This is a genomic window from Photobacterium sp. Hal280 (assembly GCF_037162255.1).
GTDB lineage: Bacteria > Pseudomonadota > Gammaproteobacteria > Enterobacterales > Vibrionaceae > Photobacterium.
On record NZ_JARLUO010000002.1, the window covers coordinates 57,672 to 109,686 of the forward strand.

Consider the following 52,015-nt stretch of genomic DNA (forward strand, 5'->3'; position numbering starts at 1 on the left):
CGGTCAGCTCAATGGGGCCGCCGACCCGCGCCGGGAAGGGAAAGTGGTCGCTCAGTAAGCGCCCCTATCCTGTAAGGCAGGATCAAAAACGCGCCGCCCTCCTGAGGAGAACGGCGCGTTTCTTTTGAAGCTATCAATGAGAATTTACATCGCTTCCAGCTTAGCGTACTGAGTCACCAGCCACTTGATGCCTTCCCCGTTGAAGGCCACCTGCACCCGGCTCTGGGTACCGCTGCCTTCAAAGTTGATGATGGTCCCCTCGCCGAATTTGGGATGCTGCACCCGCTGACCCAGATTAAAACCGGTCTGATTAAAGTTATCGTTGACCTGGCTCTGGCTGAAGCGGCCCCCGGTGGACGGACGCGACACCTGCGCTTTCATCCGCACTTCTTCGATAAACTCTTCCGGGATTTCCCGGACAAAGCGCGATACTTTATGGAAATTGTCTTTGCCGTACAAACGCCGCATTTCGGCATGGGTGATGTAGAGTTTTTCCATCGCCCGCGTCATCCCCACGTAGCACAGACGACGCTCTTCTTCGAGGCGGCCATGCTCTTCGGAGGTGCGAAAGCTCGGGAACATGCCTTCTTCGACGCCCACCATAAAGACCACGGGAAATTCCAGCCCTTTGGCACTGTGCAAGGTCATCAGCTGCACAGCATCATCAAATTCATCGGCCTGCCCTTCGCCGGCTTCCAGCGCAGCATGCGACAAAAAGGCCGCCAGCGGACTCATTTCCTGTGCTTCTTCCGGCACTTCAAACTGCCGGGTGGCGGTCACCAGCTCTTCCAGGTTTTCGATCCTGGCCTGGGCTTTTTCGCCTTTTTCCTGCTCGTACATAGCCCGTAACCCGGACGCGCGAATGACTTCATCGGTCTGCTGATACAGCGGCAGATCGCGGGTATCATCTTCCAGCGCATTGACCAGCTCGACAAACCGGTGCAGTGAATTGGCGGCCCGGCCGGCCAGCACTTTTTCGTCCAGCAACTCGACACTGGCCTGCCACATGGTCATACCGCGATCGCGGGCGGCCATACGGATGGTATCTAAAGTGCGCTCACCCAAGCCCCGGGTCGGGGTATTCACTACCCGCTCAAACGAGGCGTCATCATTGCGGTTCGAGATCAAACGCAGGTACGACAGCGCATCTTTGATTTCCTGCCGCTCGAAGAAACGCATGCCACCGTAAATCCGGTACGGCATCCCCGCCTGAATTAAGGCTTCTTCCAGCACCCGCGACTGGGCATTGCTGCGGTACAGCATGGCCGTGTCATTGAGCGCGCCGCCACTGTCCTGCCAGCTTTTGATCTTCCCCACCACAAACCGGGCTTCGTCCAGCTCGTTAAAGGCCGAGTAAACAGAAATTTTTTCCCCTTCGCTGCCGTCGGTCCACAGGTTCTTGCCCATCCGCTCATTGTTATGGGCAATCAGGGCATTGGCAGCCTGAAGAATATTGCCGGTTGAACGGTAGTTCTGCTCCAGGAAAATACTCGAAGTATTGGAAAACTCGCGCAGAAAGCGCTGGATATTCTCGACCTTGGCGCCACGCCAGCCATAGATCGACTGGTCATCGTCCCCGACGATCATCACATGACAATCCGGACCGGCCATCAGGCGCAGCCAGGCAAACTGGATGTTGTTGGTATCCTGAAACTCGTCCACCAGTATGTGCTTGAAGCGGGCCTGATAATGCTCGCGGATATGCTTGTTATATTTGAGCAGCTCGAAGGCGCGCAGCAGCAATTCGGCAAAATCGACCAGACCAGCACGATCACAGGCTTCCTGATACGCGGTATAGAGCCGCAGCCAGGTCTGTTCAACCGGGTCGTTAAAGGTTTCGACATGGGACGGGCGCAGCCCCTCATCTTTCTTGCCATTGATATACCAGGCCGCCTGACGGGCCGGCCACTGCTTTTCATCCAGATTCTGGGCTTTGATCAGACGGCGCAGCAAGCGCATCTGATCATCTGAATCGATGATATTGAAATCTTCCGGCAATTTCGCATCAAGATAATGGGCGCGCAGCATGCGGTGGCTCAGGCCGTGAAAGGTACCGTTCCACATCCCGGCGCAGTTGCCCTGCATCAGCGCATTGATGCGACCGCGCATCTCTGCCGCAGCTTTGTTGGTAAAAGTCACCGACATCAGTGAGAAAGGCGAGGCTTCTTCAACCCGCAGCAGCCAGGCAATCCGGTGCACCAGCACCCGTGTTTTACCACTGCCGGCGCCAGCCAGTACCAAGTGATTCCCCAGCGGTGCCGCCACCGCTTCGCGCTGTTTGTCATTCAGACCATCTAACAAGAGTGAAACGTCCATCGCCTTTCTACTGGTTATTTATACACTGGCGGTGATTATAACAGCTCAGACAGAGAATGCCTGCCCTGTCGTCGTCTGCGGCTTGCTTCACCCGCGCAAACCCAAAGCTGCCACCGATTTTCATGAAAAAAATCCACCCTGGCTGAAATTTATCCGCCCGCCTGCCTTTCTAGTCTTTATAAGAAGGTCAGCTCTGCACATGCGCCACTAGTGGTTGCCAGATACCGCAGGAAGGACGTTCGTTCACCGCAACATCTCACTGTTTACTGAAAGAGGAAAGATGATGAACAAGAGCCACTTAGCCTTAGCCTCCGCCGTCTCCGGTCTGTTAATTCTGGCCGGTACTCTCTCTGCACCTGCGACCGCCGCCGAGGCCAAAGAAAAATGCTACGGCGTTGCCAAAGCCGGTAAAAATGACTGCGCCACCAAAACCGGCTCCTGTGCCGGCACGGCCAAAACCGATGCTCAGAAAGACGCCTTTATCATGGTCCCCAAAGGTCTGTGTGATCGTCTGGCAGGCGGCAGCACAGAAGGCAATTAACGCATGCGATGCGATCATGCCTTTGAACAGGTGGGGGTTGGCCTGCGTGCACCCCACCTGAGTCTGTTTGCCGAGATGAACCAGCCTGAAGTGGGCTGGCTGGAAATTCACAGCGAAAACTATTTCCACCCCGACAGCCCGGCGCGCCACAGCCTGAACCGCATCGCTGAACGTACCCCGATCAGCTGCCACGGGATCGGCCTGTCGCTGGGATCGGCTGATCCGCTGGATGTCCGTCACCTGGCTCAGCTCAAACGCCTGATCGACGACATTGCACCCATCGCTGTGTCCGACCATTTAAGCTGGAGCTCGATCAACGGCCAGTATTTCAACGACCTGCTGCCGATCCCCTACACGGAACAAGCGCTGAATGTGGTCTGCGCTAAAATCCATCAGGTGCAGGAGGCGCTGGGACGCCAGTTACTGCTTGAAAATCCGTCCAGCTACCTGAGTTTCAGCCATGCCACTTACACCGAGTGGGATTTTCTGGCTCTGGTTCAGCAGCGTACCGGCTGCGGCCTGCTGCTGGATCTCAATAACATTTACGTCAGCAGTTTCAATCACGGTTTTGACTGTGCCACCTATCTGGCCGCGCTGGATCCGGACGCCATCAAAGAAATCCACCTGGCGGGCTTTACGGTCAAACAACTCGATGAAGGTGAGATCTGGATTGATACCCACAGCCGCCCGGTCAGTGATCCCGTCTGGCAACTGTACCGGGACTGGGTTCACACCCACGGTTCAGTGCCGACCCTGATTGAATGGGATCTCGACATTCCCCCGCTGGCCGTGCTGCTGGGTGAAGCCGACAAGGCCCGGCAGATTTTGCGTGAAATCCCCCTGGCGGAGGCGAGCATGAACAACGACGCGCCTGATCTGGCCACCCTGCAGACGAATTTTGCCCAGGCCTTACAATACCGGCCCAGCGATGTCACCGGCCTGATCACCGATCACCATTTCAGCGCCGAACAACGGCTGCAAATCTACCGCAACAACTTTGTCATCAGCCTGAGCGAAGTGCTGGAAGCCACCTATCCGGCCGTCAAAGCCGTGGTGGGTGACGCGTGTTTTTCGGCGCTGGCCCGCCAGCATATTCTGACCTCGCCGTTGGAACAGGGCGATGTCAGTCATTATGGCGCCGGTTTTGATCAGACGATTTGTGCTCAGCCATCACTGGTTACAGCTGTGCCGTATCTCGCCGATCTGGCGGCCTTAGAGTGGCTGGTCGACCGGGCGTCTATGAACGATGCAGCCCTGCCGTCGTTTCCGCTGGAAAAACTGCAGGGGCTGACAGCGCAGCGTCTGGCTGAGGCCAGATTGCTCCCTCAGCCTGCCTGCTGGTTACTGGACAGCGACTATGCGGTTGCCTCGCTGTGGCAGGCCATACGCGATGATCAACTGGATGGGTTGAACATTGAGACGAGGGAATCTGCCATCGTGCTGCCCGGACCCGCCGTGATTGCGACCACGCAGGCGGGAACCACACTGGTACAGCTGGCGCGGCAACATCAGCCACTGGGACAAGCCAGCCAGGAGATGCTGGCCGTGCTGGGGACACTGATTGCGGCACAGGTTTTTTCCGATATCCACTATGCTGATGATATGTAATCAAAATATTCAGCACTTCCGTGCCCACGCCACCTCAGCGCTGCACTGAAGATCAGGAGGCTGACATGCTCTACCTAATTAAAGATATTGATACCCGGTTCAGCCGTCTGCTGGCACCGCTGACACCATTACTGCTGTTATTCACACGTTTATGGGTCGCCTGGATTTTTTTCAACTCGGGCATGATCAAATACCAGAGCTGGGACAGCACCCTGTATCTGTTCGAATATGAATATCAGGTTCCCCTGCTGCCCTGGCGGATCGCCGCCTATCTCGGGACGGCGACAGAGCTGATCGTGCCGGTTTTTCTGGTGCTGGGCTTGCTGACCCGGCCAATGGCGCTGCTGCTGTTTGTCTTCAACATCCTCGCCGTGGTGTCTTATCCGCTGCTGTGGGAGAAAGGGTATTTTGACCACCAGCTGTGGGGCATGATGCTGCTGGTGAATGTGTTCTGGGGAGCGGGGCTGATGTCACTGGATCATCTGTCCGGCCAGGCACGACGGCCCAGCCGCTTACTGGAATAGGCTCACACCAGCGACAACAGCTGATCCAGCGTGTGGATTTCGACATCCGGCAGCCAGCTCGCCCTGGACTCCTGATGCATCTGACGTGACTGATCATTGAACCAGCAGGCCTGAAAACCGCTGCGACGGGCGCCGCCCACGTCGCTGATCAGGTGATCGCCAACATGAAGAATATCCGCCGCAGACAGCCCCAACAATGCCTGAGCCTGGAGAAACAAATCCGGTTCAGGTTTGGACAAGCCGTCACGCCCGGCCACCAGTACCCGGGAGAAATACTGGCCCAGACCGATTGTATCCGCATCCACATTGCCGTTGGTAATCGCCAGCAGCGGCACCCGCGTGGCCAGCTCGCTCAGCACAGTATGGGTGAGCTCAGGCACATCGACCTGATTTCTGACCCTGAGCACTATGTGCAACCCTTCTTCCGTGGCGTCAGAAGCCTGGCGCTGTGAATAGCCCAGCTGAATCAGTCCGGTGCGCAGCATGACCCGGCGCCATTCGGTCACGTCATGGCGCAGCATCGGATTGTCCTTCGCCAACTGGTATTTGAGCCGCTGCCAGTCGGCCGGGCTCAGGGCATGGGCAGCCGGATGCGCGGCGGCCAGCCAGTCATACATCGCCTGCTCAGCGCGCAGAATCACCGGATGGTTATCGTACAGGGTATCGTCCAGATCAAAGGTCAGTGCTTTGGGAGAACGAAAACTGCGGTAAAACTGCATGGCACCGGCTCCTTATTTGTTTTTTTGGCACGCGGGTGTGCCTGATCGTACACCTTGGCTAAATGCTGAAAGTCTAAATGGGTGTAGATTTGTGTAGTACTGAGATTGGCGTGGCCCAGCAGCTCCTGCACCGCGCGCAGATCGCCGCTCGACTCCAGCATGTGGGTGGCAAAGCTGTGGCGCAGCTTATGCGGATTAATGTGGCTGGACACCGCTTGCTTCTGGCCCCATTCCGCCATGCGTTTCTGCACATTCCGGTTGGAGATACGCTGACCCAGCTTGGACACAAACAATGCCGGCTCACCGGGAGCGGCCAGTTGTCCGCGCATTTTCAGCCAGATCCCCACCCATTCGCGGGCCAGACCGGCAAAGGGAACAATACGCTCTTTGTCACCTTTACCGATCACCCGCAGATCGCCCTTACTCAGGCTGATATCTTTCACGTTCAGCCCAACCAGCTCCGACAAGCGCAGGCCCGCGCCATACATGAGTTCCATCATGGCCCGATCCCGGACCGACAAGGGATCACTCTCGTCAACACTGAGCAGCTGATCCATCTCATCGACATCCAGGTTTTTCGGCAGCGGCCGGGACTTGCGCGGGGCCGACACCCCTTTGGCCGGATTGGCCTTCAGCTCTCCCTGATGAACCAGATAATCCAGAAAACTGCGCAGCGCGGATAAGCGCATGGCCAGACTGCTGGCCTTGAGGCCGTCCCGCATCCCTTTGCTTGCCACCTGACGGACCCAGGCCGCATCTAAGGTGTGCCAGTCGGAGACCCCCAGTTCGAGCAGTTGCTCTGCCACTGTAGTCAGCTGGCGCTTGTAGTTCTGCTGGGTATGCAGACTCAGCTCCCGCTCACTGCGCAGGTACTCGTAAAAGCGGTCAAGCGAGCGGGTCAGACTGGCCGGCAAATTCATTCAATCACCTCGCGGCTGTATTCCCAGTGCCGGATCAGACGTCCCAGCACATCAGCGAGCTGTGTCACGAACAGGGTGTCCATCCCGGGCTGAAAATGGCCGCCATCCCGGCTGGCAAAACACAAAACACCGTCCGGCCGTTCCGATTCACCCAGCTTGAGCACGATGAATGATCCCAGCTGAGGGGGCTGTTCAAACAGCATTTCGCTTTCAGCACTGCGCAGCCGGCCAAGATAGACATCCTGCGGGTTAAGCCGGGCGCGCCGAAACCCCTCAAACGCCTGCCGGCTCAGCGACAGCTCGGCATCCATGCTGTCAAACAGGCGCACGCTGACCCGCAGCTCCAGTTCCGTTGCCAGTGCAGTCAGCACACTCAGCGCCTGGTAAATATTGTGGGTCTGAAACAATTGCTGCTGGGCACGGGCGAACGCTGTAAATAACGCACTGTTACTGGCCGCAACAGACATCATGCCGTCGATGTGCTTTTCCAGTTCCGCCACTTTATGACGCAGCCGCTCCATCTGGCGTTCGACCAGCGAGACCGAACCGCGCTCGGCATGAGGCAGCCGGAGCTGCTCCAGCAACTCGGGCTGCTGGATAAAAAAGTCAGGATTGGCAGTTAAAAAGGCCGCAATCGCCTGCGGATTGAGCACGGTATCCTCATCATCCGCCGGGCGTTGGTTCAGTTGGGTTATCTCAGTCATCACTTGCAGATTTGGTTAGGCTCAATGGGGCCAGACAGCCCCATCGGCAACTTGCCATTTGCCACACTTCAGAGCGTGATCTGGCCGTCGAACACATGAGCAACAGGCCCGGTCATATACAGAGGCTGACCCTCACCGGCCCAGCGAATATGCAAGTCGCCGCCGGGCAGGCTGACGGTCACATTGCTGTCCAGCAACCCCTGGCGCTGACCAATCGCCACAGCGGCACACGCGCCGCTGCCGCACGCCTGCGTTTCGCCGGCGCCGCGTTCGTAGACCCGCAGGCGGACGGCAGCGCGCGACACCACCTGCATGAAGCCGACATTGACCCGCTCGGGAAAGCGTTCATGGCTTTCCAGCAACGGACCAAGTGTCTCGACATCCGCCGTATCCACATCATCCACGACGGTTACACAATGCGGGTTGCCCATGCTGGCGGCACCACAGAAAACAGTGTTATCTTCCGCGCGCAGTATGTAAGTTTTTTCTTCCTGTTTGGCCTTAAACGGAATTTTTTCCGGTGTGAACTCAGGCACGCCCATGTTGACCGTCACCTGATTGTCGTTCTCCAGCTGCAGCACCATCTTGCCTGATTTGGTACTGACCGCGATACGGTACTTATTGGTCAGCCCTTTCATGGAGACAAAGCGGGCAAAACACCGGGCCCCGTTACCGCACTGCGACACTTCGCTGCCATCGGCATTAAAAATGCGGTAGTGAAAATCCGTCTCGGGATCATAAGGCGGCTCTACGACCAGAAGCTGATCAAAACCTACCCCGCGATGCCGATCCGCCAGACGCCTGATGGCGTCCGGGGAGAAGAAGATGTTCTGGGTCACACAGTCGACGACCATGAAATCATTGCCCAGACCATGCATCTTAGAAAATTGAAACTGCATCGGCGTTCTCTCGCTATGGGTTAAGGCAGCAGGCGCTCAGACTGCCACAACTGACTCAGTGTTTCACGTTCGCGCACCACGTGAGCCTGATCGCCATCCACCATGATTTCCGCCACACGTGGCCGGGTGTTGTAGTTGGAGGACATCACAAACCCGTAGGCACCAGCAGAACGCACGGCGACCAGGTCACCCTGCTCCAGTTTCAGCAGGCGCTCTTTCCCGATGTAGTCGCCGGTTTCACAAATCGGGCCGACAAAATCGTATTCCAGCGGCTCGCCGTCACGCGGGACGACCGGCACGATCGCCTGCCAGGCGTGATACAGGGTCGGACGGATCAGATCATTCATGGCAGCATCGACGATGGCGAAGTTTTTGTGCTCGGTATGCTTGAGATACTCAACACGGGTCACCAGCACACCGGCATTGGCGGCAATCGCACGACCCGGCTCAAAAATCAGCTCCAGATCCATATGATTTTCCAGTCGCTCCAGCAGGGCTTTCGCGTAATCTGAAGGTAGCGGCGGCTGCTCATCGTTGTAGGTCACACCCAGACCGCCGCCGACATCCAGATGGCGGATCACAATGCCTTCGGCTTTCAGGGTATCAATCAGGGCCAGCAGGCGATCGGTAGCATCAATGAAGGGCGTCAGCTCTGTCAGCTGTGAACCGATATGACAGTCCATGCCAATCACATTCAGATTCGGCAGGCTGTGCGCCAGACGATACACTTCCGGGGCACGGTCAAAGGCAATACCGAACTTGTTGTCGCGCAGGCCGGTGGAAATATACGGATGCGTCTTGGCATCCACATCCGGGTTGATGCGCAGTGACACAGACGCCACTTTGCCCATCTCCGCGGCCACCTGATTCAGGCGCTCCAGCTCAGGCTCAGATTCAACATTAAAACACTTGATGTTCAGTTCAAGCGCCCGGCGCATTTCTGCGGCAGTTTTACCGACACCGGAGAAGACAACTTTGCCGGCATCACCGCCGGCGGCAATCACCCGCTCCAGCTCGCCGACAGACACAATATCAAACCCTGAACCCAGTCGGGCCAGGACATTCAGTACCCCGAGGTTGGAGTTCGCTTTCACCGCGTAACAGATCAGATGCGGATGATCGGCCACCGCACTGTCAAACGCACGCCAGTGGCGTTCCAGTGTTGCACGGGAGTAAACATAGAGCGGCGTGCCAAAACGTTCAGCCAGGTCAGTTACTGCGATATCTTCAGCGTATAGCTGGCCGTCTTGCTGATAATTAAAATAATCCAATGTGGTCTCTTCCCTGTTATGGCCGCGGTTATTCGGTTTGCTCTGCCTGTTCGGTGTCATCGGCTGGCATATACAGCGGACCGCTCTGGCCGCAGCCTGCCAATGTCAGTACTGTCAGAATAAATGTTGCGATTAAACCTGTACGCATTTTTAAAGCCAGTGATAATGATTGCAATGCCCTCTATAATCGCACCCACACTAGGAAAAGCAATAGGACTTACAGGATGAACGATACTGAATTTCATAAACTGGCTGATCAGGTACTGATGCATATCGAGGAAGGCATCGATCAGTCCGGCGCTGACATCGAATATGAGACGACGGGCAACGTGCTGACACTGGAGTTTGAAAACCGCAGCCAGATCGTCATCAACCGCCAGGAGCCGCTGCATGAAATCTGGGTAGCGTCCAAATCAGGCGGGTATCATTTCAAATATAATGATGGGATCTGGCTTTGCACCCGCAGCGGCGAAGAGCTGATTGCCCTGATTAAGCGTGAGTGCTCGGTACACGCAGAAGAAAGTGTCGACTGGTAAAAACAACGGCGCCGCAGAGAAAACCCTCTGCGGCGCCGCAATCTGTTTCCCGGGATAACGCGGCCTTAAGACAGACTCATCTGGCCGCTTTTGCCGGCTTCATCCGCACTGGCCTGGTTATCGGCTGCCAGCCGACGCTCAGCCTGATAGCCGCTCTTGTAAGGTAACACCTGGCACTCGCCTTCCTCGCCATACACGATATGGTAGAACTGAGGCAGGTTAAAATTGATGAAATTCGAGCTGTAACTGAATCTGTCCTGCGCCGAGGTATAAAAACGGTTCACGCCATGGACCATTTCATCCATGTTGCCGCTGCACTGGCGATAGACTTCAATCCGGTTGGTTTCATCGAGAATGTAAATATTGAAACCGTGGTTTTCACAGTCTTCAAAGAAGAACTGGATCAGACCTTCACTGGCGTACGCATCGACAATGGACGGCGGATGCGGCTCATCGGTTTTCCCCATCACCACACTGGCACTGCCCAGCAGCTTGTTACTGGAAATACAGCGATAAAAATCGACCGAGTTTTCCAGCTTCTGCACCGAGACCCCGCGACGCTCAAAGAACAGGCCATGGGTCTGGCTGCCAATGCGGATCGCTTTGAAACGGCGCTGCTTCTCCTGCTGCTCCACCGGCATCAGGCGCATCTCAATGCACTCGGCCACCAGCTGATAAACCAGGTTGCGGATCATCCCGCGCATATGCTTGCTGTAGCAAAATACATCGACCGATTCAGGCGAAATCGCATCCTGATGCATCTTGCTCAAAATAGTTTTCAGCGCATCCATCATGGCGTTTTCACCCTTGAAGTTCAGGGTGCGCACTTCATTCCATGAGTTGCGGTAAACCAGATCCACGCTGCCGACCAGACAGGTCTGCTCCGGGCCAAAGCTGAAAATATCGGTGTTTTTGAAATCAAACTTCACCGCCCGGCTTTTCATTTCTTCCGTCGGATCCTGCTCCAGATTGATGAAAATCCCTAACTGGCGGATTTCACACGGGCTGGACAAGGCCTTCAAGCCCGGCTTGGGACGGCGGATCGAAAAGGTATTGCGGATATCGCTCACCATCTGGTACAGCTTGTCGATATCCATCGCCGAATCGCGCACCACAGTGTGCAAATTGGTCGTTTCGGTCAGCAGGCCGTTGAAATACGCCCAGGCCACCAGTTTGCTCAGGTAGCGGTTATGCTCTAACGACGGCTGGCCCAGAATGGCATACGGATCCAGCGGCTGCTTGTACAGGTACCAGCCCGCGGTATTGGTCCGTCCGGCAGGCACCTGGATAAAGGTCAGATCCCCTTCGTGCAAGTCAGGCGACACCTGCGGATTAAGCAGGGTCACTTTGCCGGGCAGTACCTCAAAGGCCGCATACAGCTTACGGGCCAGAATGCTGATATCTTCCGGGCTGATCGACGAGGTAATGTCGTTGCGGCGCGCGAACAGGATCAGATTACGGTAACTGAGCATCAGGGCATCAAGCAGTTCGTTATGAGCGCGCTTGACCTGCTCCACCTTCCAGTTACGGCGGTTATCCAGCTCCTGAATAACCTCGTGTGACCATTGCCACTCAGTGGTCAGCTCCACCAGTACCTCACGGCGCCAGGCCACTGAGCCAATCCCAGGCTCACGCGTTAGTTTCTCGTGGGTTTTCAGATAGAAACAGCGACGCACCAGATCCAGACGACGGTGATCGTTTATCCGCTCCAGATAGCGGGTCACTTTTTCCAGCATCAGGTAGTAGGCATCCATCGCGTAGTGCGACGACTGCTCGGAGAAAAAGCGCCGCTTGCCGTCCACGCTCAAGAGTTGCGTGTGGGGGTACTCGCAGGAGTAAGCTTCCAGCAAAATGGCTTTCAGTACCGATTTGTAGGGAGAGTCGATACTTTTGTACAGATGCCACAGGCTGGAGCCGAAATATTCTTCGGCCGGAATGCGGCACAGGCCGCCAAAGTCAATCCACTCATCGCGGTTGATATAGCCATTCGCCGCCAGATAAGCAACGTAATCGTCGTAACACTCTTCCATTTCCGGCGGTACCAGATACCACAGGAAGCGCTGTCCTGCCAGAAGCACGGCCGAGCGGTAAAACTCGTCCAGCAACAGCAAATGCTGACTGGAACCACAGTTATCACCGCTCAGGGCTTCCGAACGGTTGTGGCGGAAACGGTTATCGTCGATCAGGAAAAAGTTGGCTTCCACACCCTGCGTCTGTGCCCAGCCGGACACGGCTTTGCATTTGGTCAGCAGCGCCTCACGCTCATCGACAGGCATACGGGTGCGGATACAGACCCAGATATCCAGATCACTGGTCAGGCTCTGGCCCAGCGACGAGGTGCTGCCCATCGCGTATAAACCCAGAATGTCACCATCGGGCGAGTCATGAAAAAAGAAGCGGGAAGATCGAAAGCAAAATGCTCACGGATCAGCGTCGACTGACGTGACGTCGGAACAAATGACGCAATACCTTGCGGTACTTCGGCATCCTGGTAGCCAGGCAATGCGGGATGGTTAACATGCAACAGCACAGGCAGCACACTGAACACCTGCTCAGATTGTGCGCTCATGGCCAGACGCGCACGTTCAACCCGACGGTGGTTATGCTTATCCAACCTGCCAATTAAGGTATTAATATAATTTTGCAAATTACTCTTCCAAGAGCTACCAGCATCCAGAGCGGCCCGAATCTTGTCATCGTTAGGGGACTCTGTGAGCCATTCGTGAGCAAAAACGTGATCAATCTAACACTTTTCAGGCATTCCGTAAAGTCTGTACGGTCTATCAAGCGGAAGCCTGCTCCGTTATGCTCAATTCCATTGAGTATCACCACAAAATAGTACAATGACTCGAAATCGCCAGCACCTTAGACTTTGGAAGCCAGATCACACTCAGTAATGTGACTTATCTCCCATAAGCGATATCACAGAACCGGACAAATGCGCTTCACCGCACCGGCAACAACATCTACATTACCTTACCCGTACCGGAGTGGTACGATTAGTATATTTAGAGCAATTAGATGGACCCCCAAGCTATGACTGAGATGCCAATCCGGATCGCAACCCGAAAAAGCCCGCTCGCCCTATGGCAGGCGGAATATGTCAAGGCCGCACTGGAGCAGGCCCACCCAGGCATTATTGTCGAACTGGTCCCTATGGTTACCAAAGGCGATATCATTCTTGATACCCCGCTGGCCAAAGTGGGTGGTAAGGGTTTGTTTGTCAAAGAGCTGGAGCAGGCAATGCTGGAAGGCCGGGCGGATATTGCCGTGCATTCAATGAAAGATGTACCGGTCGAATTCCCGGAAGGTCTGGGACTGGTCACCATCTGTGAGCGTGAAGATCCACGCGATGCGTTCGTGTCCAATCACTACGCCGATCTGGACGCGCTGCCGCAAGGCGCCATCGTCGGCACCTCCAGCCTGCGTCGCCAGTGCCAGCTGCTGGCCAGCCGCCCGGATCTGCAGATTAAAACCCTGCGCGGCAACGTGGCGACCCGCCTGCGGAAATTGGACGAAGGCGAATACGACGCCATCGTGCTGGCCTGTGCCGGCCTGAAGCGCCTGAAAATGGACGACCGTATCCGTTGCGCGCTCGCCCCTGAAATCAGCCTGCCGGCTGTCGGCCAGGGCGCTGTCGGCATTGAATGCCGTCTGGACGATACCCGCATCCGGAGCTTGCTTGAGGCCTTAAGTGACACCACCACCACCACCCGCGTTTTATGTGAGCGGGCGATGAACAACCGGCTGGAAGGCGGCTGTCAGGTGCCTATCGGCAGTTATGCTGAACTGGAGGGCGATCAAATCTGGCTGCGCGCGCTGGTAGGTGAGCCGGATGGCAGCCAGATTGTCGCCGGTGAAATTCGCGGACCGATTGCGGAGGCGGAAAAACTGGGCACTCAGCTGGCCGAAGAGCTGCTTGATCGCGGGGCGCGCGCGATACTGACCCGACTGTACGACGAGGCAGAATGACCGTCCTGATCACCCGACCGGCCCCGCACGGCGAGGCACTGGCACAAGCATTGGCCGCAACAGGCATCAAGGCGCTGGTTCAGCCATTGCTGACGATCGCCCCCGGTGCCGGCCTGCTAACGCTGGGTGATCAGCTCGCCAGACTGAAAAAAGGCGATTGTCTTATTGCTGTCAGCCCCCACGCGGTAAAAATGGCGCATACTTACCTGACAGACAAAGAGATTTGCTGGCCGGACAATCTTCATTATATTGCCGTCGGTCAGCAAACTGCCGCCACACTGGCAGCCGCCTGCGGCCAGCATGTCGATGCGCCGCAACAGGAAGACAGTGAAGGGCTGCTGACCCTGCCCGCACTGAAGACACCGGCAGGGCGCAATGTGCTGATCTTGCGCGGCAACGGCGGCCGCGAACTGATTTTCGAGACACTGGCTGCACGTCAGGCCAGCGTTGCTTACTGTGAAACGTATACCCGACACTGGCTGGCACTCAATGGCGCTGTTTTGAGCCGGCAGTGGCAACAACAGGGTGTGGACTCACTGGTGGTTACCAGTGGTCAGCAACTGGAATACCTGTACCGGTTAGTACCGGCGCAGGCAAAGCCATGGCTGATAGCCTGCCACTTGCTGGTCCCCAGCGAGCGCATCGCCAATCTGGCCAGGGACATTGGCTTTTGCCATATAACGACTGTGGGCAGTGCCAGCAATGCCACACTGCTTGCTACACTAAATACAACAGGCACAACGGGATAAACGGATGACTGAGAAGAAAACCAATAACGATACCCCTAAGACAGACAAGCAGTCTGATGCCTCTTCCAAGGCCAAGGAAACGCCACACACTGCCGGCACGCCACCTAAGTCGTCTGCCGCCAGCCAGCCTGCTGCCCCCGCCGAATCCGGCAAAGGCAGTAAAACCGGCTGGGTCGCCATTGCTCTGGTGATCCTGTTGGGTGCCGGCCTGTATTATCACGGCCACCAGCAAAACCGCGACCAGCTGGCACAGGTCACTGCGCTGCGAGCTCAGCTCGAGACCCTGAAAAGCGAGCTGACGAAAAACACCCAGGATGTCAGAAGCGAGGTTGAGCAGCGCTTACTCAGCGCCACAGGCAAGCTGGATCAGCAGAGCAATGACATTCAAGGCCTGCAGCTGGCAATGTCGGAAGTCAAAGGCCGCCGCCCGAATGACTGGCTACTGGCCGAAGCGGATTACCTGACACGCATGGCGGGCCGCAAACTCTGGCTGGAACACGATGTGGCCAGTGCCACCGTCTTACTGGAAACCGCCGATAACCGCCTTGCCCAGCTCAATGATCCGAGCCTGACGGCACTGCGCAGTGCCATGAGCGATGACATTGCCAGCCTCAAAGCCGTGGCCCGGGTTGACCGCGACGGGATCGTACTCCGCCTGACCAGCCTGCAGCAGATGGTCGCCAGTTTGCCGCTGGCCAACGCCATTGTGCCGGAATCGCTGGATCAGCCACAGAATGAAACGGTCAGCGAGTCAGTCTCTGACTGGCAGTCCAACCTGATGACCTCCCTGAAACAGTTCAGCGAACACTTTGTGACTTACCGCAAACGCGATGGCAATGTCATTCCGCTCTTATCGCCGGAGCAGGATTTCTACCTGCAGGAAAACATTAAGTCCAAGCTGGAAACCGCCATTAAGGCTGTGTATCGCGAACAGGGTGAGCTGTACACCCAGTCGCTGACCATGGCCAAAGACTGGGCCAGCCAGTTCTACAACACGGATGATGTGAAAACGCAGAGCTTCATTAAAGGCCTCAATGAGATGGCCGGCCAGAACATTGAAGCCAGCTACCCGGACAAACTGAAATCACCTTCGCTGTTAGCGGATCTGGTGAACCAGCGCCTGCGGCAACAGATCGCTCCCATCAAGACTGAGGAGGATCCGGCATGATTAAACTTCTCCTGCTGGTCGCCGCGCTGATCGCCGGCATCGTTGTCGGCCCCATGCTGGCCGGCAATCAGGGCTATGTGCTGATCTCCGCCGCCAACCAGACCCTGGAAATGAGCCTGACCACCCTGCTCTTACTGGTGATTGTGCTTTTCGGGGCGTTTTTCCTGCTCGAGCACCTGCTGAAGTGGCTGCTGTCCCTGAGCAGCGTCACCCGCGGCTGGTTCTCCGGCCGCCAAACCCGCAAAGCACGTAAGCTGACTTCCAGCGGCCTGGTCAAGGTCCTGGAAGGGGACTGGAAACAGGCGGAAAAGCTGGTCGTCAAATCGGCCAATCACAGCGACACCCCGCTGCTGAACTATCTCGCCGCCGCGGAAGCCGCGCAGGGGCAGGGACAGTTGCATCAGCGTGACGAATACCTGCGTCTGGCCGCCGAACAGGACAGCGACAGCCTGGCGGTGGCGCTGACCCGGGCCAGACTGCAGTGCCAGCAGCATCAATATGAAGAAGCGGTCGCCACACTGCAGGAGATGAAAAGCAGCCATCCGCGCAATCCGCTGTTACTGGAACTGCTGAAACAATGCTACGTACAGCTGGAAGACTGGCCAGCCCTGCTGGGCCTCATTGCGCCGCTGAGAAAGTACGGCAGCCTGAGCGGCGAGCAGCTGGATAAATTAGAGGAGCAGGCCGAGTGCGGCTTGATGGCACAGATCAGCCTGCACAGCGGCAGCGATGGTCTGATGGGGCACTGGAACAGCCTGAGCCGTAAAGCCAAACAAAACCCTGAGCTGGTTGCCTGCTTCGTCCGCGAGATGTGCGCCCGCAACGCCGACAGCGAAGGCTACACTATACTGCGCGAAGCGCTGCGCAAAAAAATTGACTCCCGTCTGATCAGCCTGATGCCGACACTGAAGCTGACCGATTATCACCCCGCCATTGTGACTCTTCAGGATTTGCTGAAATACGACAGTAACAATGCCGCCACCCACAGTGCGCTGGGACAACTGTATCTTCGTGACGGTAAGCCCAAAGAAGCCCGCACCCACCTGGAGCGGGCCATTGAGCTGCACCCGACGGTCACCGATTACGGTTATCTGGTCGAGGTACTGGAAGCCCTGAACGATAAAGCGGCCGCTGCCCGCTTATCCAAAGAAGGATTAACTCTGGCCCTGCCAGCCAAAATCTGAGCTGACAGACACACCTGTTACTAAATGTAAAAAAGCGCCGTAACAGGCGCTTTTTTGTTCTATTTAACATTGCATTAACGAGATTTAATTCGCTTTTGTATCCATCTGTTAATAGCCATTTCATCATATATATTTGCTATTGATGGAAGTAATTAAAAACTATTCAATGTGGCCTCTTTTAGCGCTATAGATGGAAGTAAGGCTATGCTCCCTTGGTTAATTGTTTCTGGCATTATTGTTGCGGTAATCACTTGCCTGATGACAGCTGTGCTGATTAAAGAATCCTGATTGATTCAATTCCCCCTGAAACCAAGAAGCCTCCGTTAACGGAGGCTTCTTTTATCGGGCCGCTGATGATCAGGCACTGGCTTGATAGATCAGCTTGTCGAACTGTCGCTGTATCTTCTCGGCTTTTTTCCGGTACTTTTCCGCCTTCTTCAGGTATTTGTCGGTTTTCTTGAGGCGCTTACGTTTCTTTTTGGCCAGCTTGCGCAGCTTCTTATCCAGCTTCTTCACCGACACGCTCAGCAATCCCACCGGCAGCCCCACCAGGGCACCGCTTTCCAATCGCTCACCCACAGGCGGCAAGGCCGGATCCTGTTCTGAAACTGGCTGCGGGGCCATCACGGACGCGACAGTGACCGACGGGATGATCGCTGGCGCCCGCTTGCCCTGCACGGGTAAACGTCCCGGTTTGCACAGCGAGGATTTGCCATTGGCGACTCTGGCACAGCTACGACAAAAATACTGGGGCGCGTTCACCAGCTCAGCAATCGAGGCAATCTTCTCGCTGATCTCTGAACGACGGTACTTACACAATGACCGGGTCATGTCGGCTTTCTCCAACCTGCAACAGCTCGCTGCCGTCAGCAGCTACTTCATTGCCGCTTTGACATAGACATCAAAGCGGTTCTTCTTGGTAGTGATCACGGTGGACGGCGCTTGATCATCCAGCCAGGGCGCATAGTCCGGACGCTTGACCACCACACGTTTGTTCGCCAGCGTCAGCGCAGGCGCCAACAGCTGATCAGCATCCATATCGGCACCGACCAGGCTCTGGAACACGCGCATTTCTTTTTTCACCAGGGCCGATTTCTTTTTATGGGGAAACATAGGGTCCAGATACACCACATCCGGCAGGACATAGCCAGGTTCAGCCGCCAGATCCGTGAGCGCATCCTGGCTGGTGGCATGCAGCAGGCTCATCCGTTCACGCACCCAGCCGCCGATTTCCGCATCGGCACAAGCGCGGCGCAAGCCATCTTCCAGCAAGGCCGCTACCACAGGATGACGCTCAACCATCTGAACCCGGCATCCCAGGGATGCCAGCACAAACGCATCACGACCCAGCCCTGCCGTAGCATCCAGTACAGTCGGCGTAACCCCGCTCTTTAAGCCCACGGCTTTGGCAATAGCCTGACCTCGCCCGCCACCAAACTTGCGCCTGTGCGCAGCCGCCCCGCCAGCCAGATCGACAAACACCGCCCCGAGCTTAGGTTCATCCTGCTTGAGCAATTCCAGACGCTCTGGCGTCAAAGACAGCGCAAACTGCGCCTGAGCGTGATGCTCCAGCCCCCAACGGGCAGCCAGTTCAGCCAGCTCGGCGTGACGTTCAGGTTGATCACAAAGTAAAGCGATTTGCACGGGTGTCTCCGCAAAACAATGTCCGCCCGCCACGAGGCTGACAGACAGGAATCCATATATTGTGGCGGATTATACCCAATCAGGATCAGTAATTGGTCTACTTTTTGATAAGGCAGAAAAGCGGCAACACGGCGGGAGGTGACACGGCCGCTTTCCCCGGACAGACTTTGCCTGGAATCAAGGCGCGTTACGAGATCGACTCAGTGGTTGAAGTGTGGTTCAGGCTGTCGACCAGCAGCGCCAAAGGCATAGGTTTACCAAATTGGTAGCCCTGAGCATAATCCACCCCCAACTGCTCCAGACGGCGCAAAATCGCTTCGTTCTCGACAAACTCAGCCACGGTCTGCTTACCCATTTTCTTGGCCAGATCGTTAATGGCTTTCACCATGGCAAAATCCACTTCATCATCGGCAATGTCACGGACGAACATACCGTCAATTTTGATCAGATCCACAGGCAGGCGTTTCAGGTAACCAAACGAGGACAGACCGGCACCAAAGTCATCCAGCGAAATCAGGCACCCCAGCGATTTCAGTTGGGTGAATAATTCGATGGCTTCACTCATGTTGCCGATTGCGGCGGTTTCGGTAATTTCCAGACACAGCTTGCTGGCCGGCACACTGGATTGCCCAATGCGCGTCAGCAGAAAATCGACAAAATCAGGATTGCCCATTGACTGTCCGGACAGATTAACCGAACACAGCTTGAGCAACGTCACCGCCGCCGGGTGCATTTCCAGCCAATGGAGCACCGCATTGACCACATACCGATCGATCAGGTGAGCCAGGTTGTAGCGTTCAGCCGCCGGCATGAACAGCCCGGGCGGTATCATTGCCCCGTCGCTGCTGCGCATCCGGATCAGAATTTCATAGTGATGACCGGTGGACGCGGTTGCCAGCGGCGCAATCGCCTGGGCATAGAGCTCAAACCGCTGTTCATCCAGCGCACGCCGGATATGGTTGACGTACGCCATTTCCCGCTCGCGCCGTTGCAATTCTTCATCATCCGGGCGGTACAGATGCAGCCGGTTGCGGCCTTCATCTTTCGCGGCATAACACGCGGTATCGGCCTGGGCATGGACCTGCTGTGGTGAGCCGGCGGTATCGTCAATTAACCGGATGCCGATCGAGGCGCTCAGGCTGAAGCGGGTGTTTTGCCAGTAGAACTCGCTTTCTTCCAGCAGATGCAGGATTTCAGCGCCCAGACGCAACGCCCCTTCCACCTCGCAGTGACTGAGAATAATGGCAAATTCATCACCGCCCAGCCGTGCCAGCGTCGCCTTATGCGGCATGATCCCCCGCAGCAGCCAGGCCACTTGCTTGAGCGCTTCATCGCCGGCTTCATGGCCTGCCGTATCATTGATGACTTTAAACTGATCGAGATCCAGATAGAGCATGGCATGCCGGGCGCCTTTGTCTCTGGCTTCCGACAACGATACGTCGAGCTGACGTTCGAAATAACTGCGGTTAAACAAACTGGTCAGATAGTCATGATTGGCCTGGTATTCCAGTTTGGCTTCCAGCTCGCGGGTGCTGGTAATATCTTCACCGACCAGCAACAGCTGATGCTGAGACAAGGAAGAGCGGATGGTTTCCCGGATCCAGACCGCTTTGCCGCTGGCACTGGTATAGCGCAGCTGGCGCCGCCAGACGTTCTGCTCATCTTTGCCCTGGTGGGCCGAGATAAAATGCTGAGGGATCTCTTCATCGTCCAGGTAAAAGTCGGTGACTTTATGGCCCAGCATTTCCCGCTTGCTGTAGCCCAGTAGCTCGGTGGCAAACTGATTCACCGACTGAATGCGGCCATGCTGGTTGATCGCCAGCAAGATCACCGGCTGCTGCTCGTAAAGCAGGCGGTAACTGATTTCCCGCTCCCGCAGTTTTTCTTCCATATGATGACGGGACGTCACATCCCGGGCTTCAAGCAGTAACTGCCCCTCGACACCGTCCGTATGGGGCAGGGGTTTGATGGAAATATCCAGGATCCGCGTGCCGTCTTCACTGCTGTTGATGCCGGTTTCAAATCTCACCAGCTGGCTGCGGGTCGCCGACAGGAAAGACTGTTTGAGCTGCTCGGTGCTGGTGCGCTCCCAACAGCCCCAATCCCAGAACGGACGGTCATATTTGATCACCGAACGACCGAGCAAATCCTGCAGCGCCAGATTCGCCGATTGCAACTGACCGTTCGGGTGCAAGATGGCAATAAACTGGAAACTCTGATCAAAGACCCCTTCGAACATGGTCCGGCTCTGAGTCAGTTTTCTTTCACTGCGGCGCAGACGCCGGATAATCACAATCAGCAGCAGGATCACCGAGAGCATCACTGCCAGCACCAGGCTGAACAGCCTGACCTGGCCAGCATACTTGTCAAACCAGCTCACCGGCCGGTTCACCAAGAGCACCTGCTCCTTATCCACAGGCACCTTCCAGCGTTGCAAGGCCGGGTAATTAAACATTACCTGGCGGGGACTGTTGAGGAACACGGGATATTGCGTATCCGGATCGTGCAGCACCTGCTTTAACAATTGTCCCAGTATCATGCCCTGATCGTAACCGCGGCTGACCACCCCACCCAGCGCACCGCCCTCGAGCAGAAAACGGTAAGACACATACACAGGCGCGCTGGCCTTGCGGGTCAGGGTTTGCATCAGCTCACGGCTCGGCATGTAGACGCCGTTACCATCGACAAAATAACTGAGGAAGATAATCGCAGAATCAGGCGGTAACTGGCCGACCGCCTCAAACAAGTCGGCAAACGACTGCGGACTGAGATAGGTGTAATCCAATTCGGGGTGCTGGCTGAGATAGCGCTGGGCATCCTGCCAGAGCTCGCGGCCGGTTGCGGTGTGATCAGTAATAAAGTAATACTGCCGGACCTCAGGCTGAATGGTCTGGATTAAGTTAATATTGGCAGAAATATCATTGGCTTCCAGCACTCCGCCAACCCGGGTCAGATTGGCATGCTTGGCAGGTTTGTAGGTATTGATGCCCGACATCAGCACAGGCGTTAAGCCGATTTCCTCCGACAGCTGATTGACCAGCCACAGGGCGTTATCGTCAGTGACCAGGATGGCATCAAATTTTTCACTGCTGAGTTTGGCACGGTACAAATCCACCAGCTGATCCAGATACCAGGGCGACTGGTAGCGCTTGCTGTCCATGTAATCGACCTGCAGATGCACCGACTCTGCACGCAGGGCGGCTTCCAGCCCGGCCTGCTGGGCATCGGTCCATTGCATGCCTTGATGATAGGAATGAATCACCAGCACATTCGCTTCTGCCAGCGCCAATCTGGGTAGGAGAAGAACCAGGAGCAAGAGAACTAAGCGCATGAAGAGACAGTGATATCCTTTATTTATGCTGTGATTGAGAGCCAATCCTAATCCGTGCGTCATGAGTCAAGCCAGTATATGATGCAGTAGTTGCGAACTACCACGGAAAGATGCCATGACCCCGCTACCTCGTCTGGATGATTTAGACCGAGATATTCTGAATGCCCTGATGCACGATGCCCGGATCCCCTATGCCGAAATGGCCAAGCGCTTCAATGTCAGCCCGGCCACCGTCCATGTCCGTGTCGAAAAAATGCGCGCCGCCAACATCATTACTGGAACTGAAGTGATTATCAACCCTAAGCTTCTGGGATATGACGTCTGTTGCTTTATTGGGATTAATTTGAATGCGGCCAGAGATTATCATTCCGCTCTGGCAAAACTCAATGAACTCGACGAAGTGGTGGAAGCCTATTACACCACAGGGGCATACAACATCTTCGTCAAGCTGATGTGCCGCTCGATTGAAGAGCTGCAGTATGTACTCATCGACAAGCTTCAGGCCATTGATGAAGTGCAATCGACTGAAACCCTGATCTCGCTGCAAAACCCGATCAATCGTAACGTGAAACCCTGATCGTCAGGCAAGAAAAAAGCGAGCCTGGGCTCGCTTTTCTGAGGCGTTTATTTCCTGTCGGCCACACTGGCCTGACGTTCTGCCGCTTCCGCCGCCAGCCATTCGGCCACCGACTTGGCAAAGTAAGTCAGAATCCCGTCGGCACCGGCACGCTTGAAGCACAGCAGCGATTCCATCACGGTTTCCTTTTCTTTCAGCCAGCCATTCTGGATCGCTGCCATGTGCATGGCATACTCCCCCGAGACCTGATAGGCAAAGGTCGGCACCTGCAGCTCGGTCTTCACCCGGCGCACCACATCCAGGTACGGCATGCCCGGTTTCACCATCACCATGTCCGCTCCTTCCTGCACATCCATCGCCACTTCGTGCAGGGCTTCGTCTGTGTTGGCCGGATCCATCTGGTAGGTTTTCTTGTCGCCGCCTTTGAGGTTGCTCGCCGAGCCGACCGCATCACGGAACGGGCCGTAATAGTTCGACGCATACTTGGCTGAGTACGCCATGATCTGAGTATGGATATAGCCGGCTTCTTCTAACGCTTCACGGATGGCGCCGATACGGCCATCCATCATGTCAGACGGTGCCACGATATCGGCACCGGCTTCCGCATGCGACAAGGCCTGCTTGACCAGAACTTCCGTCGTTTCATCGTTGATCACATAGCCGTTGTCATCAATGATGCCGTCCTGGCCGTGGGTGGTGAACGGGTCCAGTGCCACATCCGTGATCACCCCCATCTGAGGCACATGCTCTTTGAGCAGACGCACGGCGCGCTGTACCAGGCCCTCAGGGTTATAGGCTTCGGCAGCGCACACACTCTTGAAGTCCTGCGACACCACAGGGAACAAGGCAATAGCCGGTACACCCAGCTTGGACAGATATTCCGCTTCCAGCAGCATCAGATCAATCGACAGACGCTCCACACCCGGCATGGATTCCACCGGTTCACGGCGGTTTTTACCCAGCAGGATAAACATGGGATAGATCAGGTCGTTCACTGAAATCTGATTCTCTGCCGTCAGTCGGCGGCTGAAATCTTGCTTGCGCACACGGCGCATACGACGGGCCGGAAATGCCCCCTGAATAGATACAGACACTGCTCACTCCTTGTTGGTAATGCGGCAACGGGTACCGCAGTCAATCACAGTTGCGTTTCATCTTATCATCGAACAAAAGTTTACGCTGGCTCGATCTGAAAAAATGCCCGGCTGGTCGCCGATACGGCAGCCATCAGATCGGCGGGCGACTGTTCCCGGCATGCTGCCACCGCTTGTGCGATATGGGGCAAATACGCCGGTTCATTGCGGCTGGACTTGGGTTTGGGCCGCAAATCGCGCGGCAGCAGATACGGGCAGTCTGTTTCTATCATCAGCCGGCTGTCCGGAATATGCCGCACGATATCACGCAGCTCGGTTCCCCGCCGTTCATCGCAGATCCACCCGGTAATCCCAATGTGCAGATCCAGCGCCAGGCAGTCTTTCAGCGCCTGCTCGCTGCCGGTAAAGCAATGCAGCACCGCCGCCGGCAGTTTATCGCGCCAGGGCTTGAGGATTGCCAGAAAGCGCTCATGGGCATCCCGGCAGTGCATAAACACCGGTTTTTGCAGCTCAGCTGCCAGTGCCAGCTGCGCCTCAAAAACAGCCTCCTGCTGCGGACGGGGCGAAAAATCACGGTTGAAATCCAGGCCGCATTCGCCCATCGCGACCACAGCCGGATCAGCGGCCAGTTCGCGAATCACGGGCAGAGACAAGTCCGACACCGATTTGGCATCGTGCGGATGCACGCCCGCGGTACTGAAGCAGTAGCCCGGCCACTGATGCGCCATCGCCAGCGCCTGCCGGCTCTCATCCTCACTGGTGCCGGTCAGGATCAGGGCTTTGACACCGGCCTGCTGTGCACGGGCGATGACCGCTTCCCTGTCTTTATCAAAACGGCTGTTGGTCAGGTTGACGCCAATATCTATCATCACTGTGCTATCCGCAGAAAAAGAAACCCATTCTACACACCGGGCGATGACAAAGAAAAACCGCGGAAACAAAAACAGCCGCCCCGGGCGGCTGTTTCTCAGCAATCAGTAAAAAGCGGCTTAATCTTCTTCCGACGGCGCCTGCTCATCGGCGCGAATATAGAAGCGCGAGAAGAACAAACCGACCTCAAACAACAGGCACATGGGAATCGCCAGCAAGGTCTGGGAAATGATGTCCGGCGGGGTCAGCAGCATCCCCACGACAAACGCCGCCACTATGATATAGGGCCGCTTCTGACGCAGGCTCTGCGGATCGGTCGCGCCGGTCCAGCACAACAGAATAATCGCCACCGGAATTTCAAAGGCGATCCCGAAGGCCAGGAACAGCGCCAGGACAAAGTCCAGATAGCTGGCGATATCGGTCGCCACCTGCACCCCTTCCGGGGCAATACTGGTAAAGAAGCCGAACACCAGCGGGAATACCACAAAATACGCAAAGGCCACACCACAATAGAACAGCAGCGAGCTGGAAAATAGCAGCGGCATCACCAGCCGGCGCTCGTGCTTGTATAATCCCGGGGCGACAAAGGCCCAGATTTGATACAGGATCAGCGGCACGGCCAGAAACACAGAGGCAACCAGCGTCAGCTTGATCGGCGTAAAGAAAGGCGAGGCCACATCAGTGGCAATCATGCTGGTGCCTTCCGGCAATCTCTCCACCAGCGGGGCCGCCAGCAGACTGTAAATGTCATTGGCAAACCACACCAGGCAGAGAAACACCACCAGGACACTCAGGATAGAACGGAGCAGCCGGTTACGTAGTTCCAGCAGGTGACTGAACAAGGGCTGGGTGTCTTCCACACTCGACATGAGGCGTTATTAATCCTGTTTTTGCGATGAAGTTGGATGCGGCTGTACCGGGTCATCCTGATGAGGATCAGCCGGCGGACGATGATCTGTCGCCGCACCGTCAGGCATGATCTGAGGCTCAGACTCAGGTTCCGCCTTGGCGTAAGGGCGCTGCACCGAAGCCGCAGCCTCTTTCAGCTCGTCGACTGACCTTTGCAGCTCAGGAGACAGATCCTTCATGCCCGCCTGCTCGGCCTTTTTCAAGTCCTGCTGCAGTTCGTGAATTTTCAGTTCCTGAGACAGCTCAGTCTTCACCGCACTGGCCATATTTCTGGCTGCATTGATCCACCGAGACACTGAACGGATTGCCACAGGCAATCGCTCCGGTCCAAGCACGACCAGACCGACGATGGCAATTAAGATCAGCTCCCAGAACCCGATATCAAACACGCGTTAAACCTGCTCTTTATCTTTCGGGTTTTTCTGTGGCTCAGCGGCCTCTTTTTTATCCGCCAGCGACTTTTGCTCAAAATCGGCATCGGCCTTATGCTTCGCTTCGTCGTCGTCACTCAGGGCTTTTTTAAAACCTTTGACCGCCGACCCTAAGTCACCCCCCATGGAGCGTAACTTTTTGGTGCCGAATAATAAGACGATGATCAGGGCAACGATTAAGAGTTGCCAGATACTGATTCCACCCATGTTTACCTTTCCTCAATAAGATTCATAAAACGCGGTGCCGCCCAGCAGCACAGCCGTTATTTTGTGTAAGCCCGCCAGCCAAACAACCAGCACATCGCGCCGGCTGTGGCCAATACGACCGGATAAACATCCACCTGATTACCAAAAAGTATGGCAGAGCATATAATCAGCGTCGCCCCAACCCCAAAGCAGAATCTGGCCTGGGCTTGCTGACGACGGCTGGTCATGAAATTGTCGTACAGTTTATCAATCCGCTGATTCATCACCTTGCCCTGGCGCAAACTGTCATAAAGAAGTTCCGGTAATTCGGGTAACTTCTCCGCCCAGAAAGGGGCCTTGTCCCGCACTGCGCCAATAATGGCCTGCGGCCCGACCTGGCGTGACATCCAGTCTTCCAGAAACGGCTTGGCGGTATCCCAGAGATCCAGCTGCGGATACAGCTGCCGGCCTAACCCTTCGACATACAGCAGGGTTTTCTGCAGCAGCACCAGCTGAGGCTGGACTTCCATATTAAAGCGCCGTGCCGTATTGAACAGGTTCAGCAGCACGTGGCCAAAGGAGATGTCTGCCAGCGGTTTCTCGAAAATCGGCTCGCACACGGTACGAATCGCAAATTCAAATTCGTCGACATTGGTATCGGGCGGCACCCAGCCTGAATCCACATGCAGCTCAGCCACTTTGCGGTAATCCCGGTTAAAAAACGCCAGCAGGTTTTCAGCCAGATAGCGCTTATCTTCGCGGTTCAGCGTCCCGACAATCCCAAAATCCAGCGCAATCCACTGTGGATCAACCGGGTTCTTATGCGACACAAAAATATTGCCCGGATGCATATCCGCATGAAAGAAGCTGTCACGAAAGACCTGAGTGAAGAACACATTCACGGCTTTTTCCGACAGCAGCTTCATGTCTGTGCCATTGGCTTTCAGCGCCTCGACATCAGAAACCTGGATACCATAGATGCGTTCCATGACAAGAAGATTACTGTGCGAATAATCGGTAAAAACTTCAGGTACATAGAGTGAGTCACTGCCGTCAAAGTTACGTCTGAGCTGAATGGCATTGGCCGCTTCACGCATCAGATCCAGCTCATCAATTAAGGTTTTTTCATATTCCCGGATCACTTCTACCGGTCGCAGCCGACGTGCCTCTGGCATAAAGCGAGACAGCAAACGGGCCATCCGGTACATGAGTTTGATGTCGGCCTGAATCACAGGCAGGATGTCCGGACGGATCACCTTGAGCACCACTTCCCGACCGTTCTCTTTCAGTGTAGCAGTATGGACCTGAGCAATAGATGCCGAGGCCAGCGGCGTCTGATCAAAATCAGCAAACCAGGTATCCAGCGGCCCACCTAACGATTTTTCAATCTGCTTTCGGGCCAGGGCACCGTCAAAAGGGGCCACCCTGTCCTGCAGCAACGCCAGCTGATCAGCAATATGCGGCGGAAACAGGTCACGTCGGGTCGACATCATCTGACCAAACTTCACCCACACCGGCCCCAGCGTTTGCAACGCCAGCCGCAGACGCTCACCCAAAGGTTTGTCCGGATGCTGGTTGCGGATCCAGAACAGGCTCTTGCGCATCAGCTTCGGCAGCCGGGTCCGCGGGTCGTCCGGCAATAAATCGTCCAGCCCGTAACGCAGCTGGACGGCAGTGATCTGGTACAGGCGCTTAATTTCAGAAAAACGGCTCATGGGCTATCAGGTCAGGCTAGTGGGTTGCGCCAGCCGTTCAGCCAGCTTGTGAATCCGGGCTTCCAGACGGGCCAGCTGCGAAGCGGCTTCATCGACCTGGTCGGCAAAATGCGCAATTTCCAGCGCCGGCGGGGCCAGCCGCCATTCTTCTGTGACGATTTCGCCCAGATCGCGGCGGCGTTCACCGAGCAGGTGCTGCAGTCCGGCCAGCTTGTGCCGGGCGCCGCTCACGACGCTATGGGCCACCACATCGCCCGTGTAGCGAGACAAGCGTTCCGCCACATCCGGTTTGAGGCCGCTGAGCAGCGCAGAAAACTGCTGGGCCAGCTGAATATCCCCTTCCAGGGCCAGTTTATCGGCTTTAATCAACTGGGTGAGATTAGCCTGCTCTCGCAGTTCAGGCAGCGCGGCCAGACTCAGGGCCAGACGGCAGTCCGCCTCGCCTTCATACGCGGCCAGCACGTCAATTTGCTGACTGAACACAAAGAACAGCTGCTTGCCGAAATCGTTTATCTGCACACTGATCACTTTGCCACGCAGACGCGCCAGACGGCGCTGGCTGGCTTCTTCATCTTTCAGCAAAGCATTCAGGGCGGTTTCCACCACGCCGGTGACTAACGCATCAACTGGCATCCGGACCTCAGAATTTATAACCACGGTGCAGGGCAACAATGCCGCCCGTCAGGTTATGGAAGCTGGTTTGCTCGAAACCGGCTTCCTGCATCATCCCCTCCAGAGTGGCCTGATCCGGGTGCATACGGATAGATTCCGCCAGATAGCGGTAGCTGTCCGCATCCCCCACCACCATTTCACCCACGCGTGGCAAAATGTGGAACGAATAGGCGTCATAAATTTTGGACAGCGGGGCAATGACCGGCTTGGAAAATTCCAGCACCAGCAGGCGACCGCCCGGCTTGAGTACACGGAACATGGAGCGCAGCGCTTTGTTTTTGTCGGTCACGTTGCGCAGACAGAAACTGATGGTAATGCAGTCAAAGTAGTTATCCGGGAACGGCAGCTCTTCGGCGTTGGCCTGCACATAGGCCACGTTGCCGACAATACCGCGATCACGCAGTTTGCTGCGGCCCACTTTGAGCATAGAATTATTGATGTCCGCCAGCACCACCTGACCGTCTTCACCGACCATGCGCGAGAACTTGGCCGCCAAATCACCGGTACCGCCACCCAGATCCAGCACCCGGTGACCCCGACGCACGCCGCTGCAATCCACGGTGAAACGCTTCCAGATACGATGGATCCCCATCGACATCAGGTCGTTCATCAGATCGTACTTGTCCGCTACCGAGTGAAACACTTCCGCGACCAGCTGCGCTTTCTCATCTTTAGCGACCTTACGGTAACCAAAATCAGTGGTTTGTGTGGGTTCAGTCATGCTCGTTCCATCAATTCTCATCTAATTGCCGTAGTTTACTTGAAGCGCTCAGGTGTGTCATTCACCGTCTCGGCCAGCCTGTGGGCAGTATCACTGTCACGCTGCGCCTGCTCGGTCAGCGCCGCCGGTAAATCCCGTTTCACCTCCACGCCCAGCTGCTTGAAGCTTTCTGCCTGGCGGATAATATTGCCCCGTCCGCTCGCCAGCTTGTTCATGGCGCCCTGATAGCTCTGGCTGGCTTTCTCCAGTGCCGTGCCGATATTGTCCATATCGGCGACAAACAGCCGCAGCTTGTCGTACAACTTGCTGGCCCGTTCTGCGATCTGTTTGGCATTCTGATTCTGCCTTTCATTGCGCCACAAGTTATTGATGGTGCGCAAAGCCACCAGCAATGTGGTCGGGCTGACCAGCATAATATTGCTGTCCATGGCATCACGGATCAGCGCAGGATCGGCTTCGACCGCGACCTGAAACGCCGGTTCCACCGGGATGAACATCAGCACATAATCCAGACAGCGGACGCCGTCCAGCTGATGGTAGTCTTTGCGGCTCAGGCCGCGAATATGGCTGCGCAGCGAGACCAGATGATCGCTGAGGGCTTTGTCGCGCTCCGCCTGGCTCTCGGCATGAAAATAGCGCTCGTAGGCGACCAGCGACATTTTGGCATCGACCACCACGTCTTTCTCCTGCGGCAGGTGCACCACCACATCCGGCTGATAGCGCTTGCCGCTGCTGTCTTCCAGGTTCACCTGGGTGTGGTATTCATGCCCTTCCCGCAGGCCGGACTCGCTCAGCACCCGCGCCAGCACCACTTCGCCCCAGTTGCCCTGGGCTTTGTTATCCCCTTTCAACGCCTGGGTCAGGTTGACGGCCTCACGGGCCATCTGCTCATTGAGCTGTTTCAGGCTGTTGATTTCGTGGACCAGGGTATGCCGCTCTCTGGCCTCATGACTGAAGCTGTCATTGATCTGCTTGCGAAAGCCTTCCAGCTGCTCTTTGAGCGGGCTGAGCAGGCCATCCAGGCTCAGCTTGTTCTGCGCGTCCACGCTGCGGCTTTTTTGCTCAAACAGCCGGTTGGCCAGACTCTCAAACTGCTGCTGCAGCCGGTTTTCGGCATTTTCCAGTAGGGCGATTTTCTCCTGCGCCGCCTTTTGCTCTTCTCGGTAGCGGGTTTGCAGCTCACGTAAATCAGCAGCCAGGCCGGATTCCGCCTGCCGGGTTGTCTCCAGCCGCTCGGTCAGTTTCAGATTTTCCTGCCGCAGGGTTTCCAGGTAACGCAGCTTTTCTACCGCCGCCGCCAGCCGGGCGTGCATCTGCCGCAGCTCATTACTGAGGCGATCGCGCTCGACATCCAGGCTGTCCAGCTCCTGCTGCTGCTCTTGCAGATCGTGGCGCAACTGCTGCTCCTGCTGCCGGGCCAGCCGGGTTTCTGCATCCAGCTGCTGCTGCCAGATCGCCGCATGCTGCCGTAAACGTCCCTGAAACCACAGGGCCGTGGCACCGCCGGCGGTCGTCGCCCCGGCAATCGCAGCCGCCAGCCACTGACCATTCTCACTGAGCCATTCACCCATCATCAATCTGTTTCCTGCATGCTTTTGTATTGATACGATAAGGCTAAAAAGATACTGGATAAATGTCCAGATATTGTCATCAGTTCAGGCATCGCTGATGCCGACGTTCAGACTGGCTGAGTCAGCGCAAATGGCATAAACTGACCCCTTTATGATGACGGGCAGCGGTTCACCCTGCCGGTCACACGGACACCAGCAGCAGGAAGCCGCAGTATGCAGGAAAAAAAGCGATCGGGTTCGGCCTCGCCGCCGTGCTCTTATGGTCAACCGTCGCCACCGCCTTCAAAATCACTCTGGATTATTTTTCACCAATCCAGATGGTGGCGGCGGCCAGTACGGTCTCCGCCCTGGCCTTGCTCGTCATCGCCGGCACTCAGGGCAAACTGAACCAGCTGCTGCCGACCCTGCGCGCCCGCCCGCTGTATTACCTGATGCTCGGGCTGATCAATCCCTGCATCTATTATCTGGTGCTGTTCAAAGCCTATGATTTGCTGCCGGCCTCTCAGGCCCAGCCGCTCAACTACAGCTGGGCGATCACACTGACGTTGATGGCCGCACTGTTTCTCGGTCAGAAAATTCGCCCGCAGGACTGGGTCGCCTGCCTGTTTGGTTATCTGGGGGTGGTGGTGATTGCCACCCAAGGCGACATCATGGCCTTGCAGTTCGACAGCCCGCTGGGGGTGGCTCTGGCGCTGGTTTCCACCTTGCTGTGGGCACTGTTCTGGATACTCAACACCAGAAACCAGGCCGATCCCGTGGTCAGTGTGTTGCTGGGCTTTGTGCTGTCGCTGCCTTTTTCCGTCGGTCTGAGCCTGTACATGGGCGGCTGGCAGCCGATTCCCTGGCAGGGCTGGCTGGCCGTCAGTTATGTCGGCCTGTTTGAAATGGGGATCACCTTCGTGCTCTGGCTCAATGCCATGAAACTGACCCGCAATACCGCCAAGCTGAGCAATCTGATTTTCCTGTCGCCTTTTATCTCGCTGATCCTGCTGGCGACCATTATCGGTGAAACCATTCATCCGGCGACCCTGGCCGGACTGGTGATGATCATCATCGGCCTGCTGATCCAGCAATGGCGCGGAAAAACCAAAGCCAACGACGCCAGCGCTTCGTGCTGATCCCTGACCTGCAACCGAAAAAAGGCCTGTCACCACAGTGACAGGCCAAGCGAGAGTTCAAAAGGGTTGTCGAGACCCTGCGCCTTTGCGGCGTCTAGTTATGAGCGAAAACATCGGACGCTGCCGCTTAATCCTGCGCCGGCGCCGGATGCCACTGGCGGCCTTTGCGCGATAACAAAATCAGCAGTCCGGGCAGCAGCATCAGCATCTGAAACGTCAGCAATAATGGCGGTGACAGCTCCATCCGCTGGGTCAGGCTGACCATCAGGCCGGCACCGCTCATCTGAAACAGACCCAGCATCGCCGCTGCGGTACCCGCTCTGTCACCAAAGGGCGCCAGCGCTTTACCGGCCGCCGAGCCAAGGACAAAAGCAAAACCAAAGGAGCTCATAAAAATCGGCACCATAAAGGCCCAGGCTGCAGCAATCTCTTTCAGTGCCAGCATCATCACGCCCGAAACCACCAGCATCGCCAGACCCGACATCAGGGTGCGGCGGGTGCCCATCTTATCCATGCATTTCGGCGCGACCATGCAGGCGATAATGTTCAGCACCGCATTGACACCGAACCAAGCGGTAAACTGCCCCATATCCAGGCCCAGATGCACCATCAGCCACATCGGCGCTGAGGTCACATAGGCCAGAATCACCGCCATCGCCAGCATAGACATCGAGGCATGAAAGACAAACACCGGCTCGCGCAAGACAGAAAAATACCGTGACGGACTGAACATCGCGCCGCTGACCAAAGTCTCTGCCGGACGGGTTTCGCGGAAGAACACGCTCAGCAGCGCACCGGCCACCAGCGCAAAACCGGCCATAAAGCTGAAGTTGGCACGCCAACCAAACTCATGGGTCAGCCAGGATCCCAGCAGAGGCGCCAGCGCCGGAATAAAGCAAATTGCGCCGTTCAGGTAACTGATCATCCGGCCGCTACGTTCCGGGCCGAAGCTGTCACGGGCCGCCGCAAACGCAGCCACTGAGGTGGCACAGGCGCCGAAGCCCTGCAAAAAGCGCGCGAGCAGCATGATATCCAGCGACTGGGCGGTATAGGCCAGTGCAGAGCTGAAGGCATAGACTGTCACACCGGCCAGCGCTATCGGGCGACGGCCGAAGCGATCGGCCAGCGGGCCGGCAAAAACCTGTCCCAGTCCTAAACTGAACATGAACCAGGTGACTGTGTCCTGCACCAGCGTCGGGTCGACGGCAAAGCTGTCCGCCATTGCAGGCAAAGCAGGCAGATAAATATCGATGGCCAGCGGGCTAAACAGCACCAGCAGGACCATGAGCGCCACAATACGGCGGGGAGACGTTGTTGGTTCAGGCTTCATTCACTCGGTTTCCTATCAGAAGACGGCGCCAGTCTAAGGCCTTCGTGATATGAATCAAAATGGTTTATATTCACTACTAAGATTCCATATCGGAATATCACTGTGAAGGTAACGGACACAATATGACTGTGGATAAATTAGCCCGCCTCGATCTCAACCTGCTGGTCTGCCTCCATGTCCTGCTGCAGGAATGCAGCGTGACCCGGGCAGCCCAGCGTTTGTTTCTCAGCCAGTCGGCGGTGAGCAAAAGTCTGGCCCGGCTGCGTGAGCAATTCGACGATGCACTGTTTGTCCGCAGTGCCCACGGCCTGCTGCCGACCCCGCGCGCCAAAATGCTGCAGCCTGTACTGGAGAAACTGCTTCAGGATATTGAGAACCTGACCGAACCGACCGAGTTTGTGCCGCAAAACAGCCACCGCCACTTTAAAATGTCGCTGGTCGAAAGCGCCTATCCGCTGCTGATGCCGCGTTTTCTCGGCGAAATCTTCAGTCAGGGCCCCAACATACTGCTCGATACCCAGGCCTGGGAGCCAGACACCTTCGACAAGATGCTGCGCGGGGAAATCGACTTTGGTATTACCGGCAAGGATCTCAATCCGCACGACGCCCAGCTCACCCTGATGCCGCCCAAAGGGATCATTTTTCAGGAACTTCACCGCGATACCCAGCGCTGTATTGTCCGCCCCGGCCATCCTGTGCTGGCACTGGTGGAGCAAGGTGAATGGACTCAGGCCAATTATCTGCTGCAGCGTCATATTCAGGTGCGCTGCGGCCGCGATGACCGCTGGCTGCTGGATTACAAACTGGCGGAACAAGGCCTGCAGCGCGATATTGCCATGTATGTGCCAGACTTTAATAGTGCCGCCAGTTTGTGTACCCACACGGATCTGATTTTTACGGCGCCGAGCCATTTTGCCGACTATGTCGCCGCGCAGCTCAACCTGGTGGTCCTGCCGCTGCCGACCCCGCTGCCGGCCATGGCCTACACCCTGTTCTGGCCACAGCATCAAGAGAATGATCCTGGCCATTGCTGGTTACGGCAGATAATCATTAACGGATGCCGCGAATTGTCCAGTCGATAATTGCAGCGGCTCTTTAAAAGCGCTACCGTTACCGGATCGGCCTGCTGCTGCCGTCAGGGTGACCAAGGGGCAGGTGCAGAGCATCCCCCGTTCGGATGACAACAACACAAAGGAATACAGACAGATGCAATCAGTGATCTCACAACGCGTGGCACAGATTCGCCAGTGGCTGGAAGCAGAACAGCTTGACGCCCTGGTGATTCCGCATGAAGACGAATACCTGGGCGAATACATTCCCGACCACAACGAACGCCTGTTATGGGCCACAGGGTTTACCGGCTCGGCCGGCGCGGCGGTGATCGGCCGTGACAAAGCGGCCATGTTCGTCGACGGCCGCTATGTGGTGCAGGTTCGCAAGCAAGTGCCGGGCGAGGTGTTTGAATACCGTCATCTGATCGAAGAGCCCCCGATGCACTGGGTGCAAGCGCATTTGCCGGCCGGCAGTAAAATTGCGGTTGATCCTCGGCTGCACAGCGGCGCCTGGCTCAAACGCGTCCAGCAAAATATCGGCAACGATCTGGAACTGGTGCTGCTCAGCAGCAACCCGATCGACAACCTGTGGGACGACCGTCCGGCTCCCACCCTGTCGGATGCCAGACTGATGGGGCTGGAGTATGTCGGCCAGAGCAGCAGCGAGAAGCGTGCCCAGATTGCCGCCAGCCTGCAGAAACAAAAAGCCGATGCCGTGCTGCTGACCCAGCTCGACAGCATCGCCTGGCTGCTGAACGTGCGCGGCAGCGATGTGCACTGCCTGCCGGTGCTGCTGTCCGCGGCAATTCTGCATCAGGACGCCAGTGTCGATTTCTTTATTGATCAGGCCCGCCTGCCTGCTGAATTTGCAGCACATGTTGGTGACGGTGTCCGCGTTCAGGCGCCGGAAACCCTCAAACACAGCCTGGAAGCCCTGAACGGCAAGCGGGTTCTGCTGGATCCGGCCACCAGCAATGCCTGGGCCGGACAGACACTGCACGACGCCGGTGCCGTCATTATCGAAGGTAGCGACCCCTGCATGCTGCCAAAAGCGGCGAAAAATGCCACGGAAGTGGCCGGTATGAAAGCCAGCCACATCCGCGATGGTGTTGCCGTGTCCAAATTCCTCGCCTGGGTCGACCGCCAGGTCGCAGCCGGCAAACTGCTGGACGAAGCCACGCTGGCCGATCAGCTGTGGCAGTTCCGCATCCAGGATCCGAGCTGTACCGATGTCAGCTTTGACACCATTTCTGCGGCCGGCGGCAACGCGGCCATGTGTCATTACAATCACAACAACCAGCCTGAGCCGGGCGTCTTGCAAATGGACAATGTCTATCTGGTCGACTCAGGCGGTCAGTACCCGGACGGCACCACAGATATCACCCGCACCATTGCCATTGGCAATCCTGACGCCGAAGTGAAGCAGACCTTTACCCTGGTGCTGAAGGGGCATATTGCACTGGCGACGGCCCGCTTCCCCCGCGGTACAACCGGCTCACAGCTTGATGCGCTGGCACGTCAGCATTTGTGGGCCCATGGTTTTGATTTCGACCACGGCACAGGCCACGGTGTCGGCCATTTCCTTAATGTGCATGAAGGGCCGCAGCGTATTTCAAAAGCACCGAATCCAACCGCACTGCTGCCGGGCATGGTACTGTCCAACGAACCGGGCTATTACCGCGCCGATGCATTTGGTATTCGCATCGAAAACCTGGAACTGGTGGTGGAAGTGGCAACCGAGGGTGACATGACAGTGCTGGGCTTCGAGTCGCTGACCCGTGCCCCGATTGACCGCCGCCTGGTGGATCTCAGCCTGCTGACCGAGACAGAACTCAACTGGCTGAACCGTTACCATCAAACCGTGTTCGAGGTGATCAGCCCATCACTGCAGGGCGAGGATCTGAGCTGGCTGCAGCAAGCCACGGCACCGCTCAGCCGTTAATCCGGTCACGCGATTTCATCCTCTGAGCCCGGCCATCTGTGCGCCGGGCTTTTTTATCACTGCCAGGCTCACACTTCAGTCAATCAACCCCATAAAAGCCAGATAACCAGCAACAATCCCCACTATTGACTGTTTTCACAACATAATAATGCCGTTAGCATCTCCGATGAAATTATATTCACTAATATTCATAAGGTTATGCGATGAAAAAGTATCTTCTCACTGCTGCATTAGGCTGTTTGTCCTTTGCCACTTTCGCCAATACCAACCCGCACCTGGACAGCTATACCAAGTCAGTCAGTCAAACATTAAGCAAAGGCCAGCGAGTCAACGTGACCGTTAATTTTTCCCTCCCTGCGGACCGACGCCATCTGGTCACACTGGGCTTTGATAACAACCAGCCCAACGCCATGGACTGTAAAATCAGTATTTACAATGCCGCCAGCCAGCGACTGCATTATCTGGACTGTCGTCCGGGCTGGGGAGAATTGCATTTTGATACGCCAAACGAGTATTACCAGAATGGCTACCGTGCCGTTATTTCCCTCTATAACGCCGATTTCAGTAAGCCGAGCCAGCGCTTCGACGGCAACTTTCGCTTTAACTTTGGCGAAAGCAGCAGCATAGACAATGATCGCCTGCCGACCTGGTGGAAAAAACCTATGAGGTTGTCGGGCTGGATGCCTATACCGACTATGATGGTGACGGTTTTACTCTGATGCAGGAATATTTCGGTAACAGCAAACCCAACGACGCCACCAGCTTCCCGGATCACGATCCGGTGATCGATTTTGATGAGACGCTGACGGCAGGCACCTCAATCTATGCCGGTTTCGGCACGCCTGTGACCAAATGGCTGGAAATCACGCCTTACAACAATAAAAAAGTGAAGTCGCTGGAACTGATGGTCGATACCACAGCCAATGCGCGAAATCAGTCTGTCGTGGCCTTCTTCTACAACGAAAACAATGAACGGATTTACCCCACTTACCTGAAATATCCCTCCGGCAATCTGTCGGTCTTTTTTGATCAGCCAGTTGAAGTCCAGACGCTGAAAGTGGAGCTGACGGCCCGTCATTACTCGTCCGGTATCACCGCCCGCTATGACGCCAAAGTCAATGCGGTCTTTACCGAATAAATCAAAAAAATCAGGCTGATGGTTCCATCAGCCTGATTTTGTTATCAACACAAACCCGAGTACCGACTTAAAGCGGCAGTCCGGAATACGCGTGATGCCAGTCTTTCCACACCACCTCAAAACCGTGTTGCTTCACCGCATCAGCAACCTCAGCTACGGCACGTTCATCACTGATCGCAAACTGCTCCAGCTCAGGCTCATCATCGGCATAGCCGCCAGGCTGAGTTTTGGAGCCCGCCGACATGCTGGTGATCCCTAATGGCAACACGTTATCGCGAAAATGCGGCGATTCCCGGGTCGACATGGACAGCTCGACTTCAGGATTAAACAGCCGGTAGGCACAAATCAGCTGCACCAACTGGCGGTCGCTCATCACGGATTTCGGCTCCAGGCCGCCCGTGCAGGGGCGCAAGCGCGGGAAGGAAATCGAATAACGGCTCTGCCAGTAGGTGCGTTCAAGATAGTCCAGATGGCTGGCGGTAAAAAAGCAGTCGGTGCGCCACTCTTCCAGCCCAATCAGGGCACCAATGCCGATTTTGTCGATCCCGGCACGGGCCAGTCTGTCCGGCGTGGCCAGCCGGTATTCAAAATCCATTTTATTGCCGCGCAGATGGTGTTTTGCATAGGTCGGGGCACTGTAGGTTTCCTGATACACCATGACCGCATCCAGCCCCAGGCTTTTCAGCTCGGCGTACTCGTGCTGATCCAGCGGCTGCACTTCCATCGACAGATAACTGAAGTGACGCTTAATTGCCGGCACACATTCGCGGAAATAGGCCATGCCGACCTTGCGTTCATGCTCTCCGGTGACCAGAAGCACGTTGTCGAAGTGCAGCGCCTTGATCGCCGCGCATTCGCGCTCAATCTCGTCAAGATTTAACGTCCGGCGCTTGATCTTGTTTTCCATGGTAAAGCCGCAATAGGTGCAGCTGTTGGCACAGAGGTTCGACAGGTACAAAGGGACATAAAACCCGATGGTGCGGCCAAACCGCTGCCGCGTCAGCGCGGCCGACTGCTGCGCCATCTGCTCAAGATACGGCTCTGCCGCAGGCGAGATCAGCGCTTTAAAATCCTCCAGATCGCGCTTGCGCTGACGGAGCGCCCGCTCGACATCCGCGGCCGTTTTGCTGTAAATCGACATCCGGACATCATCCCAGTTCAGCTGCCGCCATACATCAACATAACTCATGGCGTCTCCTTACGCGCTGGCGTCTAAAAACGCAGTGAGCGGGCTGGACGCCACTGCATGACTGACGGTACCGGCCAGGCCAGCTTCGTACGCCATCCGGCCGCTCTCCACGGCCAGTTTAAAGGCCAGTCCCATGGCAACCGGATCCGCCGCTGCCGCAATCGCCGTATTGACCAGCACGGCATCGGCACCGCGTTCCATGGCTTCAGCCGCATGAGACGGTGCGCCGATCCCGGCATCCACAATCACAGGCACCCGGGCCTGATCGATAATGATGTCGAGGAAATCCCGTGAGGCCAGCCCTTTATTAGAACCGATAGGGGCGCCCAGCGGCATCACAGCGGCACAGCCGACTTCCTCCAGCCGCTTGCACAACACAGGATCGGCATGGCAGTAGGGCAGTACTATGAAACCCTGTTGAACGAGCGCTTCCGCGGCCATCAGTGTTTCAATCGGATCCGGCATCAGGTATTTGGGATCCGGATGAATTTCCAGTTTCAGCCAGTTGGTGCCCAGTGCTTCACGGGCCAGCTGGGCGGCAAAAATCGCTTCTTTCGCATTCTTGGCTCCCGAGGTATTGGGCAGCAGGTTAACCCCCGCCTCGCGCAGCAGGGCAAGAATGTCGTCATCCCGGTTATCAATATCGACTCGTTTCAGCGCCATAGTCACCAGCTCAGAGCCGGATGTAATAATTGACCGGGACATCACGTCCCGGCCGGCATATTTGCCGGTACCGGTGAACAGTCGGGATGAAAAGGTTTTATCGGCAATGGTCAGCATGTCAGCCTCCTGCTATGGCTTGAAACAAGGCGATTTCATCGCCGTCATTGAGCCGCTGATCGGCCCAGAACTCGCGGCCCAAAATGGCCTGATTGAGCGCAACGGCCGTCGCATCCAGCGGCAGGGCCAGCTGCTCCAGCAACTGCTGCAGCGAACTTTGCGCCGCCAGCGACATGGCTTTATCGTTCACCAGAACGGTTATTGTGGTCATAGAGATTCCTTACTGCATACAGGACATTGAGGGTTGGCTGGCAAGGCAAACTGCTGCCATTGCAGGGTGAGGCCGTCAAATTGGCGGAACTGACGGGCACAGAGATCGCCGCTGCCGGTGATGGCTTTCACCGCCTGCAGCGCCTGAAAGGTCCCCATAATGCCCACCACAGGTCCGGCAATGCCGGATTCACTGCAGTTCTGCGGGGCTTTCATTTCGCCGTTCGGAAACAGGCAGTGGTAACACGGCCCCTGCCGGGTGCGAAAATCAAAGCTCATCAGTTGCCCCTGCCAGCGTATCGCTGCCGCCGAAATCAGCCGTTTGCCGTGTTCGAAGCAGGCCTGATTAATGGCATGACGACTGGCAAAGTTATCGGTGCAATCCAGCACCACGTCCGCCAGGCTGATTTCCATCGCCAGTTGCAGCTTGGCCAGCCGGGCCGTCACTGCGCGGGCACGGATCAGCGGATTGAGCGCCTTGACCTGCGCCACGGCGGCCTGCGCTTTGCTCTCACCCTGATTGTCATCACGGTAGATAATCTGGCGCTGCAGGTTAGAACGCTCAACCTTGTCGCCATCGGCAATCACCAGGCTGCCAACCCCTGCCGCTGCCAGATATAAGGCCGCCGGGGCGCCAAGCCCACCGGCGCCGATAATCAGTACTCTGGCCTGTTGCAGGGCCTGCTGGCCCTGCTCACCGATTTCCGGTAGTTGCACCTGACGCTGATAGCGCAAAAAAGACTCGTCTGTCAGCATGGCTCCCTCACCAGCTTGTCAGCAAAGGCTGCCAGTACCTGCGCTGTATCCGGGGCGGCGGTCACGGCGCGCACTACAGCGACACAGGACACACCGGTCTGCCAGACATCCGCAACATTGCTGAGATCAATACCGCCAATGGCAACCGTCGGGTAACGGCCGGCCACAGTGGCCAGATGCTCTTTTAACTGGGCGATCCCCTGCGGCGGGGTCGGCATGTCTTTGGTCGGGGTCGGGAAAATATGGCCGATCGCTACATAGCTGGGTGCCAGGGCCAGACCGCGTTGCAACTCCGCCGCGGTGCGGGTTGACACCCCCAGGCGGATATTGGCCTGGCGCAGCGCATCCAGATCGGCGATAGCCAGATCGTCCTGCCCCAGATGCACACCGTAAGCTCCGTGTCTGAGCGCCAGTTGCCAGTAGTCATTAATAAACACCTGAGCGTTATATTCCCTCCCCAGACGAATCGCTTCAATAATCTGCGCTTCCAGCTCAGGATGGGCCGGATCTTTGATCCGCAGCTGAACGGTTTTCACTCCCAGCGGCAGCAATCTGGCAATCCAGCTGACATGGTCAACCACAGGATAGAGCGGCCCGATGCCGCCCGCCATCACAGGAAATGACGTTTGCATCACCTCACTCATGCCTGCTCTTCCTCATGGGTTTTGGCCTTGTGGTAGAGCTCGCTGCCCTTGTCACGAAATTCCTCCGCTTTCTGGCGCATCCCTTCCAGCGGATCATCGAGCATGTGAATCACCTGGGCATCTTCCTGCGCTTTGGCGTAATCCCGTACTTCCTGAGAGATTTTCATCGAACAGAATTTCGGCCCGCACATCGAGCAGAAATGGGCCACTTTGCCCGATTCCTGCGGCAGGGTTTCATCATGGAATGCACGTGCAGTATCCGGGTCCAGTCCGAGATTGAACTGATCCTCCCAGCGGAATTCGAAACGGGCTTTGGACAGCGCATTATCACGCACCTGTGCGCCTGGATGGCCTTTGGCCAGATCAGCCGCGTGGGCACACAGCTTGTAGGTGATCAGGCCGGTTTTAACATCGTCTTTGTTCGGCAGGCCCAGGTGTTCCTTGGGGGTGACATAGCACAGCATGGCACAGCCAAACCAGCCAATCATGGCGGCCCCTATGCCAGAAGTAATGTGATCGTAACCCGGGGCAATATCGGTAGTCAGCGGGCCTAAGGTATAAAACGGCGCTTCATGACAGTGCTTGAGCTGCTCATCCATGTTTTCTTTGATCAGGTGCATGGGCACATGTCCCGGCCCTTCAATCATCACCTGGACATCGTACTCCCAGGCCACTTTGGTCAGCTCGCCTAAAGTGCGCAGCTCACTGAACTGGGCTTCATCATTGGCATCAGCGACAGAGCCGGGACGCAGGCCGTCACCCAGCGACAGGGAGATATCGTACTGAGCGCAGATCTCACAGATGTCACGAAAATGCTCATACAGAAAGCTTTCTTTGTGGTGCGCCAGACACCATTTCGCCATGATAGAGCCGCCGCGGGAAACAATCCCAGTTACCCGCTTGGCGGTCATAGGGACAAAGCGAAGCAGCACACCGGCGTGGATGGTAAAATAGTCAACGCCCTGCTCGGCTTGCTCCAGCAAGGTGTCGCGGAAAACTTCCCAGGTCAGGTTTTCAGCCACGCCATTGACCTTCTCCAGCGCCTGATACATAGGAACCGTGCCGATAGGCACCGGGCTGTTGCGGATGATCCATTCGCGGGTTTCGTGAATATTTCGGCCCGTCGACAGATCCATGACGGTATCGCCGCCCCAGCGGGTCGACCACACCAGTTTTTCCACTTCTTCTTCAATGGAAGAGCTCACGGCTGAATTACCGATATTCGCGTTGACCTTGACCAGGAAGTTGCGGCCAATGATCATCGGCTCGGATTCCGGGTGGTTGATGTTCGACGGAATAATCGCACGGCCTTCCGCGACTTCCCGGCGCACAAACTCGGCAGTGATGTCTTTCGGCAGATTGGCACCAAAGCTGTGTCCCGGGTGCTGCTGGTTCAGCACCTCATCACGGTACTGAGCACGGCCCATGTTTTCCCGGATCGCGATATATTCCATTTCCGGGGTGATAATGCCCTGCCGGGCATAGTGCATCTGAGTCACACACTGACCCGCTTGAGCACGGCGTACACGAGCTCGGTGGGCAAAACGCAGCTCTTCAAGTGTGTCGTCGGCCAGACGTTCTTTGGTATAGGCGGAGCTCAGCTCATCCAGCAGTTCGGTATCGCCGCGTTCCTCAATCCAGCTTTCACGCAGTGCCGGCAGGCCGTTATAGATATCAATGGTTTGATCTGGGTCGGTATAAAAGCCTGAGGTGTCATACACTCGAATCGGCTCGTTAGGCTCAAAGATAGGATTATTTTTATCGCCGCCGATCAGAGAATCGGCCTGAGCGATTTCACGCATACCGACACGGATATCATCCCGGCTGCCGGTGACATAGACTTTACGGGAATTGGGGTAGGCTTGGGTGGTGAGTGAATCAATGAATTGTTTCGCTTCCAGTCTCGCTTGCTTGCGACTCGACATAGCAATTTCCTTTTTCAAAGTTAGGGAAGTTGCTTGACGGATGGGCGCGTAAACAAGAGGCGGACACATGTAGGGCGTGTCGCATCGTCTGATACAGCAGCAGTACGCTAAAGGTACAGCTAGGCAGAAGATTTTCTCTTGTTCCCTTCGCAGATACTAATCTGATCAGGTTCAACGGATCCCGCAATGCGGTCTCAGCCAGTTGGCACTCCGACAAGTTTCAGTCAAAGAGTATAAGGAAGCATCACCCGCTCAGCAAGTCGTCTTTTTCATCCCCACACCACTACAGCGTTTTCTGCTGGCAGATCAGCACATCACACTTCAGGTGCTGCGCCAGCTCATAACGTATATCACCCAACCAATGGATGCCAGGTTTGTAGTTCCCCGTGATCACTAAATCGGCTTTCATCATCTTCCCCAAAGCAATCAGATGTTTGGCAACATCGCCATCGGCCAGATGAATCGCCGCAACCGGACGTGGAGAATGCTTTGCCAGATCAGACAACTGAGCCATTCTTCTCAGCTCCTGCTCGTTATGTGCCTCATCAAGCTGTAAATCGATATCCAGAAAGCTGACATTCCCGACCCCAGGCTCCACATAGGCCAGATGCAGATCCGCATTGTTTTGCTCTGCAATCACGCCTGCTTTTGCAACCAATTGTTTTACATTCAAATCATCCGGGTTGATTGCCAGTAAAATGGTATGGTACATACCCATAATCGTCTCTACTCCTGCTAGGATTAGTGCACAATGTAAACCATCATGTGAAAAAGCACGTCGCTTTGTGGTATCAGGCTTTCACCCTGTCTTTTCACCATAGCATGTAATGATTCTGTCACCATCTGGGCTTTCTATGAACCAACTGATTATTCTGGGCTATGTGGCCATTGGCGGGGCGATCGGCGCCTGTTCACGCTATCTGATTGCTGAACTCTCGGTGATTTTATTGGGCAAGGGGTTTCCGTACGGGACACTGGCCGTCAATATCATCGGCTCCTTAATTATGGGGATGCTAAGCTCGGCACTGAATCAAGGCATGATAGAGGCGACACCTTGGCGTCCATTGATAGGACTTGGCATGCTGGGAGCGCTAACGACCTTCTCCACCTTTTCAATGGATAACCTCATATTGCTTCAGCAAGGCGCCTATATTAAGGCTGGCTTGAATATGATGCTGAATTTAACTCTGAGCCTGTTTGCCTGCTTCGTGGGATTTCAGTTGCTACAGCGTGGGTAAGCAGGTGAATGGTCAATAATATCTTCAAGGACGTGAGATCCACTGCAAATCCCCGCAGATGCTCATCACCACGGACATAGAGACATAAAAAAACGCTGGATAACAAGGTTTCTAAGACTACAGTGGATGACGAAGCAACCGGCTGGCGTTCCAGACGCCGACATCAGCGCAACGCGCTGACCTTCAGAAACGACAAAGCCCCGTCCGGAGACGAGGCTTTTGTATTTGGCAGGGGATGACGGATTCGAACCGCCGACATTCGGTTTTGGAGACCGACGTTCTACCGGACTGAACTAATCCCCTAGAATTGGTAAGTATTGTATACAGCTGAACGAGAATTACCAGCCCTTGCGCCTGAAAATGACTGATTACTTTATCGATCGACTATTAAAACATCAACAACTTGCAATGCGCGTGATCTTAAGATGTTGCACATCACATTCACCAACCAATCAACTCACTCAGCAGATCCATAATCCTGAAAAAGCAAAAAGGCCACCCGATTAGGGTGGCCTTCTTTAAAAGGAAGCCTGGCGATGTCCTACTCTCACATGGGGAGACCCCACACTACCATCGGCGCTGCTGCGTTTCACGTCTGAGTTCGGCATGGGATCAGGTGGGTCCGCAACGCTATGGTCGCCAAGCAAATGCTTTCTCTACCGCCCGCAGGCGATAAATCACAATCTCGGAAATCTGACTAGTGTTCTCAGCACATCATTCAAGTGCTCATGGAGTCCGTAAAACCCCTTGGGTGTTGTATGGTTAAGCCTCACGGGCAATTAGTACAGGTTAGCTGAGCGCCTCACAACGCTTACACACCCTGCCTATCAACGTTCTAGTCTCGAACAGCCCTTCAGGAGGCTTAAAGCCTCAGGGATGACTCATCTCAGGGCTCGCTTCCCGCTTAGATGCTTTCAGCGGTTATCGATGCCGAACTTAGCTACCGGGCAATGCGTCTGGCGACACAACCCGAACACCAGCGGTTCGTTCACTCCGGTCCTCTCGTACTAGGAGCAACTCCCTTCAATCATCCAGCGCCCACGGCAGATAGGGACCGAACTGTCTCACGACGTTCTAAACCCAGCTCGCGTACCACTTTAAATGGCGAACAGCCATACCCTTGGGACCGACTTCAGCCCCAGGATGTGATGAGCCGACATCGAGGTGCCAAACACCGCCGTCGATATGAACTCTTGGGCGGTATCAGCCTGTTATCCCCGGAGTACCTTTTATCCGTTGAGCGATGGCCCTTCCATTCAGAACCACCGGATCACTATGACCTGCTTTCGCACCTGCTCGAACCGTCATTCTCGCAGTTAAGCGGGCTTATGCCATTGCACTAACCTCACGATGTCCGACCGTGATTAGCCCACCTTCGTGCTCCTCCGTTACGCTTTGGGAGGAGACCGCCCCAGTCAAACTACCCACCAGGCACTGTCCGCACCCCGGATAACGGGGCGACGTTAGAACATCAACACGACAAGGGTGGTATTTCAAGGACGGCTCCACAGATACTGGCGTACCTGCTTCGAAGCCTCCCACCTATCCTACACATGTAGGGTCAATGTTCAGTGCCAAGCTGTAGTAAAGGTTCACGGGGTCTTTCCGTCTAGCCGCGGGTACGCAGCATCTTCACTGCGATTTCAATTTCACTGAGTCTCGGGTGGAGACAGCGTGGCCATCATTACGCCATTCGTGCAGGTCGGAACTTACCCGACAAGGAATTTCGCTACCTTAGGACCGTTATAGTTACGGCCGCCGTTTACCGGGGCTTCGATCAAGAGCTTCTCCGAAGATAACCCCATCAATTAACCTTCCGGCACCGGGCAGGCGTCACACCGTATACGTCATCTTTCGATTTTGCACAGTGCTGTGTTTTTAATAAACAGTTGCAGCCACCTGGTATCTGCGACTCTCAGCAGCTCCATCCGCGAGGGACTTCACCGCCAAGAGCGTACCTTCTCCCGAAGTTACGGTACCATTTTGCCTAGTTCCTTCACCCGAGTTCTCTCAAGCGCCTTGGTATTCTCTACCCGACCACCTGTGTCGGTTTGGGGTACGATTGCTTATTATCTGAAGCTTAGAGGCTTTTCCCGGAAGCATGGCATCAATGACTTCATCACCGTAGTGACTCGACATCGGGTCTCAGCCTTAGTGCAGAACCGGATTTGCCTAATTCTGCAGCCTACACCCTTGAACCAGGACAACCGTCGCCTGGCCCACCTAGCCTTCTCCGTCCCCCCATCGCAATAATAAGCAGTACGGGAATATTAACCCGTTTCCCATCGACTACGCCTTTCGGCCTCGCCTTAGGGGTCGACTTACCCTGCCCCGATTAACGTTGGACAGGAACCCTTGGTCTTCCGGCGAGGGGGTTTTTCACCCCCTTTGTCGTTACTCATGTCAGCATTCGCACTTCTGATACGTCCAGCATGCCTTACAGCACACCTTCAACCGCTTACAGAACGCTCCCCTACCCAATACGATAAATCGCATTGCCGCAGCTTCGGTGTATCACTTAGCCCCGTTAAATCTTCCGCGCAGGCCGACTCGACCAGTGAGCTATTACGCTTTCTTTAAATGATGGCTGCTTCTAAGCCAACATCCTGGCTGTCTGAGCCTTCCCACATCGTTTCCCACTTAGTGATACTTTGGGACCTTAGCTGGCGGTCTGGGTTGTTTCCCTCTCCACGACGGACGTTAGCACCCGCCGTGTGTCTCCCGGATAGTACTTACTGGTATTCGGAGTTTGCAAAGGGTTGGTAAGTCGGGATGACCCCCTAGCCTTAACAGTGCTCTACCCCCAGTAGTATTCGTCCGAGGCGCTACCTAAATAGCTTTCGGGGAGAACCAGCTATCTCCAGGTTTGATTGGCCTTTCACCCCTAGCCACAAGTCATCCGCTAATTTTTCAACATTAGTCGGTTCGGTCCTCCAGTAAGTGTTACCTCACCTTCAACCTTGCCCATGGCTAGATCACCTGGTTTCGGGTCTAATCCCAGCAACTGTACGCCCAGTTAAGACTCGGTTTCCCTACGGCTCCCCTATACGGTTAACCTTGCTACTGAAATTAAGTCGCTGACCCATTATACAAAAGGTACGCAGTCACACCACGAAGGTGCTCCTACTGCTTGTACGTACACGGTTTCAGGTTCTTTTTCACTCCCCTCACAGGGGTTCTTTTCGCCTTTCCCTCACGGTACTGGTTCACTATCGGTCAGTCAGGAGTATTTAGCCTTGGAGGATGGTCCCCCCATGTTCAGACAGGATAACACGTGTCCCGTCCTACTCGTTTTCACGCTTAAAGCATCGTCGGTTACGGGGCTGTCACCCTGTATCGCGGCCCTTTCCAGGGACCTTCACCTGACACTAAAAACGCTTAAGGGCTAATCCGGTTTCGCTCGCCGCTACTGCCGGAATCTCGGTTGATTTCTCTTCCTCGGGGTACTTAGATGTTTCAGTTCCCCCGGTTCGCCTCACCAGGCTATGTATTCACCTGATGATAACTGCTTATGCAGCTGGGTTTCCCCATTCGGAAATCGGTGACTCAAGTGGCTCTTACTGCCTCATCACCGCTTATCGCAAGTTAGTACGTCCTTCATCGCCTCTGACTGCCCAGGCATCCACCGTGTACGCTTAGTCACTTAACCATACAACCCCAAGAGGTTTCGTATGTTCAAACAACCAAGGTTGTGTCTCTGACAAAGAGACAATTGGTTTATTCGCCGGACTCATGTTGTCTTCACCGCAGTGAACACAACGAACACAAGACACTTGAATGTGTATTGCTTGAGAACTCTGTTTCTCTCGAAACAGTTTGTATCCAATCTCTAGGATTGAATTTACTAGTCAGCTTTCCAGATTGTTAAAGAGCATGTGAATTATCGACAGATAACCACTTTGTAACCACACTCGCCTTGTGCAAGGGAATGTACTTAAAGAGTGGTGGAGCTAAGCAGGATCGAACTGCTGACCTCCTGCGTGCAAGGCAGGCGCTCTCCCAGCTGAGCTATAGCCCCATCGAGTATTGCAAGAGTGTTGAACCACTGCATTTGGGAAGACAGTGGTGGGTCTGAGTGGACTTGAACCACCGACCTCACCCTTATCAGGGGTGCGCTCTAACCACCTGAGCTACAGACCCTTCTCTTGCGCTCTTAACGATTTCGACCAGGCAATCTGTGTGGACACTGCGTCAGCGACACAGTCTTTAGGTAAGGAGGTGATCCAGCCCCAGGTTCCCCTAGGGCTACCTTGTTACGACTTCACCCCAGTCATGAACCACACCGTGGTAAACGCCCTCCCGAAGGTTAAGCTATCTACTTCTGGTGCAGCCCACTCCCATGGTGTGACGGGCGGTGTGTACAAGGCCCGGGAACGTATTCACCGTGGCATTCTGATCCACGATTACTAGCGATTCCGACTTCATGGAGTCGAGTTGCAGACTCCAATCCGGACTACGACGTACTTTGTGGGATTCGCTCACTATCGCTAGCTTGCCGCCCTCTGTATACGCCATTGTAGCACGTGTGTAGCCCTACTCGTAAGGGCCATGATGACTTGACGTCGTCCCCACCTTCCTCCGGTTTATCACCGGCAGTCTCCCTGGAGTTCCCACCCGAAGTGCTGGCAAACAAGGATAAGGGTTGCGCTCGTTGCGGGACTTAACCCAACATTTCACAACACGAGCTGACGACAGCCATGCAGCACCTGTCTCAGAGTTCCCGAAGGCACCAATCCATCTCTGGAAAGTTCTCTGGATGTCAAGAGTAGGTAAGGTTCTTCGCGTTGCATCGAATTAAACCACATGCTCCACCGCTTGTGCGGGCCCCCGTCAATTCATTTGAGTTTTAATCTTGCGACCGTACTCCCCAGGCGGTCTACTTAACGCGTTAGCTCCGAAAGCCAGTGTTCAAGACACCAACCTCCAAGTAGACATCGTTTACGGCGTGGACTACCAGGGTATCTAATCCTGTTTGCTCCCCACGCTTTCGCATCTGAGCGTCAGTCTTTGTCCAGGGGGCCGCCTTCGCCACCGGTATTCCTTCAGATCTCTACGCATTTCACCGCTACACCTGAAATTCTACCCCCTCTACAAGACTCTAGCCTGCCAGTTCCAAATGCGATTCCGAGGTTGAGCCCCGGGCTTTCACATCTGGCTTAACACGCCGCCTGCATGCGCTTTACGCCCAGTAATTCCGATTAACGCTCGCACCCTCCGTATTACCGCGGCTGCTGGCACGGAGTTAGCCGGTGCTTCTTCTGCAGCTAACGTCAAAGATGGCATCTATTAAACACCAACTCTTCCTCACTGCTGAAAGTGCTTTACAACCCGAAGGCCTTCTTCACACACGCGGCATGGCTGCATCAGGGTTTCCCCCATTGTGCAATATTCCCCACTGCTGCCTCCCGTAGGAGTCTGGACCGTGTCTCAGTTCCAGTGTGGCTGATCATCCTCTCAGACCAGCTAGGGATCGTCGCCTAGGTGAGCCGTTACCCCACCTACTAGCTAATCCCACCTGGGCCAATCTTAGCGCGCGAGGCCCGAAGGTCCCCCGCTTTGCTCCGTAGAGATTATGCGGTATTAGCCATCGTTTCCAATGGTTATCCCCCACACTAAGGCATGTTCCCAGGCATTACTCACCCGTCCGCCGCTCGCCGCCCATCAACGCACCCGAAGGATTGTTGATGTCGCTGCCGCTCGACTTGCATGTGTTAGGCCTGCCGCCAGCGTTCAATCTGAGCCATGATCAAACTCTTCAATTAAAGTTTTGTTGCCTTCCCGAAGGAAAGCGGCTCAGTGATTACTGATGTTTCAACCGAAGTTGAAACGAATTGACTGTGCCGGTAACCCTTTTATAAAAAGTGCTACCAATTGGTCACTCAGTTCACTGATAAATCTTTGATGACTGTATCATTGTCGAGTGCCCACACAGATTGCATGGTCAAATTGTTAAAGAACGTTGACTTTCAATGCGTTAGCACTGTGTGCTTCCGCCAGTCAGGACGCGTATAATACGCTTCCCTCGTTTCAAGTCAAGACAAAATTTTCATCTTTTTTCATCCCGGTCTGTCCCGGCCTGAAAGCAAAAAACTCTGTGTTGACTCCGCTCCCACCCGAAGGTCGGGAGCGAAGAAAAGCCCGTCGCCGGACGGACTTTTCAAATAGGAAGCCTGGCGATGTCCTACTCTCACATGGGGAGACCCCACACTACCATCGGCGCTGCTGCGTTTCACGTCTGAGTTCGGCATGGGATCAGGTGGGTCCGCAACGCTATGGTCGCCAAGCAAATGCTTTCTCTACCGCCCGCAGGCGATAAATCACAATCTCGGAAATCTGACTAGTGTTCTCAGCACATCATTCAAGTGCTCATGGAGTCCGTAAAACCCCTTGGGTGTTGTATGGTTAAGCCTCACGGGCAATTAGTACAGGTTAGCTGAGCGCCTCACAACGCTTACACACCCTGCCTATCAACGTTCTAGTCTCGAACAGCCCTTCAGGAGGCTTAAAGCCTCAGGGATGACTCATCTCAGGGCTCGCTTCCCGCTTAGATGCTTTCAGCGGTTATCGATGCCGAACTTAGCTACCGGGCAATGCGTCTGGCGACACAACCCGAACACCAGCGGTTCGTTCACTCCGGTCCTCTCGTACTAGGAGCAACTCCCTTCAATCATCCAGCGCCCACGGCAGATAGGGACCGAACTGTCTCACGACGTTCTAAACCCAGCTCGCGTACCACTTTAAATGGCGAACAGCCATACCCTTGGGACCGACTTCAGCCCCAGGATGTGATGAGCCGACATCGAGGTGCCAAACACCGCCGTCGATATGAACTCTTGGGCGGTATCAGCCTGTTATCCCCGGAGTACCTTTTATCCGTTGAGCGATGGCCCTTCCATTCAGAACCACCGGATCACTATGACCTGCTTTCGCACCTGCTCGAACCGTCATTCTCGCAGTTAAGCGGGCTTATGCCATTGCACTAACCTCACGATGTCCGACCGTGATTAGCCCACCTTCGTGCTCCTCCGTTACGCTTTGGGAGGAGACCGCCCCAGTCAAACTACCCACCAGGCACTGTCCGCACCCCGGATAACGGGGCGACGTTAGAACATCAACACGACAAGGGTGGTATTTCAAGGACGGCTCCACAGATACTGGCGTACCTGCTTCGAAGCCTCCCACCTATCCTACACATGTAGGGTCAATGTTCAGTGCCAAGCTGTAGTAAAGGTTCACGGGGTCTTTCCGTCTAGCCGCGGGTACGCAGCATCTTCACTGCGATTTCAATTTCACTGAGTCTCGGGTGGAGACAGCGTGGCCATCATTACGCCATTCGTGCAGGTCGGAACTTACCCGACAAGGAATTTCGCTACCTTAGGACCGTTATAGTTACGGCCGCCGTTTACCGGGGCTTCGATCAAGAGCTTCTCCGAAGATAACCCCATCAATTAACCTTCCGGCACCGGGCAGGCGTCACACCGTATACGTCATCTTTCGATTTTGCACAGTGCTGTGTTTTTAATAAACAGTTGCAGCCACCTGGTATCTGCGACTCTCAGCAGCTCCATCCGCGAGGGACTTCACCGCCAAGAGCGTACCTTCTCCCGAAGTTACGGTACCATTTTGCCTAGTTCCTTCACCCGAGTTCTCTCAAGCGCCTTGGTATTCTCTACCCGACCACCTGTGTCGGTTTGGGGTACGATTGCTTATTATCTGAAGCTTAGAGGCTTTTCCCGGAAGCATGGCATCAATGACTTCATCACCGTAGTGACTCGACATCGGGTCTCAGCCTTAGTGCAGAACCGGATTTGCCTAATTCTGCAGCCTACACCCTTGAACCAGGACAACCGTCGCCTGGCCC

The 52,015-nt window shown here is 55.6% G+C and carries 43 protein-coding genes, 3 tRNA genes, 5 rRNA genes, 2 pseudogenes and 1 riboswitch (1 of these 54 running past the window's edge); of the genes and pseudogenes, 17 read left to right on the forward strand and 36 right to left on the reverse strand.

The features are described from left to right. A protein-coding gene (ggt, locus tag P4S53_RS07135; RefSeq protein WP_337112121.1) for a gamma-glutamyltransferase crosses the window boundary here: on the forward strand, positions 1 to 58 show its end. The gene continues 1,688 nt to the left of window position 1, outside the view; 58 of the gene's 1,746 nt are visible here — the last part of the coding sequence; its start codon lies off the left edge, out of view; it ends in the stop codon at positions 56 to 58. 86 nt (positions 59 to 144) lie between these two features. On the opposite strand, the gene uvrD is transcribed toward ggt, so the two are convergent. Further along, the gene (gene uvrD, locus P4S53_RS07140) at positions 145 to 2,316 is read right to left on the reverse strand and encodes a DNA helicase II (protein WP_337112123.1); all 2,172 of its coding nucleotides are present in this window, start codon (positions 2,314 to 2,316) and stop codon (positions 145 to 147) included. Between the two features lie 283 nt (positions 2,317 to 2,599). Between uvrD and P4S53_RS07145 the strand changes: the two genes are divergently transcribed. From P4S53_RS07145 to P4S53_RS07160, 4 genes and pseudogenes are all read left to right on the forward strand, one after another. Continuing rightward, positions 2,600 to 2,857, forward strand: coding sequence for a BufA1 family periplasmic bufferin-type metallophore (locus P4S53_RS07145; RefSeq protein ID WP_337112124.1), 258 nt, complete (start codon positions 2,600 to 2,602; stop codon positions 2,855 to 2,857). 3 nt (positions 2,858 to 2,860) lie between these two features. Beyond that, positions 2,861 to 3,688: pseudogene (gene bufB, locus P4S53_RS07150) on the forward strand (MNIO family bufferin maturase); the annotation flags it as partial. Positions 3,689 to 3,712: 24 nt separating this feature from the next. Further along, positions 3,713 to 4,465: a DNA-binding domain-containing protein gene (locus P4S53_RS07155; protein ID WP_337112161.1), complete on the forward strand. Its 753-nt coding sequence runs from the start codon at positions 3,713 to 3,715 to the stop codon at positions 4,463 to 4,465. A 65-nt stretch (positions 4,466 to 4,530) separates the two neighbouring features. After that, positions 4,531 to 4,989 carry a DoxX family protein gene (locus tag P4S53_RS07160; protein WP_337112125.1) on the forward strand — a complete coding sequence of 153 codons (459 nt, stop codon included), beginning with the start codon at positions 4,531 to 4,533 and terminating at the stop codon, positions 4,987 to 4,989. Between the two features lie 2 nt (positions 4,990 to 4,991). Here P4S53_RS07160 and yigB read toward each other — a convergent pair whose 3' ends face one another. The 6 genes from yigB to lptM all read right to left on the reverse strand — a co-directional run bounded on the left by yigB (position 4,992) and on the right by lptM (position 9,650). Beyond that, entirely contained in the window at positions 4,992 to 5,708 is a 717-nt protein-coding gene (gene yigB, locus P4S53_RS07165; RefSeq protein ID WP_337112126.1) for a 5-amino-6-(5-phospho-D-ribitylamino)uracil phosphatase YigB, read from the reverse strand. Then, positions 5,669 to 6,628: a tyrosine recombinase XerC gene (gene xerC, locus P4S53_RS07170; RefSeq protein WP_337112127.1), complete on the reverse strand. Its 960-nt coding sequence runs from the start codon at positions 6,626 to 6,628 to the stop codon at positions 5,669 to 5,671. Before xerC ends, yigB begins: the two co-directional genes overlap by 40 nt. Beyond that, complete coding sequence (locus tag P4S53_RS07175; RefSeq protein ID WP_337112128.1) at positions 6,625 to 7,332, reverse strand: DUF484 family protein; 708 nt, start codon at positions 7,330 to 7,332, stop codon at positions 6,625 to 6,627. Before P4S53_RS07175 ends, xerC begins: the two co-directional genes overlap by 4 nt. Positions 7,333 to 7,400: 68 nt before the next feature. Beyond that, entirely contained in the window at positions 7,401 to 8,231 is an 831-nt protein-coding gene (gene dapF, locus P4S53_RS07180) for a diaminopimelate epimerase (protein WP_027251488.1), read from the reverse strand. A 20-nt stretch (positions 8,232 to 8,251) separates the two neighbouring features. Next, positions 8,252 to 9,502: a diaminopimelate decarboxylase gene (lysA, locus tag P4S53_RS07185; protein WP_046221836.1), complete on the reverse strand. Its 1,251-nt coding sequence runs from the start codon at positions 9,500 to 9,502 to the stop codon at positions 8,252 to 8,254. A gap of 28 nt (positions 9,503 to 9,530) precedes the next feature. Continuing rightward, complete coding sequence (lptM, locus tag P4S53_RS07190; RefSeq protein ID WP_036758963.1) at positions 9,531 to 9,650, reverse strand: LPS translocon maturation chaperone LptM; 120 nt, start codon at positions 9,648 to 9,650, stop codon at positions 9,531 to 9,533. A gap of 76 nt (positions 9,651 to 9,726) precedes the next feature. On the opposite strand from lptM, the gene cyaY reads away from it, so the two are divergent. Then, positions 9,727 to 10,038 carry an iron donor protein CyaY gene (gene cyaY / locus P4S53_RS07195; RefSeq protein ID WP_046221835.1) on the forward strand — a complete coding sequence of 104 codons (312 nt, stop codon included), beginning with the start codon at positions 9,727 to 9,729 and terminating at the stop codon, positions 10,036 to 10,038. 65 nt (positions 10,039 to 10,103) lie between these two features. Here the strand turns inward: cyaY and P4S53_RS07200 are convergent. Next, positions 10,104 to 12,685, reverse strand: a pseudogene (locus tag P4S53_RS07200) (class I adenylate cyclase). A gap of 389 nt (positions 12,686 to 13,074) precedes the next feature. Here P4S53_RS07200 and hemC point away from each other — a divergent pair. The 4 genes from hemC to P4S53_RS07220 are packed head-to-tail and all read left to right on the forward strand — an operon-like array spanning position 13,075 to position 17,111. Further along, the gene (hemC, locus tag P4S53_RS07205) at positions 13,075 to 14,010 is read left to right on the forward strand and encodes a hydroxymethylbilane synthase (protein ID WP_337112130.1); all 936 of its coding nucleotides are present in this window, start codon (positions 13,075 to 13,077) and stop codon (positions 14,008 to 14,010) included. Further along, positions 14,007 to 14,759: a uroporphyrinogen-III synthase gene (locus P4S53_RS07210; RefSeq protein WP_337112132.1), complete on the forward strand. Its 753-nt coding sequence runs from the start codon at positions 14,007 to 14,009 to the stop codon at positions 14,757 to 14,759. The genes hemC and P4S53_RS07210 overlap by 4 nt, the downstream gene beginning before the upstream one ends. 4 nt (positions 14,760 to 14,763) lie before the next feature. Beyond that, positions 14,764 to 15,927: a uroporphyrinogen-III C-methyltransferase gene (locus tag P4S53_RS07215; protein ID WP_337112133.1), complete on the forward strand. Its 1,164-nt coding sequence runs from the start codon at positions 14,764 to 14,766 to the stop codon at positions 15,925 to 15,927. Continuing rightward, entirely contained in the window at positions 15,924 to 17,111 is a 1,188-nt protein-coding gene (locus tag P4S53_RS07220) for a heme biosynthesis protein HemY (protein ID WP_337112134.1), read from the forward strand. Before P4S53_RS07215 ends, P4S53_RS07220 begins: the two co-directional genes overlap by 4 nt. 357 nt (positions 17,112 to 17,468) lie before the next feature. Here the strand turns inward: P4S53_RS07220 and P4S53_RS07225 are convergent, their stop codons facing one another. From P4S53_RS07225 to P4S53_RS07235, 3 genes are all read right to left on the reverse strand, one after another. Next, on the reverse strand, positions 17,469 to 17,942 hold the full coding sequence (locus tag P4S53_RS07225; RefSeq protein ID WP_337112135.1) for a hypothetical protein: 474 nt from the start codon (positions 17,940 to 17,942) through the stop codon (positions 17,469 to 17,471). Between the two features lie 42 nt (positions 17,943 to 17,984). Next, on the reverse strand, positions 17,985 to 18,755 hold the full coding sequence (locus P4S53_RS07230) for a class I SAM-dependent methyltransferase (protein ID WP_337112136.1): 771 nt from the start codon (positions 18,753 to 18,755) through the stop codon (positions 17,985 to 17,987). A 187-nt stretch (positions 18,756 to 18,942) separates the two neighbouring features. Further along, on the reverse strand, positions 18,943 to 22,086 hold the full coding sequence (locus tag P4S53_RS07235) for an EAL domain-containing protein (protein ID WP_337112137.1): 3,144 nt from the start codon (positions 22,084 to 22,086) through the stop codon (positions 18,943 to 18,945). A 115-nt stretch (positions 22,087 to 22,201) separates the two neighbouring features. Between P4S53_RS07235 and asnC the strand changes: the two genes are divergently transcribed. Then, positions 22,202 to 22,663, forward strand: coding sequence for a transcriptional regulator AsnC (asnC, locus tag P4S53_RS07240; protein ID WP_027251479.1), 462 nt, complete (start codon positions 22,202 to 22,204; stop codon positions 22,661 to 22,663). Between the two features lie 47 nt (positions 22,664 to 22,710). Here the strand turns inward: asnC and hemB are convergent, their stop codons facing one another. From hemB to rmuC, 9 genes are all read right to left on the reverse strand, one after another. Next, positions 22,711 to 23,757 (reverse strand): porphobilinogen synthase, encoded by a 1,047-nt coding sequence (hemB, locus tag P4S53_RS07245; RefSeq protein WP_337112138.1) that lies wholly within the window; start codon positions 23,755 to 23,757, stop codon positions 22,711 to 22,713. Between the two features lie 80 nt (positions 23,758 to 23,837). Continuing rightward, positions 23,838 to 24,626, reverse strand: coding sequence for a 3'-5' ssDNA/RNA exonuclease TatD (gene tatD, locus P4S53_RS07250; RefSeq protein WP_337112162.1), 789 nt, complete (start codon positions 24,624 to 24,626; stop codon positions 23,838 to 23,840). 120 nt (positions 24,627 to 24,746) lie between these two features. After that, positions 24,747 to 25,496 carry a Sec-independent protein translocase subunit TatC gene (tatC, locus tag P4S53_RS07255; protein ID WP_337112139.1) on the reverse strand — a complete coding sequence of 250 codons (750 nt, stop codon included), beginning with the start codon at positions 25,494 to 25,496 and terminating at the stop codon, positions 24,747 to 24,749. A gap of 9 nt (positions 25,497 to 25,505) precedes the next feature. Further along, positions 25,506 to 25,925 carry a Sec-independent protein translocase protein TatB gene (gene tatB / locus P4S53_RS07260; protein ID WP_337112140.1) on the reverse strand — a complete coding sequence of 140 codons (420 nt, stop codon included), beginning with the start codon at positions 25,923 to 25,925 and terminating at the stop codon, positions 25,506 to 25,508. 3 nt (positions 25,926 to 25,928) lie between these two features. Further along, entirely contained in the window at positions 25,929 to 26,174 is a 246-nt protein-coding gene (gene tatA / locus P4S53_RS07265) for a Sec-independent protein translocase subunit TatA (protein WP_337112141.1), read from the reverse strand. Positions 26,175 to 26,230: 56 nt separating this feature from the next. Then, complete coding sequence (ubiB, locus tag P4S53_RS07270) at positions 26,231 to 27,868, reverse strand: ubiquinone biosynthesis regulatory protein kinase UbiB (RefSeq protein ID WP_337112142.1); 1,638 nt, start codon at positions 27,866 to 27,868, stop codon at positions 26,231 to 26,233. 6 nt (positions 27,869 to 27,874) lie between these two features. Next, the gene (locus tag P4S53_RS07275) at positions 27,875 to 28,501 is read right to left on the reverse strand and encodes a ubiquinone biosynthesis accessory factor UbiJ (protein WP_337112143.1); all 627 of its coding nucleotides are present in this window, start codon (positions 28,499 to 28,501) and stop codon (positions 27,875 to 27,877) included. 7 nt (positions 28,502 to 28,508) lie between these two features. Further along, positions 28,509 to 29,261, reverse strand: coding sequence for a bifunctional demethylmenaquinone methyltransferase/2-methoxy-6-polyprenyl-1,4-benzoquinol methylase UbiE (ubiE, locus tag P4S53_RS07280; RefSeq protein ID WP_337112144.1), 753 nt, complete (start codon positions 29,259 to 29,261; stop codon positions 28,509 to 28,511). Positions 29,262 to 29,296: 35 nt separating this feature from the next. Beyond that, positions 29,297 to 30,832: a DNA recombination protein RmuC gene (gene rmuC, locus P4S53_RS07285; protein WP_442958645.1), complete on the reverse strand. Its 1,536-nt coding sequence runs from the start codon at positions 30,830 to 30,832 to the stop codon at positions 29,297 to 29,299. 230 nt (positions 30,833 to 31,062) lie between these two features. Between rmuC and P4S53_RS07290 the strand changes: the two genes are divergently transcribed. Further along, entirely contained in the window at positions 31,063 to 31,950 is an 888-nt protein-coding gene (locus P4S53_RS07290) for a DMT family transporter (protein WP_337112163.1), read from the forward strand. A 127-nt stretch (positions 31,951 to 32,077) separates the two neighbouring features. Here the strand turns inward: P4S53_RS07290 and P4S53_RS07295 are convergent, their stop codons facing one another. Then, positions 32,078 to 33,280 carry a multidrug effflux MFS transporter gene (locus P4S53_RS07295; RefSeq protein WP_337112146.1) on the reverse strand — a complete coding sequence of 401 codons (1,203 nt, stop codon included), beginning with the start codon at positions 33,278 to 33,280 and terminating at the stop codon, positions 32,078 to 32,080. Between the two features lie 122 nt (positions 33,281 to 33,402). Between P4S53_RS07295 and P4S53_RS07300 the strand changes: the two genes are divergently transcribed. The 4 genes from P4S53_RS07300 (at position 33,403) to P4S53_RS07315 (ending at position 37,412) form a co-directional block, all read left to right on the forward strand. Next, the gene (locus tag P4S53_RS07300) at positions 33,403 to 34,362 is read left to right on the forward strand and encodes a LysR substrate-binding domain-containing protein (protein ID WP_337112147.1); all 960 of its coding nucleotides are present in this window, start codon (positions 33,403 to 33,405) and stop codon (positions 34,360 to 34,362) included. 124 nt (positions 34,363 to 34,486) lie between these two features. Further along, positions 34,487 to 36,274, forward strand: coding sequence for an aminopeptidase P family protein (locus P4S53_RS07305; protein WP_337112148.1), 1,788 nt, complete (start codon positions 34,487 to 34,489; stop codon positions 36,272 to 36,274). Between the two features lie 203 nt (positions 36,275 to 36,477). Beyond that, entirely contained in the window at positions 36,478 to 36,993 is a 516-nt protein-coding gene (locus tag P4S53_RS07310; RefSeq protein ID WP_337112149.1) for a hypothetical protein, read from the forward strand. Further along, the gene (locus P4S53_RS07315; RefSeq protein WP_337112150.1) at positions 36,924 to 37,412 is read left to right on the forward strand and encodes a hypothetical protein; all 489 of its coding nucleotides are present in this window, start codon (positions 36,924 to 36,926) and stop codon (positions 37,410 to 37,412) included. Before P4S53_RS07310 ends, P4S53_RS07315 begins: the two co-directional genes overlap by 70 nt. A 67-nt stretch (positions 37,413 to 37,479) precedes the next feature. On the opposite strand, the gene thiH is transcribed toward P4S53_RS07315, so the two are convergent. The 7 genes from thiH to P4S53_RS07350 form a co-directional block, all read right to left on the reverse strand. Continuing rightward, entirely contained in the window at positions 37,480 to 38,601 is a 1,122-nt protein-coding gene (gene thiH / locus P4S53_RS07320) for a 2-iminoacetate synthase ThiH (RefSeq protein WP_337112151.1), read from the reverse strand. A gap of 9 nt (positions 38,602 to 38,610) precedes the next feature. Next, positions 38,611 to 39,381 (reverse strand): thiazole synthase, encoded by a 771-nt coding sequence (locus P4S53_RS07325; protein ID WP_337112152.1) that lies wholly within the window; start codon positions 39,379 to 39,381, stop codon positions 38,611 to 38,613. A gap of 1 nt (position 39,382) precedes the next feature. Continuing rightward, the gene (thiS, locus tag P4S53_RS07330) at positions 39,383 to 39,592 is read right to left on the reverse strand and encodes a sulfur carrier protein ThiS (protein ID WP_337112153.1); all 210 of its coding nucleotides are present in this window, start codon (positions 39,590 to 39,592) and stop codon (positions 39,383 to 39,385) included. Beyond that, positions 39,589 to 40,347: a HesA/MoeB/ThiF family protein gene (locus P4S53_RS07335; RefSeq protein WP_337112154.1), complete on the reverse strand. Its 759-nt coding sequence runs from the start codon at positions 40,345 to 40,347 to the stop codon at positions 39,589 to 39,591. Before P4S53_RS07335 ends, thiS begins: the two co-directional genes overlap by 4 nt. Beyond that, positions 40,341 to 40,991: a thiamine phosphate synthase gene (gene thiE / locus P4S53_RS07340; protein ID WP_337112155.1), complete on the reverse strand. Its 651-nt coding sequence runs from the start codon at positions 40,989 to 40,991 to the stop codon at positions 40,341 to 40,343. The genes P4S53_RS07335 and thiE overlap by 7 nt, the downstream gene beginning before the upstream one ends. After that, positions 40,988 to 42,916, reverse strand: a complete 1,929-nt coding sequence (thiC, locus tag P4S53_RS07345) for a phosphomethylpyrimidine synthase ThiC (protein ID WP_337112156.1) — start codon at positions 42,914 to 42,916, stop codon at positions 40,988 to 40,990. The genes thiE and thiC overlap by 4 nt, the downstream gene beginning before the upstream one ends. 125 nt (positions 42,917 to 43,041) lie before the next feature. Next, positions 43,042 to 43,139: riboswitch (TPP riboswitch) on the reverse strand. Between the two features lie 60 nt (positions 43,140 to 43,199). Then, a complete protein-coding gene (locus P4S53_RS07350) occupies positions 43,200 to 43,634 on the reverse strand; it encodes a universal stress protein (RefSeq protein WP_337112157.1) in 435 nt (144 codons plus the stop codon). A 136-nt stretch (positions 43,635 to 43,770) separates the two neighbouring features. On the opposite strand from P4S53_RS07350, the gene crcB reads away from it, so the two are divergent. Further along, a complete protein-coding gene (crcB, locus tag P4S53_RS07355) occupies positions 43,771 to 44,154 on the forward strand; it encodes a fluoride efflux transporter CrcB (RefSeq protein ID WP_337112158.1) in 384 nt (127 codons plus the stop codon). A 226-nt stretch (positions 44,155 to 44,380) separates the two neighbouring features. On the opposite strand, the gene P4S53_RS07360 is transcribed toward crcB, so the two are convergent. From P4S53_RS07360 to P4S53_RS07395, 8 genes are all read right to left on the reverse strand, one after another. Continuing rightward, positions 44,381 to 44,457: transfer RNA gene (locus P4S53_RS07360), tRNA-Trp, on the reverse strand. A 225-nt stretch (positions 44,458 to 44,682) separates the two neighbouring features. After that, positions 44,683 to 44,798: ribosomal RNA gene (rrf, locus tag P4S53_RS07365) — 5S ribosomal RNA — on the reverse strand. Between the two features lie 114 nt (positions 44,799 to 44,912). Then, a 23S ribosomal RNA gene (locus P4S53_RS07370) occupies positions 44,913 to 47,803 on the reverse strand. Between the two features lie 293 nt (positions 47,804 to 48,096). Next, a tRNA-Ala gene (locus P4S53_RS07375) sits at positions 48,097 to 48,172 on the reverse strand. A gap of 45 nt (positions 48,173 to 48,217) precedes the next feature. Then, positions 48,218 to 48,294 (reverse strand) — tRNA-Ile (locus tag P4S53_RS07380). 71 nt (positions 48,295 to 48,365) lie between these two features. Then, positions 48,366 to 49,916 (reverse strand): 16S ribosomal RNA (locus P4S53_RS07385). A 406-nt stretch (positions 49,917 to 50,322) separates the two neighbouring features. Then, positions 50,323 to 50,438 (reverse strand): 5S ribosomal RNA (rrf, locus tag P4S53_RS07390). Between the two features lie 114 nt (positions 50,439 to 50,552). After that, positions 50,553 to 52,015, reverse strand: a 23S ribosomal RNA gene (locus P4S53_RS07395); the annotation flags it as partial.

What these genes read in the sequence shown, in the direction of transcription:
- uvrD (WP_337112123.1), bottom strand. Translation starts at nt 2,316, where the DNA reads ATGGACGTTTCACTCTTGTTAGATGGTCTGAATGACAAACAGCGCGAA.
- P4S53_RS07145 (WP_337112124.1), top strand. Translation starts at nt 2,600, where the DNA reads ATGAACAAGAGCCACTTAGCCTTAGCCTCCGCCGTCTCCGGTCTGTTA.
- P4S53_RS07155 (WP_337112161.1), top strand. Translation starts at nt 3,713, where the DNA reads ATGAACAACGACGCGCCTGATCTGGCCACCCTGCAGACGAATTTTGCC.
- P4S53_RS07160 (WP_337112125.1), top strand. Translation starts at nt 4,531, where the DNA reads ATGCTCTACCTAATTAAAGATATTGATACCCGGTTCAGCCGTCTGCTG.
- yigB (WP_337112126.1), bottom strand. Translation starts at nt 5,708, where the DNA reads ATGCAGTTTTACCGCAGTTTTCGTTCTCCCAAAGCACTGACCTTTGAT.
- xerC (WP_337112127.1), bottom strand. Translation starts at nt 6,628, where the DNA reads ATGAATTTGCCGGCCAGTCTGACCCGCTCGCTTGACCGCTTTTACGAG.
- P4S53_RS07175 (WP_337112128.1), bottom strand. Translation starts at nt 7,332, where the DNA reads ATGACTGAGATAACCCAACTGAACCAACGCCCGGCGGATGATGAGGAT.
- dapF (WP_027251488.1), bottom strand. Translation starts at nt 8,231, where the DNA reads ATGCAGTTTCAATTTTCTAAGATGCATGGTCTGGGCAATGATTTCATG.
- lptM (WP_036758963.1), bottom strand. Translation starts at nt 9,650, where the DNA reads ATGCGTACAGGTTTAATCGCAACATTTATTCTGACAGTACTGACATTG.
- cyaY (WP_046221835.1), top strand. Translation starts at nt 9,727, where the DNA reads ATGAACGATACTGAATTTCATAAACTGGCTGATCAGGTACTGATGCAT.
- hemC (WP_337112130.1), top strand. Translation starts at nt 13,075, where the DNA reads ATGACTGAGATGCCAATCCGGATCGCAACCCGAAAAAGCCCGCTCGCC.
- P4S53_RS07210 (WP_337112132.1), top strand. Translation starts at nt 14,007, where the DNA reads ATGACCGTCCTGATCACCCGACCGGCCCCGCACGGCGAGGCACTGGCA.
- P4S53_RS07215 (WP_337112133.1), top strand. Translation starts at nt 14,764, where the DNA reads ATGACTGAGAAGAAAACCAATAACGATACCCCTAAGACAGACAAGCAG.
- P4S53_RS07220 (WP_337112134.1), top strand. Translation starts at nt 15,924, where the DNA reads ATGATTAAACTTCTCCTGCTGGTCGCCGCGCTGATCGCCGGCATCGTT.
- P4S53_RS07225 (WP_337112135.1), bottom strand. Translation starts at nt 17,942, where the DNA reads ATGACCCGGTCATTGTGTAAGTACCGTCGTTCAGAGATCAGCGAGAAG.
- P4S53_RS07235 (WP_337112137.1), bottom strand. Translation starts at nt 22,086, where the DNA reads ATGCGCTTAGTTCTCTTGCTCCTGGTTCTTCTCCTACCCAGATTGGCG.
- asnC (WP_027251479.1), top strand. Translation starts at nt 22,202, where the DNA reads ATGACCCCGCTACCTCGTCTGGATGATTTAGACCGAGATATTCTGAAT.
- tatD (WP_337112162.1), bottom strand. Translation starts at nt 24,626, where the DNA reads ATGATAGATATTGGCGTCAACCTGACCAACAGCCGTTTTGATAAAGAC.
- tatC (WP_337112139.1), bottom strand. Translation starts at nt 25,496, where the DNA reads ATGTCGAGTGTGGAAGACACCCAGCCCTTGTTCAGTCACCTGCTGGAA.
- tatA (WP_337112141.1), bottom strand. Translation starts at nt 26,174, where the DNA reads ATGGGTGGAATCAGTATCTGGCAACTCTTAATCGTTGCCCTGATCATC.
- ubiB (WP_337112142.1), bottom strand. Translation starts at nt 27,868, where the DNA reads ATGAGCCGTTTTTCTGAAATTAAGCGCCTGTACCAGATCACTGCCGTC.
- P4S53_RS07275 (WP_337112143.1), bottom strand. Translation starts at nt 28,501, where the DNA reads ATGCCAGTTGATGCGTTAGTCACCGGCGTGGTGGAAACCGCCCTGAAT.
- ubiE (WP_337112144.1), bottom strand. Translation starts at nt 29,261, where the DNA reads ATGACTGAACCCACACAAACCACTGATTTTGGTTACCGTAAGGTCGCT.
- rmuC (WP_442958645.1), bottom strand. Translation starts at nt 30,832, where the DNA reads ATGGGTGAATGGCTCAGTGAGAATGGTCAGTGGCTGGCGGCTGCGATT.
- P4S53_RS07295 (WP_337112146.1), bottom strand. Translation starts at nt 33,280, where the DNA reads ATGAAGCCTGAACCAACAACGTCTCCCCGCCGTATTGTGGCGCTCATG.
- P4S53_RS07300 (WP_337112147.1), top strand. Translation starts at nt 33,403, where the DNA reads ATGACTGTGGATAAATTAGCCCGCCTCGATCTCAACCTGCTGGTCTGC.
- P4S53_RS07305 (WP_337112148.1), top strand. Translation starts at nt 34,487, where the DNA reads ATGCAATCAGTGATCTCACAACGCGTGGCACAGATTCGCCAGTGGCTG.
- P4S53_RS07310 (WP_337112149.1), top strand. Translation starts at nt 36,478, where the DNA reads ATGAAAAAGTATCTTCTCACTGCTGCATTAGGCTGTTTGTCCTTTGCC.
- thiH (WP_337112151.1), bottom strand. Translation starts at nt 38,601, where the DNA reads ATGAGTTATGTTGATGTATGGCGGCAGCTGAACTGGGATGATGTCCGG.
- P4S53_RS07325 (WP_337112152.1), bottom strand. Translation starts at nt 39,381, where the DNA reads ATGCTGACCATTGCCGATAAAACCTTTTCATCCCGACTGTTCACCGGT.
- thiS (WP_337112153.1), bottom strand. Translation starts at nt 39,592, where the DNA reads ATGACCACAATAACCGTTCTGGTGAACGATAAAGCCATGTCGCTGGCG.
- P4S53_RS07335 (WP_337112154.1), bottom strand. Translation starts at nt 40,347, where the DNA reads ATGCTGACAGACGAGTCTTTTTTGCGCTATCAGCGTCAGGTGCAACTA.
- thiE (WP_337112155.1), bottom strand. Translation starts at nt 40,991, where the DNA reads ATGAGTGAGGTGATGCAAACGTCATTTCCTGTGATGGCGGGCGGCATC.
- thiC (WP_337112156.1), bottom strand. Translation starts at nt 42,916, where the DNA reads ATGTCGAGTCGCAAGCAAGCGAGACTGGAAGCGAAACAATTCATTGAT.
- P4S53_RS07350 (WP_337112157.1), bottom strand. Translation starts at nt 43,634, where the DNA reads ATGGGTATGTACCATACCATTTTACTGGCAATCAACCCGGATGATTTG.
- crcB (WP_337112158.1), top strand. Translation starts at nt 43,771, where the DNA reads ATGAACCAACTGATTATTCTGGGCTATGTGGCCATTGGCGGGGCGATC.